This is a genomic window from Streptomyces sp. BoleA5 (assembly GCF_000373665.1).
Taxonomy (GTDB): domain Bacteria; phylum Actinomycetota; class Actinomycetes; order Streptomycetales; family Streptomycetaceae; genus Actinacidiphila.
Genome location: NZ_KB892106.1, coordinates 1 through 56,884 on the forward strand (window position 1 = coordinate 1; position 56,884 = coordinate 56,884).

49 protein-coding genes, 1 tRNA gene and 12 pseudogenes (1 of these 62 cut by a window edge) are annotated in these 56,884 nt (G+C 68.2%); 30 read left to right on the top strand and 32 right to left on the bottom strand.

Going from position 1 to position 56,884, the window contains the following annotated elements; translation table 11 throughout:
• Nucleotides 1-558 precede the first annotated feature (558 nt).
• The gene (locus tag B085_RS45725; RefSeq protein ID WP_158689779.1) at nucleotides 559-1,014 is read left to right on the top strand and encodes a hypothetical protein; all 456 of its coding nucleotides are present in this window, start codon (nucleotides 559-561) and stop codon (nucleotides 1,012-1,014) included.
• On the opposite strand, the gene B085_RS0120470 is transcribed toward B085_RS45725, so the two are convergent.
• Entirely contained in the window at nucleotides 986-1,297 is a 312-nt protein-coding gene (locus B085_RS0120470) for a hypothetical protein (protein ID WP_018560449.1), read from the bottom strand. The two genes, B085_RS45725 and B085_RS0120470, sit on opposite strands and share 29 nt — an antisense overlap.
• 241 nt (nucleotides 1,298-1,538) lie before the next feature.
• Between B085_RS0120470 and B085_RS0120475 the strand changes: the two genes are divergently transcribed.
• Nucleotides 1,539-4,211 (top strand): DEAD/DEAH box helicase, encoded by a 2,673-nt coding sequence (locus B085_RS0120475; RefSeq protein WP_026251265.1) that lies wholly within the window; start codon nucleotides 1,539-1,541, stop codon nucleotides 4,209-4,211.
• Between the two features lie 88 nt (nucleotides 4,212-4,299).
• Here the strand turns inward: B085_RS0120475 and B085_RS0120480 are convergent, their stop codons facing one another.
• Complete coding sequence (locus tag B085_RS0120480; RefSeq protein ID WP_018560451.1) at nucleotides 4,300-6,276, bottom strand: AAA family ATPase; 1,977 nt, start codon at nucleotides 6,274-6,276, stop codon at nucleotides 4,300-4,302.
• A gap of 983 nt (nucleotides 6,277-7,259) precedes the next feature.
• Between B085_RS0120480 and B085_RS0120485 the strand changes: the two genes are divergently transcribed.
• From B085_RS0120485 to B085_RS51685, 5 genes are all read left to right on the top strand, one after another.
• Nucleotides 7,260-8,036, top strand: a complete 777-nt coding sequence (locus tag B085_RS0120485; RefSeq protein ID WP_018560452.1) for a polysaccharide deacetylase family protein — start codon at nucleotides 7,260-7,262, stop codon at nucleotides 8,034-8,036.
• A 1,086-nt stretch (nucleotides 8,037-9,122) separates the two neighbouring features.
• Nucleotides 9,123-9,257, top strand: coding sequence for a hypothetical protein (locus B085_RS51480; protein WP_018560453.1), 135 nt, complete (start codon nucleotides 9,123-9,125; stop codon nucleotides 9,255-9,257).
• A 388-nt stretch (nucleotides 9,258-9,645) separates the two neighbouring features.
• Complete coding sequence (locus B085_RS0120495; protein ID WP_158689780.1) at nucleotides 9,646-9,843, top strand: hypothetical protein; 198 nt, start codon at nucleotides 9,646-9,648, stop codon at nucleotides 9,841-9,843.
• A gap of 90 nt (nucleotides 9,844-9,933) precedes the next feature.
• Nucleotides 9,934-10,119, top strand: coding sequence for an STAS domain-containing protein (locus tag B085_RS43095; protein ID WP_018560455.1), 186 nt, complete (start codon nucleotides 9,934-9,936; stop codon nucleotides 10,117-10,119).
• Nucleotides 10,120-10,138: 19 nt separating this feature from the next.
• Entirely contained in the window at nucleotides 10,139-10,258 is a 120-nt protein-coding gene (locus B085_RS51685; RefSeq protein ID WP_018560456.1) for a hypothetical protein, read from the top strand.
• Between the two features lie 509 nt (nucleotides 10,259-10,767).
• Here the strand turns inward: B085_RS51685 and B085_RS43100 are convergent.
• Nucleotides 10,768-11,274, bottom strand: coding sequence for a hypothetical protein (locus B085_RS43100; RefSeq protein ID WP_018560457.1), 507 nt, complete (start codon nucleotides 11,272-11,274; stop codon nucleotides 10,768-10,770).
• 97 nt (nucleotides 11,275-11,371) lie between these two features.
• On the opposite strand from B085_RS43100, the gene B085_RS0120510 reads away from it, so the two are divergent.
• On the top strand, nucleotides 11,372-12,346 hold the full coding sequence (locus B085_RS0120510; RefSeq protein ID WP_018560458.1) for a GlxA family transcriptional regulator: 975 nt from the start codon (nucleotides 11,372-11,374) through the stop codon (nucleotides 12,344-12,346).
• A gap of 186 nt (nucleotides 12,347-12,532) precedes the next feature.
• Nucleotides 12,533-12,871 (top strand): annotated as a pseudogene (locus B085_RS50885) (hypothetical protein); the annotation flags it as partial.
• Nucleotides 12,872-13,601: 730 nt separating this feature from the next.
• Here B085_RS50885 and B085_RS0120515 read toward each other — a convergent pair.
• Nucleotides 13,602-14,741, bottom strand: coding sequence for a PucR family transcriptional regulator (locus tag B085_RS0120515; RefSeq protein ID WP_018560459.1), 1,140 nt, complete (start codon nucleotides 14,739-14,741; stop codon nucleotides 13,602-13,604).
• An 86-nt stretch (nucleotides 14,742-14,827) separates the two neighbouring features.
• Here B085_RS0120515 and B085_RS0120520 point away from each other — a divergent pair, with 86 nt between their 5' ends.
• From B085_RS0120520 to B085_RS45730, 3 genes are all read left to right on the top strand, one after another.
• Nucleotides 14,828-15,883, top strand: coding sequence for a ferredoxin reductase (locus B085_RS0120520; protein WP_026251266.1), 1,056 nt, complete (start codon nucleotides 14,828-14,830; stop codon nucleotides 15,881-15,883).
• Nucleotides 15,884-15,890: 7 nt separating this feature from the next.
• On the top strand, nucleotides 15,891-17,009 hold the full coding sequence (locus B085_RS0120525; RefSeq protein WP_018560461.1) for a fatty acid desaturase family protein: 1,119 nt from the start codon (nucleotides 15,891-15,893) through the stop codon (nucleotides 17,007-17,009).
• 265 nt (nucleotides 17,010-17,274) lie between these two features.
• On the top strand, nucleotides 17,275-17,706 hold the full coding sequence (locus B085_RS45730; protein ID WP_018560462.1) for a hypothetical protein: 432 nt from the start codon (nucleotides 17,275-17,277) through the stop codon (nucleotides 17,704-17,706).
• A 91-nt stretch (nucleotides 17,707-17,797) separates the two neighbouring features.
• Here the strand turns inward: B085_RS45730 and B085_RS50090 are convergent, their stop codons facing one another.
• Complete coding sequence (locus B085_RS50090) at nucleotides 17,798-17,953, bottom strand: hypothetical protein (RefSeq protein ID WP_018560463.1); 156 nt, start codon at nucleotides 17,951-17,953, stop codon at nucleotides 17,798-17,800.
• 566 nt (nucleotides 17,954-18,519) lie between these two features.
• Between B085_RS50090 and B085_RS51970 the strand changes: the two are divergent.
• Together B085_RS51970 and B085_RS43110 are read left to right on the top strand one after the other, a co-directional pair.
• Nucleotides 18,520-18,567, top strand: a pseudogene (locus tag B085_RS51970) (hypothetical protein); the annotation flags it as partial.
• A gap of 73 nt (nucleotides 18,568-18,640) precedes the next feature.
• Nucleotides 18,641-19,772: pseudogene (locus tag B085_RS43110) on the top strand (IS110 family transposase); the annotation flags it as partial.
• Here the strand turns inward: B085_RS43110 and B085_RS47185 are convergent.
• The 9 genes and pseudogenes from B085_RS47185 to B085_RS0120585 all read right to left on the bottom strand — a co-directional run bounded on the left by B085_RS47185 (nucleotide 19,742) and on the right by B085_RS0120585 (nucleotide 25,559).
• On the bottom strand, nucleotides 19,742-20,128 hold the full coding sequence (locus B085_RS47185; RefSeq protein ID WP_086020717.1) for a transposase: 387 nt from the start codon (nucleotides 20,126-20,128) through the stop codon (nucleotides 19,742-19,744). The pseudogene B085_RS43110 and the gene B085_RS47185 sit on opposite strands and share 31 nt — an antisense overlap.
• Before the next feature lie 23 nt (nucleotides 20,129-20,151).
• A complete protein-coding gene (locus B085_RS50095) occupies nucleotides 20,152-20,538 on the bottom strand; it encodes an FhaA domain-containing protein (protein ID WP_018560465.1) in 387 nt (128 codons plus the stop codon).
• A gap of 27 nt (nucleotides 20,539-20,565) precedes the next feature.
• Nucleotides 20,566-20,861: pseudogene (locus B085_RS43115) on the bottom strand (SCO5918 family protein); the annotation flags it as partial.
• Nucleotides 20,862-21,013: 152 nt separating this feature from the next.
• Nucleotides 21,014-21,325 (bottom strand): SCO5918 family protein, encoded by a 312-nt coding sequence (locus B085_RS0120560; protein WP_018560466.1) that lies wholly within the window; start codon nucleotides 21,323-21,325, stop codon nucleotides 21,014-21,016.
• A gap of 49 nt (nucleotides 21,326-21,374) precedes the next feature.
• Nucleotides 21,375-21,779 (bottom strand): CBS domain-containing protein, encoded by a 405-nt coding sequence (locus B085_RS0120565; RefSeq protein WP_018560467.1) that lies wholly within the window; start codon nucleotides 21,777-21,779, stop codon nucleotides 21,375-21,377.
• A gap of 46 nt (nucleotides 21,780-21,825) precedes the next feature.
• On the bottom strand, nucleotides 21,826-23,340 hold the full coding sequence (locus B085_RS0120570; RefSeq protein ID WP_018560468.1) for a DEAD/DEAH box helicase: 1,515 nt from the start codon (nucleotides 23,338-23,340) through the stop codon (nucleotides 21,826-21,828).
• 306 nt (nucleotides 23,341-23,646) lie between these two features.
• A complete protein-coding gene (locus B085_RS0120575) occupies nucleotides 23,647-23,850 on the bottom strand; it encodes a cold-shock protein (protein WP_018560469.1) in 204 nt (67 codons plus the stop codon).
• 421 nt (nucleotides 23,851-24,271) lie between these two features.
• Entirely contained in the window at nucleotides 24,272-25,075 is an 804-nt protein-coding gene (gene trhA, locus B085_RS43120; RefSeq protein WP_026251267.1) for a PAQR family membrane homeostasis protein TrhA, read from the bottom strand.
• A gap of 151 nt (nucleotides 25,076-25,226) precedes the next feature.
• Nucleotides 25,227-25,559 (bottom strand): MerR family transcriptional regulator, encoded by a 333-nt coding sequence (locus B085_RS0120585; protein WP_018560471.1) that lies wholly within the window; start codon nucleotides 25,557-25,559, stop codon nucleotides 25,227-25,229.
• 1,019 nt (nucleotides 25,560-26,578) lie between these two features.
• Between B085_RS0120585 and B085_RS49410 the strand changes: the two genes are divergently transcribed.
• Nucleotides 26,579-26,740 carry a hypothetical protein gene (locus tag B085_RS49410; protein WP_158689784.1) on the top strand — a complete coding sequence of 54 codons (162 nt, stop codon included), beginning with the start codon at nucleotides 26,579-26,581 and terminating at the stop codon, nucleotides 26,738-26,740.
• Nucleotides 26,741-26,972: 232 nt separating this feature from the next.
• Here the strand turns inward: B085_RS49410 and B085_RS0120595 are convergent.
• A tRNA-Met gene (locus tag B085_RS0120595) sits at nucleotides 26,973-27,046 on the bottom strand.
• A gap of 140 nt (nucleotides 27,047-27,186) precedes the next feature.
• On the opposite strand from B085_RS0120595, the gene B085_RS0120600 reads away from it, so the two are divergent.
• On the top strand, nucleotides 27,187-27,381 hold the full coding sequence (locus tag B085_RS0120600) for a hypothetical protein (RefSeq protein ID WP_018560473.1): 195 nt from the start codon (nucleotides 27,187-27,189) through the stop codon (nucleotides 27,379-27,381).
• A gap of 384 nt (nucleotides 27,382-27,765) precedes the next feature.
• Here B085_RS0120600 and B085_RS50895 read toward each other — a convergent pair whose 3' ends face one another.
• The 3 genes and pseudogenes from B085_RS50895 to B085_RS0120610 form a co-directional block, all read right to left on the bottom strand.
• Nucleotides 27,766-28,557: a hypothetical protein gene (locus B085_RS50895; protein WP_420706615.1), complete on the bottom strand. Its 792-nt coding sequence runs from the start codon at nucleotides 28,555-28,557 to the stop codon at nucleotides 27,766-27,768.
• Between the two features lie 1,278 nt (nucleotides 28,558-29,835).
• A pseudogene (locus B085_RS51975) lies at nucleotides 29,836-29,950 on the bottom strand (SAM-dependent methyltransferase); the annotation flags it as partial.
• 116 nt (nucleotides 29,951-30,066) lie between these two features.
• A complete protein-coding gene (locus B085_RS0120610) occupies nucleotides 30,067-31,017 on the bottom strand; it encodes an alpha/beta fold hydrolase (RefSeq protein ID WP_018560476.1) in 951 nt (316 codons plus the stop codon).
• Nucleotides 31,018-31,159: 142 nt separating this feature from the next.
• Between B085_RS0120610 and B085_RS0120615 the strand changes: the two genes are divergently transcribed.
• Complete coding sequence (locus B085_RS0120615; RefSeq protein WP_018560477.1) at nucleotides 31,160-31,786, top strand: TetR/AcrR family transcriptional regulator; 627 nt, start codon at nucleotides 31,160-31,162, stop codon at nucleotides 31,784-31,786.
• Between the two features lie 666 nt (nucleotides 31,787-32,452).
• Here B085_RS0120615 and B085_RS0120625 read toward each other — a convergent pair.
• From B085_RS0120625 to B085_RS50100, 4 genes and pseudogenes are all read right to left on the bottom strand, one after another.
• Nucleotides 32,453-32,992, bottom strand: a complete 540-nt coding sequence (locus B085_RS0120625) for a GNAT family N-acetyltransferase (RefSeq protein WP_026251268.1) — start codon at nucleotides 32,990-32,992, stop codon at nucleotides 32,453-32,455.
• A gap of 474 nt (nucleotides 32,993-33,466) precedes the next feature.
• Complete coding sequence (locus B085_RS50900) at nucleotides 33,467-33,862, bottom strand: hypothetical protein (RefSeq protein WP_018560480.1); 396 nt, start codon at nucleotides 33,860-33,862, stop codon at nucleotides 33,467-33,469.
• A 25-nt stretch (nucleotides 33,863-33,887) separates the two neighbouring features.
• Nucleotides 33,888-34,823 (bottom strand): annotated as a pseudogene (gene mobF, locus B085_RS51980) (MobF family relaxase); the annotation flags it as partial.
• Between the two features lie 617 nt (nucleotides 34,824-35,440).
• Nucleotides 35,441-35,650, bottom strand: a complete 210-nt coding sequence (locus B085_RS50100) for an IPT/TIG domain-containing protein (protein ID WP_018560481.1) — start codon at nucleotides 35,648-35,650, stop codon at nucleotides 35,441-35,443.
• Nucleotides 35,651-35,796: 146 nt separating this feature from the next.
• On the opposite strand from B085_RS50100, the pseudogene B085_RS43140 reads away from it, so the two are divergent.
• Nucleotides 35,797-36,512 (top strand): annotated as a pseudogene (locus B085_RS43140) (HARBI1 family protein); the annotation flags it as partial.
• Between the two features lie 27 nt (nucleotides 36,513-36,539).
• A pseudogene (locus B085_RS50905) lies at nucleotides 36,540-36,617 on the top strand (DUF397 domain-containing protein); the annotation flags it as partial.
• Between the two features lie 91 nt (nucleotides 36,618-36,708).
• Here the strand turns inward: B085_RS50905 and B085_RS0120645 are convergent.
• On the bottom strand, nucleotides 36,709-37,599 hold the full coding sequence (locus B085_RS0120645; RefSeq protein ID WP_026251269.1) for a DUF1963 domain-containing protein: 891 nt from the start codon (nucleotides 37,597-37,599) through the stop codon (nucleotides 36,709-36,711).
• 160 nt (nucleotides 37,600-37,759) lie between these two features.
• Between B085_RS0120645 and B085_RS0120650 the strand changes: the two genes are divergently transcribed.
• Nucleotides 37,760-38,242, top strand: coding sequence for a hypothetical protein (locus tag B085_RS0120650; RefSeq protein ID WP_026251270.1), 483 nt, complete (start codon nucleotides 37,760-37,762; stop codon nucleotides 38,240-38,242).
• On the opposite strand, the gene B085_RS0120655 is transcribed toward B085_RS0120650, so the two are convergent.
• On the bottom strand, nucleotides 38,208-38,990 hold the full coding sequence (locus B085_RS0120655) for an IS5 family transposase (RefSeq protein WP_018560484.1): 783 nt from the start codon (nucleotides 38,988-38,990) through the stop codon (nucleotides 38,208-38,210). The two genes, B085_RS0120650 and B085_RS0120655, sit on opposite strands and share 35 nt — an antisense overlap.
• Before the next feature lie 1,243 nt (nucleotides 38,991-40,233).
• On the opposite strand from B085_RS0120655, the gene B085_RS0120660 reads away from it, so the two are divergent.
• Entirely contained in the window at nucleotides 40,234-41,859 is a 1,626-nt protein-coding gene (locus tag B085_RS0120660; protein ID WP_420706612.1) for a molybdopterin-dependent oxidoreductase, read from the top strand.
• Nucleotides 41,860-42,056: 197 nt separating this feature from the next.
• The gene (locus B085_RS0120665) at nucleotides 42,057-42,389 is read left to right on the top strand and encodes a cupin domain-containing protein (RefSeq protein ID WP_018560486.1); all 333 of its coding nucleotides are present in this window, start codon (nucleotides 42,057-42,059) and stop codon (nucleotides 42,387-42,389) included.
• Nucleotides 42,390-42,588: 199 nt separating this feature from the next.
• Here B085_RS0120665 and B085_RS50910 read toward each other — a convergent pair.
• The 4 genes and pseudogenes from B085_RS50910 to B085_RS43145 all read right to left on the bottom strand — a co-directional run.
• A pseudogene (locus B085_RS50910) lies at nucleotides 42,589-42,687 on the bottom strand (GNAT family N-acetyltransferase); the annotation flags it as partial.
• Between the two features lie 22 nt (nucleotides 42,688-42,709).
• Nucleotides 42,710-43,081, bottom strand: coding sequence for a hypothetical protein (locus tag B085_RS0120675; protein ID WP_018560488.1), 372 nt, complete (start codon nucleotides 43,079-43,081; stop codon nucleotides 42,710-42,712).
• Nucleotides 43,081-43,539: pseudogene (locus B085_RS0120680) on the bottom strand (transposase); the annotation flags it as partial. The pseudogene B085_RS0120680 and the gene B085_RS0120675, both read right to left, overlap by 1 nt.
• Before the next feature lie 13 nt (nucleotides 43,540-43,552).
• Nucleotides 43,553-45,656 (bottom strand): annotated as a pseudogene (locus B085_RS43145) (ISAzo13 family transposase).
• Between the two features lie 53 nt (nucleotides 45,657-45,709).
• Here B085_RS43145 and B085_RS43150 point away from each other — a divergent pair.
• The 5 genes and pseudogenes from B085_RS43150 to ltrA all read left to right on the top strand — a co-directional run.
• Nucleotides 45,710-46,168: pseudogene (locus B085_RS43150) on the top strand (transposase); the annotation flags it as partial.
• A gap of 109 nt (nucleotides 46,169-46,277) precedes the next feature.
• A complete protein-coding gene (locus tag B085_RS43155; RefSeq protein WP_018560492.1) occupies nucleotides 46,278-46,532 on the top strand; it encodes a hypothetical protein in 255 nt (84 codons plus the stop codon).
• A 256-nt stretch (nucleotides 46,533-46,788) separates the two neighbouring features.
• A complete protein-coding gene (locus B085_RS0120700) occupies nucleotides 46,789-47,358 on the top strand; it encodes a hypothetical protein (protein WP_018560493.1) in 570 nt (189 codons plus the stop codon).
• Nucleotides 47,359-47,582: 224 nt separating this feature from the next.
• The gene (locus tag B085_RS43160; protein WP_420706616.1) at nucleotides 47,583-48,464 is read left to right on the top strand and encodes an IS701 family transposase; all 882 of its coding nucleotides are present in this window, start codon (nucleotides 47,583-47,585) and stop codon (nucleotides 48,462-48,464) included.
• A 741-nt stretch (nucleotides 48,465-49,205) separates the two neighbouring features.
• Nucleotides 49,206-50,762: a group II intron reverse transcriptase/maturase gene (gene ltrA / locus B085_RS0120710; RefSeq protein WP_018560494.1), complete on the top strand. Its 1,557-nt coding sequence runs from the start codon at nucleotides 49,206-49,208 to the stop codon at nucleotides 50,760-50,762.
• A gap of 114 nt (nucleotides 50,763-50,876) precedes the next feature.
• Here the strand turns inward: ltrA and B085_RS49415 are convergent, their stop codons facing one another.
• From B085_RS49415 to B085_RS0120720, 3 genes are all read right to left on the bottom strand, one after another.
• Nucleotides 50,877-51,056 (bottom strand): transposase family protein, encoded by a 180-nt coding sequence (locus B085_RS49415; RefSeq protein ID WP_158689786.1) that lies wholly within the window; start codon nucleotides 51,054-51,056, stop codon nucleotides 50,877-50,879.
• Nucleotides 51,057-51,407: 351 nt separating this feature from the next.
• Nucleotides 51,408-52,070 carry a response regulator transcription factor gene (locus tag B085_RS0120715; protein ID WP_018560495.1) on the bottom strand — a complete coding sequence of 221 codons (663 nt, stop codon included), beginning with the start codon at nucleotides 52,068-52,070 and terminating at the stop codon, nucleotides 51,408-51,410.
• Nucleotides 52,067-53,194, bottom strand: coding sequence for a sensor histidine kinase (locus tag B085_RS0120720; protein ID WP_018560496.1), 1,128 nt, complete (start codon nucleotides 53,192-53,194; stop codon nucleotides 52,067-52,069). Before B085_RS0120720 ends, B085_RS0120715 begins: the two co-directional genes overlap by 4 nt.
• 239 nt (nucleotides 53,195-53,433) lie before the next feature.
• Here B085_RS0120720 and B085_RS0120725 point away from each other — a divergent pair, with 239 nt between their 5' ends.
• Nucleotides 53,434-53,811 carry a DUF6223 family protein gene (locus tag B085_RS0120725; protein WP_026251271.1) on the top strand — a complete coding sequence of 126 codons (378 nt, stop codon included), beginning with the start codon at nucleotides 53,434-53,436 and terminating at the stop codon, nucleotides 53,809-53,811.
• A gap of 692 nt (nucleotides 53,812-54,503) precedes the next feature.
• Here the strand turns inward: B085_RS0120725 and B085_RS43165 are convergent.
• Entirely contained in the window at nucleotides 54,504-55,679 is a 1,176-nt protein-coding gene (locus B085_RS43165; protein WP_234018624.1) for an ISL3 family transposase, read from the bottom strand.
• Between the two features lie 266 nt (nucleotides 55,680-55,945).
• Here B085_RS43165 and B085_RS43170 point away from each other — a divergent pair, with 266 nt between their 5' ends.
• Both B085_RS43170 and B085_RS0120745 read left to right on the top strand, forming a co-directional pair.
• Nucleotides 55,946-56,620, top strand: coding sequence for a DNA polymerase Y family protein (locus B085_RS43170; protein ID WP_158689787.1), 675 nt, complete (start codon nucleotides 55,946-55,948; stop codon nucleotides 56,618-56,620).
• A 15-nt stretch (nucleotides 56,621-56,635) separates the two neighbouring features.
• Nucleotides 56,636-56,884, top strand: partial view of a DUF6233 domain-containing protein gene (locus B085_RS0120745; protein ID WP_018560500.1) — the 5' portion only. It continues 291 nt past the right edge of the window; 249 of the gene's 540 nt are visible here — the first part of the coding sequence; the start codon lies at nucleotides 56,636-56,638; its stop codon lies beyond the right edge, outside the window.

Here is a 56,884-nt window from a genome sequence, read left to right on the forward strand (position 1 = left end):
CCCGCGGAGCGGGTACCACAGCGCTGCGCGCTGTGCAAGCGAAAGCCCCCCGCTTCGCGGGGGGCTGGCCGCCTCGCGGTGCTCGGCGGTGGGGACCGCTTCGCGGTCCGTGAACCCGCTGACTTCGTCAGCGGGTTGGGCCCCGCTGCGCGGGGCTGGCCTCACTTTGTTCGGCCGGCCCTTTCGGGCCTTGGTGGGCTTCCGCTTCGCTTCAGCCCACCTTGGGGACGCTGACGCGTCCTCAAGGTCAGGGTCGCTTCGCTCCCCTGACTGGCCCTCGGCTTCGCCTCGTGCCGTTAGGGCCCGCTGACGCGGGCCCGGCTGGCTACGCGATGGCGGGGCTTGTGTGGATCGCGAATGCATCGGTTTGATGCAGCATGTAGGGTTGGGAAATAGGTGATGCCCCCTGGGGGGGCTCGCCTTCTATTTGGAGGCCTTGGAGCGAGGTGAAATTTTGTGGGGGTGTCAGTAGCCTATCCGGTCTTCCGGACCTTGGATGCGAGACAGGCCTTGGCGGTGGCTTCGGCTCTGGTGCACTGCGGAGAGTGGGATGGGAACGTGTTCGTGGACGCCGAACTGCTACATATTGCGGATACTCTGAAAGCCCGTGAGCTCTTCCCCGAGGCATGGTGTTCCTTCGGTGAATCCCGCTTGCGGGCGGGTGAGCTGCCCGAGGATCCGGAAGTAGTCGCGCGGCTGCTGCCCGGGGAGCTCGATGCGGAGGAGATCGCCGGGGAGGACGTCCTGGGCCGCTTCCTCCCCCTTGCCGCGCCTGAAGCGCGTGAGCAGCTGGCGTGGATGGGGCTGCACTGGCCGGCTGTGCCGGAGCTGGGGCTGGATTTGGAGTATGCGCGGACGGGTGTGCAGATGTGTATCAACTCCACCGCTGAGCATGAACCGGCGGTGGGGCACGCGGTGTACGTCCATGTCCGTGGCGGCGAGGACGAGCGGGCTCATCACCTCGCCGGTCTGGTGGGGCAGGCCGTTATCGGCCCGGGCGAGGAGGGGTGGTGAGGGCATCCTGGACCGGGAGCGGCGCGTCCGATCCCAGACCCGGTCTTTCCCCGCTCCCGACTCCTTCCAGGCGGTCCAGGGCCGTCTTGGCCGGGACCCGGCTGCGGAGCAGTTTCCACGTCTCGACCCCACACCCCACCACCGACCCGAGACCCACGAGGAGAACCACCACGCGCCATGGCAGCCACCACTGCTCACGGGCCACCGCGTTGGCCGCCACGAACACGCCCAGGAGCAGCGGACCGCCGGCCTTGCGCAGCCACAGTTCGATCCCGTCCCACATGCGCTTCTCCCCTGCCCCCGCCTGTGCCGCCTCCTGTCTCGTTGTTGGAGGCGGGGGTGAGCATATGTGGACACGGTGAGGGCGTCCGGCGTCAGGCCGCCCCTTCCGGGGTGGTCTGCCGGTTTATCGGTTCCGGTCCCCCGGGGGCGTAGCCGTGGTGCGGGATGATGGGGCCGCTTGCTGGCAGCTCTGGACCGTCCGTTTGGTAGGTCGTAGGAAAGACTGCAGGAGAAACGAGAGAATGCCTGGAATTCAGCTTCGTGAGCACCAGGTGGACGCGCATGCGCGTATCCGGCAGTGGGTGGGATTTCCTGCACGGTCTGCTGTTCCGGTGGAGGGGGCGCGGGCCACGCTGGTGTCTGCCACGGGGTCGGGGAAGACGATCACGGCCGCCGTGGCCGCGCTGGATCTGTTCCGGGAGGGCCGGATTCTGGTCATGGTGCCCACGCTGGATCTGCTGGTGCAGACCGCGCAGGCCTGGCGCCGGGTCGGGCACCGCGGGCCGATGGTCGCGGTGTGCTCGCTGGAGGGCGACGAGGTCCTGGAGCAGCTCGGGGTGCGGGCGACGACGAATCCGGTTCGGCTCGCGCTGTGGGCGGGGTCTGGGCCGGTGGTGGTGCTGGCCACGTACGCCTCGCTGGTGGACCGCGACGACATCGACGACCTGACGGGCGAGGGGCGCGTCCGCGGGCCGCTGGAGGCCGCTCTGGTGGGCGGGGAACGGTTGTACGGGCAGCGGATGGCCTCGTTTGACCTGGCCGTCGTGGATGAGGCGCACGGCACGGCCGGGGACATGGGCCGGCCCTGGGCGGCGATCCACGACAACACCCGCATCCCGGTCGCGTACCGGCTGTACATGACCGCGACCCCGCGGATCCTGGCCGCGCCACGCCCACCGGTGGGGAGGGGCGGGACCGAGCTGGAGATCGCCTCCATGAGCGACGACCCGGCCGGGACCTACGGGAAGTGGATCTACGAACTCGGCTTGTCCGAGGCGATCGAACGCGGCATCCTCGCCGGCTTCGAGATCGACGTCCTGGAGATCGAGGACCCGGACTGGACCGTGGGGGCATCCGAGGAAGCGGTGCGGGGCCGGCGCCTCGCTTTGCTGCAGGCCGCACTGCTGGAACACGCCGCGCAACGGAACCTCACCACGGTCATGACGTTCCACCAACGGGTCGAGGAAGCCGCAGCGTTCGCCGCGAAACTACCGGCCACCGCCGCCGCCCTGCATCAGGACGAGATCCCGGCGTACGCGCTGGCCGAAGCGGACGCCCGCCCAACATCCCCGATCGGCGCCGAGGCCGGCGAACTCCCGGCGCACCGGCACGTGCCCCCAGGCCGGGTCTGGGCGCAGTGGCTGTGCGGCGACCACCTGGTCTCCGAGCGGCGCGAGGCCATCGCTCAGTTCGCGAACGGCACCGACGCCCACGGGCGCCGGGTCCACCGGGCGTTCCTCGCCAGCGTCCGCGTCCTCGGGGAAGGCGTCGACATCGTCGGGACACGCGGCGTCGAAGCCGTCTGCTTCGCCGACACCCGCGGCTCCCAAGTCGAGATCGTCCAGAACATCGGCCGGGCGCTGCGCCCCAACCCCGACGGCACCACAAAGACCGCCCGGATCATCGTGCCCGTCTTCCTCCAACCCGGCGAAGACCCCGACAACATGCTCGCCTCCGCCTCATACGCACCTCTCGTAGCCATCCTTCAAGGGCTCCGCTCACACTCAGAGCACCTGGTCGAGCAGCTCGCCAACCGCGCCCGCAGCAGCGGAGCGCGCACGATCCACGTGATACGGGACGCCGAAGGCCGCATCATCAACGCCGACGGCCGCACCGCCGGCGAGGACCAGGGCGGAACGGAGCGCGGGACGGAGACGGAAGCCGCGATGGAGCCGGCACTGCTGAACTTCGCCACCCCCCGCGACCCCGCCACCATCGCCGCGTTCCTACGCACCCGCGTCTACCGACCCGAGTCCCTGGTGTGGCTCGAGGGCTACCAAGCCCTACGACGCTGGCGGGCCGAAAACGGCATCACCGGCCTGTATGCCGTCCCCTATGACACGCAGGTCGATCTGGGCGTGACCCGGTTCCCCCTCGGACGCTGGATCCACCAGCAACGCCGGACGCTGCGGGCCGGGGAACTCGAAGAACACCGCACGACGCTGCTCGACGAGGCCGGCATGGTCTGGGAACCCGGCGACCAGGCCTGGGAGACCAAACTCGCAACCCTGCGCGCCTACCACCGCGCCCACGGCCACCTCGCACCCAGACAAGACGCCGTATGGGCCGACAGCGACGGGACGCTCGTGCCGATCGGGCAGCACCTAGCCAACCTCCGCCGCAAAGACGGCCTCGGCAAAAACCCCGAACGGGCTGCGGCACGCGCCGCACAGCTGGCCGCGATCGATGAAGACTGGGACTGCCCCTGGCCCCTGGACTGGCAACGCCACTACGCCGTACTACGGGACCTGGCAGAGACCGAGCCCGACCATTCGGTGGCTGGTATCGAGCCCGGTGTCACTTTCAATGGGGATGATCTTGGGGCCTTCATCGCCCGCCAATCGCGGGACTGGGCGCAGCTCAGCCCCGAACAGCAGCAACGGCTGTCCCAGCTGGGCGTCACGCCCGCTGAGGCGCCGTCCCCCTCCCCGGCCGCCAAGGCTACGGCGAAGGGCCCAGGCAAGGCGTCACAGGCGTTCCACCGCGGCCTGGCAGCACTCACGCAGTGGGTGGAACGGGAAGGCGCAGGCCGGCCCGTACCCAGAGGACACACCGAACCCATCACCGTCCAAGGCGAGGCGGAGCCGGTGGCTGTCCGGCTGGGCGTATGGATCTCCAACACCAAAACCCGCCGACACCGGCTCACCCCCCAGCAGCGGGCTGCGCTGGCCGAGCTCGGAGTCGAGTGGGCGTGAGATCTGCCGTCGGCGGGCGTTAAACCTGCCGGACCCGCACGAGACCCCGGGCTGTCATGGCCGCCCGGGGTCTCGTGCTGTCTGCAGTTCAGGCCGTGAGCTTCTTGAAGACCGTCTCGAAGCGGTCGAGGGTCTCGTCGTCGACCTGCGCGAAGAAAGCGTCCTTGTCCCGGGTGAGTTGGTGTGCGGGTCCGACGTGGTCGAAGTCCCGGGGCTTGTGTTGACGTTCCCTGGCGATCCCGATGCGCTTGAGGATCGGGAGGGGCGTATCGGGGGTGATCAGGTCTTCCTCGTTGATAGTCACCTCGGTCGCCTTGTTGTAGAGCCAGAGGTAGTCCTTGGCGGAGAACAGGTCCTCGATGTCGGCCGTGTCCGGGAGCCCGTCGAGCTGGCCGATGACGGTGATGTGGGACGTGTCGACTTCGGCCGCCTCGGCAGCGCTGAGAACCTTGGCGGTCACCTTGGTGGTCTCGGCTCCGTCGATGAGCGCCCGGACGGACAGTCGGCGTCCCATGACGGCGATGAAGGCTGGCATGTTGCCGATGCCGCCGACCGGAATGATGGCCAGCCGGGGGTCGAGACCGGTGCGGCCCTGGCTGACCAGGTAATCGGACATGCGCATGAGGAAGACGAAGTCGCTGCTGCCTTCCACGGCCAGGAGGGGTCCGGCTCCAAGGAACAGGTGCTGCGCCACGGAGTATCCGAGTGCCGCTTCCACCGGCAGGATCGTCTTGGGATCGGCCGACAGGCTGACCGAAGTGATGACCACGCCCAGGCTCGGGTCTGTGCGGGTCGCCTGGTCGTGGATGGCGCGCATGGTCTCGTACCGCGTGGGGTCGATCATGTGCTGAGAGTGGGTGGTGTAAAGGACCTGCTGCTTGGGCCCAAGCTCACCGTAGACGTACCGCAGGAAGTCGCCTTGCGCCTCCCCGTGCAGGCTGGTGCCCGGTTCATCCAGCAGGACAACGACGCGCTCATCGGTGTCGCGGTAAGCACTGAACGCGGCGAGGAAGGAGAAGAACCACTGGAAGCCTGTGGAACGGGTGGAGAAGTTGGTCTCCACGCCGCCGTGCCGGTCATCGCGTAGCTCGATCTTGAGCAGCCGGTGGTGGGGCTGCGGCTGGCCGTTGACGTCCGGGGGCATGGGTATGAGGTCGGTGTCGAAGACGACCGTGAGGTCCTCGTTCTGCTTCCAGTACTCGAAAACCTGAGCGCTCAGGTCCAGGCTAGCGGCCTGGAGCTCCGCCTTGCGGCTGGCGTAGTCCTCGTCCAGGAAGTCCTCCGGCCCCTCTCCTGCAAGTCGGAGCAGGGACATCATGGTCTCGTCCCCGCGCTCCCACTGCCGGGTCCTCGCGCGTTCGGCGAGGGAGTGGAGGTCGCAGTCACCAGGGAGCATCTCGTAGTTGGAGAAGTAGAAGAACTTCGGGAGCAGCTCGATCAGCTGGTCCTGCTCCTCATCGTCAAAATTCCCTTCGACGTACCGCTTGCGCCGGTCCAGCTCGGCCGGGACCTTCTCGATCGCCTTGACCCGGGCCGTCTTCTTGCCAGCGCCGACTTCTTTGGCGTGGGCCTTCGCCGCGGCGCTCACGGCCTCGATGGTCGTGTGGTCCCCCGTGATGGCCTTCTGGTCGTCCTCTTCGTCGACGCCGGCTTCTTCGAAGACGTCCGCCAGGACGTCCTCGAGGGCGCAGTGCACATCGGCTCGGAGGCTGCCGTCGTACAGGCGGGACGCCTTGACGTACGCCTTCGTCGGCGGCCGTACGCCGACTAGTTCCTCGATCGCGTCGAAGTCCGCATCTTCCAGCTTGAAGACGGCCGTCACGGCAGCGACCGTGTCGAGATCCTTCGTGCGCCGGTGCCTGGACAAGTCCCGCCGTGGGTAGTCGGTGGTGACATGGAAGTCGTCGGCGTTGTTGGCCGGGTTCAGCCGATGCAGAGCCTTGAGAACCGTCGTCTTGCCCGACTCGTTCTTGCCAATCAGGCACGTGACCTCGGGGTCGACCGCCATGGTCTGCTTGTTCGTGATGTTGCGGAACGCCTCGATCTCCACGGACGTCACCAGCATGGCACTCCCCTCCAAGGGCCACGTTGCCCTGTCTGATCCGCATACCGCGGGCTTGATCAGTCAGTATGAATCCCGCCACTGACAGTCGCGGCCGGTTTCTGTCCGCCGGGCCGCCGCCCCCCACGGGGGTGGGGAAGAGTGCGCTGGGAATAGGCCCCGTCCCTGGACAGGGACGGGGCCTGACTCGCTCCGGGCTTACCCGGCTGAGAGCAGCCACCTCCATGACAGCCGGCCCGCCTCACACTGGCCAGAAAACAGCAGCCGCCTGGTCACTTCATGACAGCAGACCTGCCCGCAACGACCTCGTGACCAGGCACCCGACATCCCGCCCCGCTGACGCCCGCCCAATGCCACCAACGCACCCACTCACATGGGCCTCCGGGTCGGCAATGGCCCGGGGGCCCACGCTGTCAGCTCACGTCTTCTTCGTCGGGGCTGCTATCGGTGCGGTGAAGGGCGCGGGCAATCAGTGAGATCGTTTCATCCTGAACTTGCAGGTCACGGGGCTGGTGTGGCCGGTCGTGGGGGTGCTCATGCTGGTCGGTGGCGTGATCGGTAGCAGGTGATCGTCTGGTCATGGAGCGATTCGCCGGAACTGCGGCCACAGGGCGTCAGTGCCGTTTACTGAGCACGGAATCAAGGGAGTTCACGGGACGGGAAAGGGGGGCGGCGGGTGGCTGCGGTGCTGACGTGGGTGATTCGGCGGCGGGTCGTGCTGGCGGACCGGTTCGAGTAGCTGGGCAAGGAACTGGCGGAGGCGGAAGCCGAGGTGGCCCGTCTGGAGCAGGCCGCAGTGGCGGGCCGTCGCCCGGCGCGAGGCACACCAGCGCCACTGTCGGCGGCCGAGCACGTCGGGGAGGCGCTGGAGCGGATCGCAGCCGAGGTGGCGCCGCAGCTCACTTGAAACGCGCTGCACCACGTGTCCTGCCTCACAATCGAGGTCGCTAGGCAACCTCTCCACCGCTGGAATCTTCTCCTTTCGAGTGAAGATCCTGAAGAGGCGGCCTCGCCTGCTCATACTCCTGACCCTGGCCGTGGTGGCGGCCGTGACGGTGACCGTCGTCATGGTCATCCAGGCGAACAAGATGGAGACGCTCTCCCCGGGCGAGGAACGCGGCCGGGCCGCGTCAGGAGCCCGCGTACCGTCGGGGCAGGTGGACTGCCGGAAGGACAAGTGCATCGCGCTCACCTTCGACGGCAATCCGGGCGAACCCACCGACCGGCTGATGGACCTCCTGAAGGAGTACAAGGCGCCGTCGACGTTCTTCCTTGAGGGCCGGCGCATCCACAAGTTCCCGGATGTGGTGCGGCGGATCGCCAAGGACGGCCACGAGATCGGGGACCACACCTGGACGCACGCGGTGCTGACCGATGTCTCTGATGCGCAGATCCGCGACGAGCTGCGCCGCACGGCACGGGCCATCTCCGGCATCACCGGCAGCGAGCCGATGCTGATGCGCCCGCCCCAGGGCCGCACCGACGACCGCGTCTCCAAGGTCTCGAAAGAACTGGGGATGGCGCAGGTGCTGTGGACGGTGACCGCGAAGGACTACGAGACGGATGACACCGCGCTGATCACCAGGCGCGTACTCGAGGGCGCCGGCCGCGACGGGATCATCCTGCTCCACCCGCTGCACAAGGGCACCGTGCCGGCCATGCCTTCCATCCTGGAGGCGCTCAGCAAGCAGGGCTACACCTTCGTGACCGTCTCCCAGCTGCTCGCTCCGTCCAAGGCCGAGCCCGGCAAGATCTACAAGTGACTGACTGACACGCGAAGCGTCCGCCTCCTTGGGCCCCTCGCCACCGCGGGAGCGGCGGCCACCGGTTCCGCCGAACTCCGGCGACTCGTTCGGCATCCCATTTCAGGTGTGGTCGGTCGTGAGGTCCCTGCGGCCCGCTCTCTGCGGGCCGCCATCCCACCACCGGCCCAGCGCAGCGGCTCCCAGGCCGCCCCCACGACGGCCGGAGAGACGGGCGCACCCCCGCGCAGGGAGCCGGCTACGCCACGCCCACACCCCCACACAAGAGAAGTCAGACCGGCTGGCGCCCACAAAACCACCCGTGACCAGGGCGGATACAGGCCGCCCGTCGGAGGGTGCGCAACGCCCGCCGCAACCCCTGCCGCAACGCCCGCTGCAACGGCCGCCGCAACGGCTCTCGCAACCCCTGCCACGACGCCACAAGCGGCCCCCCGGCCCGCAATGCCGCCGCCCCCCACGCGCGGCCCCGCCCCGGGGCCGCCACAACCCCAGGCCCGGGCGCCGGGCCAGCGGCGCCCCCTCGCCCCGCCCAGCGGCGGGGAAGCGGTCCCCACGAACCAGCCCTCTCCATCATGTTCGTGGATCCAAGGGGCGGTTCCAGGGGAAGTCAGAGCCACACGCCTCACTCACCACCAGGTGCGAGCTGCGGCAACAGACCGGTGAGTCCCAGCAAAGCCGCAGGTGATGGCGCAGGTAATGACGCAGGCGTTGCCGCAGGTGATGGCGCAGGCAATGTCGCGGCCCGAGACCGGGGTGCAAGCGATAGCGCAAGCGATAGTGCAAGGGATAGCGCAAGGGATATTGCAAGGAATGGTGCCGGGGTCTGCGGGGACGTTCGCTGTGCCCTGCCGGGCATTGACATGGGCCAGCGGACGACGCAGGGTGACACCCGGGGGGAGTGATCAAAGGGGGGTGACCGCGTGGTGGTGGCGTACCGCTTCACGCTGGCCCGCATCGTGCGCGCCGGGCCGGTCACCGCGCACGCGGTCCTGGACGAATGGGCCCACGGGCAGATCACCGTTCCCGTGCCCACGCTCCGCTCTCTCACAGATCAGCGGCCTGGCCCGGCAGGAACTGGCGGGGGCGATGTTCGAGGTCATGGCCAACTGCGCCGCCGCCACGGACGCCGACGTCGACCCGCACGGCTGGCGCCTGCTGGCCCGCAGTGACGGCGAACACCGCCTCACGGTGCCGCGATCGTGGAGCAGCGTAACCACCTGACCGGAGGCCGTTCCCGCGCCGCGGTCGACACCAGATACCTCTCCCTCCCCTGCGGCTATCGCGCTGGTGAGGAGGTGTCGCCGTCCCGCACCGGCTTGCCCACCGGCCATGACCAGCAGCAACACCACCACACTGAAGACGGGCCTGGCTACCTTCGGTGCCACCCTCGGTGCACCCCTGCACGCAACCGTCCAGACCACCCTCCAGACCACCCTCCAGCCCACTGTCCAGGCACCCCGCCAGGAGCACCAGGAGCCGGTCGCGGCGACCCGCCGCCGCGGACGCGCCCGCCGGCCTGCAGCGTGGGCAAGCCCCCGGGAACGGGCTTGCCCACCAGAGCGAACGTCGCTTCCCTGGCGCTGGCTGCTCTGCGCAGTGAGGGCGGGGCGTGCGTGGGCGGGCGATGCAGGCGCCCTACCCGAGACTGCGGGCCCTGCTGCGGGCGGTCGGGGACGCCCCGTACGAGGCAGATGAAGCCCGGGACGTACGGTTCCGCCTGCCCGATGCCCAGGGCAAGGAGCGCTGGCTGAGGCTGGATGAGATCCCGCTGCCGCCGACGACTCCCGCGGCCTGGCCTCGCTCGTAGCGGTACCGGGCCACCCCTCTCGGCGGTACCTCTTCAGGTCCCGTGCGAGACAGTTGGGCAGGCGTTGTGAATGATCTTCTTTCGGTCGAGGTGACCGAGTCGGGCCCCTGCCTGGTGGCGAGGGTGCACGGGACCATGGACTATGTCTCGCAGCCAGAGTTGCTCGGGCGGCTGACGCAGGTGATCGATCGAGCGGAGCGGGCCGTCGTGCTGAACCTGGCCGGTGTGTCGTTCTGTGACTCGGCGGGTCTGAACGTGCTGCTGGGCCCGCCGTGAGGCGGAGGCCGCAGGGGCGGTGCTGGTCCTGACCGACGTCCCGGACCAGTTGCGCCGGATCCTGGAGATCACCGGAGCCGATCACGTCCTTCGGGTCTTCGACACCGTCGCCGACGCCGAGGCCGCCCTGAGCAGCTGACAGCACCTTGCATGAGCCAGCCACGGTGTACACGAGGCTTCGCTGCGATCTCTCGCGCCCACAACAGCATGTTCACCTGCTGGATAACACCGCATGGCAGTCGCCCCGAGCCAGATCTCACCCTCGTGACAGTGGCCCCACCCCGCAAAAACAGCCATTTACCAGCAACAACACACCAACGATCAACTGTCTCTCGCAACCACTGCTCCGAAACCGACAGATCGCCCATGGCTTTGGCCATTCGTGTGGGGTGACGCCCGCAGGGTTCCGTCGTTGAACTATCCGAAGCACAGCCCCGCTTGGCCCCCCAGGGACGCATGGACCTGGGGGCCACGTGCTGCCGGGACCGTAAAATCCTTGACCATGCCCGCTTCCGTGACTTTGCCGGTGGCTGTAGCTGTGGCGGTCCCCGCGCCCCGCCGACCCGCACGCAGGCGGGTGCGGCACGGTCAGGCTTCGTGTGCGGACTACGGCTGTACCCGGCCGGTGTGTCGTCAGGCCGCCCGGCGCTACGACATGAAGATCATCGCGGCAGCGCCGAGCAGGTCGACGACGAAGCACCACTCCGCCCACGCCCGAGGCACAACCATCTTGGCCCGGTGGTGGGCGAAGTCCCAGGCTGCGTGACCGAGCCAGCCGGCGGCCAGGACGTACCAGCCGAGGCTGTGATCCACCGCCAGCGCCACCATGGCCAGGACACCGAAGCCGAGCAACCCTGCCGTCTGGAGCATGAGCACGCCTGGCCTGCGGAGCTCCCCGCGCAACGCCCCGAAGATCAGGTAGCAGACCGACATGCCGACGAGGAGCCACGCCAGGAACTCCAGGGCCGGGAGGCCGTCCGCGAACGTGGCGACCACCAACGCGAGAGCGAACCACGTGGGCCAGCGGTGCTTGAGCGTGCTCACAAAGCCGAAGGTGGCGGTCTCTGAACCATCCCGGCCGGCCGTGGCCGATGTCTTGTCGTCCTGAGCGGAGCCGATCATCAGGTGGCCTCCCGAAGCGATGGTGTCGGTCATGGCTCCACTGTTGGTCCGGCCGGTTCCATGAGAAGGCGGCGCCCCATGAGACGTCTGGAACCTTGGGGTGCCGGTCTCTTTGGCATAGGGTCGCCGCGTGGACGAACGCTTAATCGTGATCGTCGGCTACGACACGGCCGAGCTGCTGGACATCGCCTGCGTGACCACGAGCCTGGCCATGGCGAATCGGATCCGTAACCCCGCCCTCCCCTACCGCGTGAGTGTGGCCAGTCCGGGTAGCACCCCAATCACCTGTGGCTCGGGCCTGACATTGCAGAGTCAGCAGCCCCTCGAGCGACTCACCGGTCCGCTCGACACGTTGATCGTCTCGGGCGGCCTGGGACACGAGCGGGCGGCCGCTGACCCGCGGCTCGTTGGCCACGTCCGCCGCCTGGCCAAGGAAAGCCGACGCGTGGCCTCGGTGTGTACCGGGGCCAGTATCCTGGCCGCCACCGGACTGCTGGACGGGCGCCGCGCCACCACGCACTGGCGGTACGCATCCCAGCTCGCCGCACAACACCCAGCGATCACCGTGGATTCCAGCCCCATCTACATACGCGACGGAGACGTTTACACGGCGGCTGGCATCACCAGCGCCCTGGATCTCACCCTCGCCTTCATCGAGGATGATCACGGCGCCGAGCTGGCCCGCCAGGTGGCGCGGGACCTGGTCACCTACCTGCAGCGACCGGGAAACCAGGCCCAGATGAGCCTGTTCACCGCCGCCCCGGCACCCAAGAACGACATGGTCCGACAGCTCATCGAACACATTACGAGCCATCTGGACCACGACTTGAACGCGGCCGCGTTGGCGGCCCGCGCGGGCGTGACCCCGCGCCACCTCACCCGGCTGTTCCTGGAACACCTCGGGCAGCCGCCGGGCCGGTTCGTACGCCAGGCCCGCACCGAGGCGGCCGCTCACCTGCTGGCGTCCACCGCGCTTCCGCTGGCAAGCGTGGCCACGCGGTGCGGGTTCGGTTCGACCGAGACGCTGCGCCAGGCTTTCACCAGCCGATACGGGATCTCACCGTCGCGCTACCGGGCAACACAGACCGGGCACTCCGCCAAGTAGGGCCCCTTCGACCTTCTCCGGAATCGGCCCGGTGGGTGAAGCGGCAGTCACGATGGCGGGCACGGCGCCCGGGCCATTACCTCGCAGAGGGTCGGGTACACGATCGGAGACCGGTCGTCCCGCAGCCATTTCCTGCTCTCCTTCTCCTCGCCGAGTCTGATCCGGCATCTCACAGCCAGGCGAGGCATTTACCCGCCCGGCGGCCGCAGTGGCGAACGCCCCGCTCGCAGAGGGCCGAAAGCGGAGAACAAGTGGTGCTGGAGGGCTGCTGATGGGTTCGCTGTTCGAGGAGCGGCCCTGGATTGTCCTGGTCGACGGAGCCCGCCACCAGCTCGACCTGATCGCCGCCGAGGCCGACCGCATCCCTGGTCCGCCCACCCGAGCAGGTCATCGCCGATGCCTTCGACCAAGCTCAGGCCCGCGACTCCAGGCACCCACCGGCGCGGGATCACGGTGCACGTCCTGCTGGACTTCGTTCACGTTGCCGAGTACGTCTGCGCCGCCGCGCACGCCTTCCACAGTGCGGAGCCGGAGGACGGCTTCGGCCCCGGGAAGGCCCCAGCGGGCGCCGGTGATGTCGAGTCCCGCGGCTTTCGCGCTCGGCCTGGAGCGCGGCGACCCTCGCGTGGCTTTCGCAGTCCTCGCACAGTTCTCTCTCCCCGTGGTTCCCGGGAGCCTCGTGCCGTTCGGAAAGCCCGCGGACCGCCACCGCGGCCCGCCCCGCCGGGCCGCACCCCGCTTCTCGTCAGCCCCGCGCAGCGGCCCCCCGGGCCAGGTCCCGCTACGGGCGAGAGCGGGCGCGCCCGCGCAGGGAAACCCCGCCTACCCCCTCCCACAAGGGGAAGTCAGGACCGCGTGCTTCGGTAAAATGGGCTGTGACCTGGGAAAACGCGGGGCGGTCGGTGGTGCGTGCGCAACGGACGCCGCAACGGCCCGCGCAACCGGCGCCGCAACGCACAGCGCAACCCCCGCCGCAACGGCAAACGAAGGGCCGCGCACCGGTGTTGCGCCCGCTCTGTTTGCGGATGATGGGCCCGCCACGGACTCATCCGCCAAACCGGACCCGCCAACTACACCAGCCAGGGCAACCCATGAACCCATTGCCACCAGCACGAATACGTTAACTACCCGGCCTTGCATCAACCCCCGGTCTCAGCTGGCTCATACCGCTCTTCCCACGGGCCGCATGAGCCAGCTGATGGCACCGAGAACGAGGCACGATTCCTGGACCGCTCGCGGACGCGGCCGTGGACGGTCAGCTGACCCGGAGACCGACCGCCAGAGTCAGCTCAAGGACCCGGTGTGGCGATGCGAGATCCGGAAACAGCTCCCGCAGCTGCGACATCCGGTACCGGACTGTCTGGGGGTGGACGAACAACGCCGCCGCCACCTCGTCCCGCCTGCCCTGGTGCAGCAGCCACGCCCGCAACGTCTCCTCCAGCCGCTGTGCGGTCGCGACAGGCAAGGTCCGCAACGGTGCGAGGGCTTGGACACGCAGGTCTGCGAACGCGTCCACGTCGGCGCTCAGCACCAGCTCGGGCAGGTGGTCCTCGGTGTCGCGAATATCAGAGGAGAGGGAGCGCGCGCGTACGGCTCGTGCGTACGAGGCGGACGCACGAGTCCATGGCCGGGCCGGGCCGACCACGGCGGTGCGGCCGGTTAGCTGCCGCAAGAGATGTGATCGGTCGGCATCCGGGACGAGCAGCACACCGGTGGCATCCGGCAGATCGTCGAGGACGAGGGTGCTCGGGTCGAGCGCGCGGTAGGCAGGCCTGGACTGCGCGGCAGGCAGCAGGACCGCGGTCAGCGAAACCGGAGGCTGCCACCCGGCCCGTTGAACAGAGGCCAGCAGCACGTCCGGGCTCGCGCCGGCGAGAAGGTCGCGGGCCAGGTGTTCCAGCTGGCGCTCGTGGGCCCTGCCCCGGGCAGCCAGTTCGTCAGCGTGGCCCGCGGCGCTCGCGGCGGAGAGCTCGTCGATGTAGGCGAAGGTCAGCTCGGCGAACTTGGCGACCTCGGCGGCGGGCAGACCTGCGGACACGGCACCCGCTGCCAGGCATCGCCAGGCCACGCGGGCGCCGACGCGGTAGGCGCTGAGCAGGGCGTCCATCGAACGGCCGTCGCGCACCTCGCCGCGGCCCAACTCGTAGGCTGCGTCACCGGCGTCGCCGCCTGTGGCGTTCCCGCTCGCGAGGTCCAGGTAGTGCCCCAGGGCGGTGCGGACGGCTCGGCGGATGGTGCCGCCCATGCTGCCCGAAAGGGCGTTGGCGTAGGAAGGGACCTCGTCGATGATCGCCTGGACGACCTCGTCGGCGGTGGTCTTCAGCGCGGCCCGAAGTGCGGTGACCGTCGTCTCATCCAGGGCCAGTCCGCTGGCCCTCCTGATTGCATGGCTCACGTTTTGTTCCCTGCGAACAATTCAGCCGACCAGATTCACGTCCTGCGGTCAGGACTTTACGCCTTGAGGCGCAGCAAGCTGGAGTCATGACGAGTGCAGCCCTCCGCAGCAGGGCGTGGAAACTGCTGGAGATGGTCACGACGCCGCTGCTGCCGTCGGACTACCTCGACCTGGTCAGCCCGCTGCGTGCGGGCGCTGACCTGCGTGGGCGCATCGAGGCCGTGCACCCCGAGACGGGTGACGCCGCGACTATCGTGATCAGGCCAGGACGGGGCTGGCGCGGTCACACAGCCGGTCAGTACGTGCGGATCGGGGTCGACGTCGACGGGGTGCGCCTGTGGCGTGCCTACTCCATCACCTCGCCGACAAACCGCCAGGACGGCCGCGTCACGATCACCGTGAAGGCGATCCCGGACGGCAAGGTCAGCAACTACCTGGTCCGCAGAGCGAAACCGGGCACGCTGATCCAGCTCGACCAGCCGACCGGTGACTTCGTGCTGCCGCAGGCCAAGCCCGACAAGGTGCTCTACCTGACGGCCGGCAGCGGCATCACGCCCGTGATGGGCATGCTGCGCGACATCGAGTTCGACGACGTCGTCATGGTCCACTGCGCGCCACAGCCGCAAGACGTGATTTTCCGCAAGGAGCTGCACGACCTGGTCGCGGACAAGAAGCTGCGGCTCAGGGAGGTGCACACCGACACAGACGGCATGCTCGACATCGCCCGTCTCGACGAACTCGTGCCCGACTGGTCCGAGCGCGAGACCTGGGCTTGCGGGCCCGCGGGCCTGCTCGACGCCGCCGAAGAGCACTGGACCGAGCACGGCGTACAAGAGCGCCTGCACACCGAACGCTTCCGCCCCAGCATCGTCGTCGCCGGCGACGGCGGCGAGGTCACATTCAGCGCCACCGGCAAGACCGTCGATGCGGACAGCGCCACGCCGTTGCTGGACATCGGTGAGGAGGCCGGCGTGCTCATGCCCTCCGGGTGCCGCATGGGCATCTGCTTCGGCTGCATCACGCCGCTCAAGGCGGGCGCCGTCCGCGACCTGCGCACCGGCGAGATCACCGAGGCCGAGCCGGGCGTCCTCATCCAGACCTGCGTGTCCGCCGCGGCGGGCCCCTGCGACATCGAACGGTAGGAGCACCTTGACCGCCATCGACCCCACCGCCCACCTGACCGCGGAGCAGATCAAGGAGCTTGGCCGTGAGCTGGACGCGATCCGCGACGAGGTGATCGCCAGCCGCGGCGAGAAAGACGCCGCCTACATCCGTAAGGTCATCTCGGCGCAGCGCAAGCTCGAGCTGGTCAGCAGAGGCGTGCTGCTGTTCTCGATCTTCCCGCCCGCGTGGCTGCTCGGCACCGCCGGGCTGTCCGTGGCGAAGATCATGGACAACATGGAGATCGGCCACAACGTCCTGCACGGCCAGTGGGACTGGATGCGAGACCCGAAGATCCACTCCACCACCTGGGAGTGGGATCACGTCTCGCCGTCCGAGCAGTGGAAGCACTCGCACAACGAGCTGCACCACACGTACACCAACGTGATCGGCAAGGACAACGACCTCGGCTACGGCATCATGCGCGTCGACGAGGACCAAAAGTGGCACCCGTTCCACCTCGGCCAGCCGCTGTGGAACTTCATCAACGCCTGCTTCTTCGAGTACGGCATCGCAGCGTACGACCTGGAGCTCGGCAAGAACCTGCACAAGCGCCGCCGCAAGAGCCCGGAGTTCCGCGCGCGGGCCACGGCCGTGGGCCGCAAGATCCGTAAGCAGGTGCTCAAGGACTACGTGATCCACCCGCTGCTGTCAGGTCCGTCGTTCCTCACCACGCTTACCGCCACATTCACCGCGAACCTGGTCCGCAACATCTGGTCCCATTCGGTGATCATGTGCGGGCACTTCCCCGAGGGCGTACAGGTTTTCGAGCGCCGGTCGATCAAGGGCGAGACGCGCGGCCAGTGGTACCTGCGCCAGATGATGGGCTCGGCAAACATCAGCGGCAGCAAGGCCATGCACTTCATGACCGGCAACCTGTCGCACCAGATCGAGCACCACCTGTTCCCGGACCTGCCGAGCAACCGGTACGCCGAGGTCGCGGTGAAGGTGCGCGCGCTGTTCGAGAAGTACGAGCTGGAGTACGTCACCGGCCCGCTGCCCAAGCAGGTGTTCTCCGCGTGGCACAAGGTTGTCCGGCTCTCGCTGCCGAACAAGAAGCCCAAGGTCACGACGCCGGACTGCGAGCAGGAGCTCGTCGCGGCCTGAATTCCCGGTATTGGTTCAGATCTTCCGGCCGTACCGGCGGCACCGCCGGGTTCGGTGAGATCCGTTGCGGACGGTGGGCGACCGCGACATCAGACCGTACGACACGGGATCCGGGCAGCCCGGTGTCCGGCTGCGCTGCCTGGGACGTGCGCCAGGAGCTCAGCACCCAGCCCCCGGCGAGGTGTTGTAGTGCGCTGACCTGCCGTGGTCGGGCCCTGTCCGGTCTCCGGTGGAACTCAGGCCGGCCCGCTCCCGGCCCCGGCTCGTGACGGCCTTCGTCGTCCGTTTCCGCCTCGACCCTGCCGGATCCGGCAGCAGGGAACAGCCGTACTACTGTCAGGATGGCCAGGACTTCCCCTTCTTGTTGGACAGCCTGGCCCCCTACCTTCCCGCCCAGCCCTGCCTGTTCGAGGAACCTCAGACCCGTTTCGCCGAGCTGCACAGACGCGCCTACGAAAAGCGTGTGCACCGGGCGCTGGTCTCCGGCGCGTCCGACTCCCTGACGCATCTGTATCTCCGCCAGGGTGAGCTCACAGCCCTCCTGCTGCTCGAGTACAGCCGAAAGCGCCAACCCAGTGCTCTCAACAGGCTGCTGGCCGCCGACCTCAGCGCCCGCGCAGGCCGACCCCCAGAAGCCGCAGAAACATACAAGAGGGCCCTCCAGGAAGCAGACCACCGCCGCCGACAAGAACCATGACCCCAGGCGGGGAGCGAAGAGGCAAACGCGGCGGTCGCTGCCGGCTCTCTACGCCGCCTCGACAGCCTTCTCCAGGTACTCCCTCACGGCCCTAGCCTTTGGGCAGCTCGGCCCACACGCGTGCGGCCATCTCATCGGCCTCGTCCTGTGGGGTCCCCGCCTGCACCAGGATGATCCCGCGGGAGTGGTCCGGGAATGTGATCTCCCGCATCTCCGTACCCAGCGGGCCCATCGGCTTATCCGACATGGCGGCCTCCCTTCGACGGCTGCCCCCAGACTAAAGGGACAACACGCACAAGACGAGGACCCTCCACCCGATGGACTACAACCCGGGTGTCAAAGACAGCCCGGCACTACTCTCAACAACCGGGGATGCTGAGCTGTACTGAGATTGGTGGAGTCCCCGATGACAGGGTTGCGGTCCCTGCGAAGGAGATCCACCAGCACCATGGCAGCACCGTAAATACCCGGACGAGCTCCGCGAGCGCGCGGTCTGCGAGGTCCGCATCACCGGCCGCCCGATCGCCCACGTCGCGAAGGACCTCGGCATCTATAAAGAGGCTCTGGCAGGTCGCGAACCACATGAGGACTGAACTGCCCTGGTTACGCTGGAGATGGCTCTGTGGAGACGCCGGATCAAGGCAGGCTCCGGCCTCATTCATCACAGCGACCGCGGGTCCCGATACGTGCCAATTCGGTATACCGACCGGCTCGCCGACATCGGTGCCGCCGCCTCCGTCGGCTCCGTGGCCGACTCGTACGATAACGCTATGGCCGGCGCTGAACGGCACCTTCAAGGCCGAGCTGATCGAGATGCAAGGGCCGTGGCGGGACTTCGACCAGGTCGAGCGGGCGACCTTCCAGTGGGTCACCTGGTACAACGAAGAACGTCTTCACTCCGCGCTCGAGTACGTACCGCCCGCCGCCGACGGCGCTCACCCCGGAGAGGAAGAGGACCTTCGACAAGCGGCTGCCCAACACCGAGCCGAAGCTCCGCGAGGTCTTTGCCAAGCTCCAGGCCAAGCACGGCACCGTCCTGGTGGTGGTGGACCCGCCTGCTTCCATAGGTGCACTGCCTCTGGCGGTGGCTCGTGACGCGGGCTGTCGTGTCGCCTATCTGCCGGGCCTGACGATGCGGCGGATCGCTGATCTCTACCCCGGCGAGGCCAAGACCGACGCTCGCGACGCCTATGTCATCGCGGACGCGGCCCGTTCGATGCCGCACACGCTGCGGGCCATCGAGGCGGCTGACGAGACCGTGGCCGAGCTGGAGATGCTGACCGGGTTCGACGATGACCTGGCCACCGAGGTGACACGGACCAAGAACCGCCTGAGGGACCTGCGGACACAGATCCATCCGCCGCTTGAGAAGGTCCGCGGCCCCCGCCTGGACCACCCTGCCGTGCTCGCCCTCCTCGAGCGCTTCGACTCTCCTGCCCTGCTGAGGAAGGCAGGGCGGCGCAAACTGGTCACGCTGCTGCGGCCGAAGGCCCCGCGGATGGCCGAGCGCCTGGTCGAGGACATCTTTACCGCGCTCGACGAGCAGACCGTGGTCGTCCCCGGCACCGACGCCGCCGCACTGATCATCCCCAATCTCGTCTCCAGCCTCGGCTCCCTGGTGGACCAGCGCAGACTCCTCGCAGCCCGGAATCGAGGAACTGCTATGGGCTCACCCTCTTTCCCCGGTCCTGATCTCGATACCTGGCATCGGGGTCAGGACCGCCGCCCGGATCCTCATCGACGTCGGCGACGGCAGTGGCTTCGCCACGGCCGGACACCTGGCCGCCTACGCCGGCCTGGCTCCGGTCACGCGCGCCTCCGGCTCCTCCATCCGCGGCGAACACCCCGCTCGGCGAGGTAACAAGCAGCTCAAACGCGCCTTCCACCTCGCCGCATTCGCCTCGCTCTCGCAACCGGAGTCACGGGCCTACTACGACAGAAAACGCCGCGAGGGGAAACACCACGTCGCAGCCCTGATCGCCCTCGCCAGACGCCGCATCGACGTGCTCTTCGCCATGCTCCGCGACGGCACCTTCTACGACCCGCCGACCCCTACCGCGGCTTGACGAAGGCCATAGGGGCACCTTTTCGTGCCCCGGCGGCATGCTGGTGGGCTCGCACGATGGTGGAGTCGACGGACACCATCCAGTCGACGGCCCCGGCCGCATCCGCCTTCGCCTGGGCGGCCCGCAGCATCCGGTCGAAGGTGCCGTCGGCAGCCCACCGGCGGAACCGGGTGCAAGGTGGCCCAGGACCCGTACCGCTCGGGCACGTCCCGCCAGGCGGACCCGGTCCGGAACTTCCACACGATTTCGTTCAGGACCATCCGGTCGTCCAGCCGTTTCCGCCCCGTCTCGGCATGGGGTAGCAGCGGCCGCACGAACTCCCACTCGGCGTCCGACAGTTCATGGCGACGTATCAGGCAAGATCGTTTGACGACACGCTCTAGGGTCGCCCTCGCGCCGGGGTGATGCGGCTGTGGACGCGGAACCGGGCGGGCGTGTCACCTGGAGCGGGGCGTAGGTCGACGGCGACCGGGCCGGCGAAGGTGTATCCCTGTTCGGCGGCATGACGGCACACCTGATGGACGAGGGCGGGTGCCACGGGCAGGGGGCTGTCGCAGAGCAGCCGGTGGATATCCGGGGGCAGTTCGATGACGAAGGCATTGGGCACGACGATGTGCTGCCGGCCGAAGATAAGGGCGTTGTCGTCGCACTGCCGCAGGAGTATTGCCACGACCTCGCCCGGCTTCGGCTTGGTCGGCAGCAGGTAGCACCGCACATTCGTTGCCCAGCGCTCCATGAGGCGTTCACTCGCGCGTAAGAACCTCATCGGGGGCTCCTGAGTCAGGCGGGCACATGGGGCGCCGAGCATCGCGGAAGCCCGCTGGAGCGGATCGACGATCCTCGCGTCGCGGCCTTGGGAAGGGTGCGGCAGGTGAAGCCGAGCTGGGTCATGGCCCGCAGGACCTCGCCCGCGCTGACGTCGCGGGGGTCTTGACGAGTGACGACCTGGCCGACCTGCTTGGCGGGGTAGTGGCGGCGCCCGACGATCACGGAGTCGCCAGTGACCGGCTCGGGCTTGATGCCCTTCATCGTCTCCAGCACGCCGTTCTTGGTCAGGTCGAACGGAAAGCGGGCGATGACACAGCGCATGATGCCTCACAGGGAGAGAGGGAAGGAAGAGGGGCCGGAGCCGGCCTCTGTAGGGGGTCGGGAACGGCCTGCTGACACCAGGCAGCCGACCCCGCCTGGCTACTGACACGAGGCGGCACACGGCCGCACAGCCGCTCGCGCCTGCTCGTCGGTCAGATGGCCGCAGGGGCGCCGAGCATCGCGGAAGCCTGCTGGAGCGGGCTGAGGGCGCGCGTGGGTGCGGCCGTCTGGGGAAGGCCGCGGCAGGTGAAGCCGAGCTGGGTCATGGCCCGCAGGACCTCGCCCGCGCTGAAATCGCGGCGGTCTTGGCGTGTGATGACCTGGCCGACCTGTTTGACGGGGTAGGTGCGGCGGCCGATGGTCACGGACTCGCCAGTGACCGGCTCGGGCTTGATGCCCGTCATGGATTGCAGGACGCCGGTCTTGGTGAGGTCGAAGGGGAAGCGGGCGATGACACAGCGCATGATGCCTCACAGGGAGAAGGAGGGGATGGTTCTGCCGCGGTGGGGCGGTTCAGCGGGCAAGGGCGAGGACGCCGAGAGCGCTGCCTTGTTCGTCGACAACAGGCAGGGCATCGAGCCGGCGGTAGCGCATGGCGTGCTCGGCTTCGGCCATCGTGGTCACGGGCGAGGTGAACGGCCCGCGGTCGCCGAGGATGTCGCGCAGCTGGACCCGGTCGGTGTAGGCGGAGCTGTCACGAACGGCGGTGAGCTGGGCCTGGGTGACCAGTCCGGTGCACAGGCCGTCGTTGTCGCAGATGAGCAGGTGCCCGACGCGGGCACTGGCCATGACGGACAGGGCCACCTCGACGGTCATGTCGTCACAGACCTGCGGTCCGGCGGTGTCCATGGCGTCGGCCACCGTCTTGTGCACGGGGGTGGCACTCGCCGAGCGGGGCTGCATCTGGACCAGCGTCAAAAGGTGCCTCCTGCAGAGATGGGTCAGTTTCCTGATCACGTGGTGCTCAGGCCGCCGCGTCAAAGGCGGACTGCCGCACGCTTACGCGGCGGGCACCCGAAGCGGGACTGCGTCGACCGCGGGAGGCCGCACTGCGCTTGCGCCGCTCGGGCGCCGGCGCGGTGATGGTGACGGGGATGCCGGAGGGGGTCTGGGCGCCGGTGATCCGGTTGAGGGCTTCATCGCCGGAGCGGACCTGGGTGGTCTGGGGCACGATGCCGGCGGCGGCCATGAGGCGGGTCATGTCGCGGCGCTGGTGGGGGGTGACCAGGGTGACGACGCTGCCGGACTCGCCCGCGCGGGCGGTGCGGCCGCCGCGGTGGAGGTAGTCCTTGTGGTCGGTCGGCGGGTCCACGTTGACGACGAGGTCAAGGTTGTCGACGTGGATGCCGCGGGCCGCGACGTTCGTGGCGACCAGCACGGTGACGTGCCCGGTCTTGAACTGGGCGAGGGTGCGGGTGCGCTGCGGCTGTGACTTCCCGCCGTGCAGGGCGGCCGCCCGTACTCCGCTGTTGAGGAGGTCCTGGGTGAGCCGGTCCACCGCGTGCTTGGTGTCCAGGAACATGATCACCCGGCCCTCGCGCGCCGCGATCTGCGTCGTCATCCGGTGCTTGTCGGCGCCGTGCACGTGCAGGACGTGGTGTTCCATCGTGGTGACCGCACCTGCGGACGGGTCCACGGAGTGAACGACGGGGTCGGTGAGGTAGCGGCGGACCAGGAGGTCGACGTTGCGGTCCAAGGTCGCGGAGAACAACATCCGCTGGCCCTCGGGGCGTACCTGGTCCAGGAGTGCGGTGACCTGCGGCATGAAGCCCATGTCGGCCATTTGGTCGGCCTCGTCGAGGACGGTGATCGCGACCTGGTTCAGCCGGCAGTCGCCGCGGTCGATGAGGTCCTTGAGCCGTCCTGGGGTGGCCACGACGACTTCGGTGCCACCCCGCAGCGCACCCGCCTGCTTGCCGATCGACATCCCGCCGACGACGGTGGCCAGACGCAACTTCACCGCTCTGGCGTAGGGGGTGAGGGCATCGGTCACCTGCTGAGCAAGTTCCCGGGTGGGGACCAGAATCAGGGCCAGCGGCTGGCGGGGTTCGGCGCGCTGTCCGGCGGTTCGGGCCAGTAGGGCCAGGCCGAAGGCGAGGGTCTTGCCGGAGCCGGTCCGGCCGCGGCCCAGGACGTCACGGCCCGCGAGGGTGTTCGGCAGGGTCGCGCCCTGGATCGGGAACGGCACCGCCACGCCCTGCGCGGTGAGCGCGGCCAGCAGCTCCCGGGGCATGTCGAGGTCGGCGAACGCCTCGACGGCGACCAGTGCGGGAGTGATCGTTTTCGGCAGGGCGAACTCGCCCGGGATGGCTGCGGGCCGGCGGCCGTAGCCGCCCGAGCGGCTCGGACCCCCGGAACGGCTCGGGGCGGACGGGCCGAAGCGGCTGCCCCGAACCGAACCAGCGGCGGAACCGAAAGCAGGGCCGCCGGTGCGGCGGCGGGAGCGGGAGGAGCGGTCGTTCGTACGTGTGGGGTTCATTGAGAACCTTCCTTGATACGGCACGTATCAAGGAATTCCCGCAGCGGGAGAGCAGCGCGGGGAATCACAAGAACGAGCCGAATGGAATGCGAAAGCGAACGGGGATCACGGGAAATCCGTGTCGGCGTAAGCGAAATTTCGTGATGGCACGCGGGGGTTCAATCCGGCGCATCGACGGGTACGGCCCCGAAGAGGTCGCGTCCCCTCACTATCATGTTCCCGCAGGTGCAATCACTGCGGAAATATATGCAGCTGGGGCCCGCACCCCGAGGGATGCGGGCCCCAGCTACGTATTACACGTCAGCGTCAGACGGACACGATGTTCTCGGCCGTCGGGCCCTTCTGGCCCTGCGCGATGTCGAAGGTGACCTTCTGGCCCTCCTGCAGCTCGCGGAAGCCCTGGGCGGCGATGTTCGAGAAGTGGGCGAACACGTCAGCGCCGCCACCATCCTGCTCGATGAAGCCGAAACCCTTTTCCGCGTTGAACCACTTCACGGTGCCAGCAGTCATTTCATATCTCCTTTGGGCAGTACACCGGAATCCGTACCGTACGGACGCCGTGTCGCCGCGATGATGCCCTGCCCGGAAAATGACCGGAAATACAAAGCGCTTCCGTTCGGCACATGGCCAGCGGGAGACGCTTGAAGTTTTTTGGGTACCAAAACTGCAACTGGGATCGACAGTAGCACGCCGTGGCGGCCCGCGTACGCTGAATAACTTCCTTCCGTTCATTGCGGGCAGAATTCTCCCCGCATCACGCGCCAAACCCTCCCCTGACGGCAATAGATACTGGCCCATCGGGAGCGCAGATCAAGGAAGACGGTTGCCGTTCACCACTCGAAGGATCATCTCTGCTGCACCCCTGATCCACCCCCGCCTCGGGTGGCTGAGCACGGCAGGAGATGCCGGGAACTCGGCCCCGCCAAGTCAGTCATGTGGCTGCCAGGACGATGGCCGTGTAGTGCGCAGTGAAGGCGGCGATGGTAAAGGCGTGGAAGACCTCGTGGAAGCCGAACCAGGCCGGTGACGGGTCGGGGCGCTTGAGTCCGTACACCACGGCGCCCGCCGTGTAGAGCAGACCACCGGCGATGACAAGTACGAGCACCGCGCTGCCCCCGGTGCGCGCGAAGTCGGGCAGGTAGAAGACGGCCACCCAGCCCAGCACCAGGTAGCACGGGGTGTACAGCCACCGGGGAGCCCCGATCCACAGCATGCGGAAGGCGATGCCGGCCAAGGCGCCTGCCCACACCACGGCCAGCAGCACCAGCTGCCGGCCCCAGGGCAGCAGCAGCACCGCCAACGGGGTGTACGTACCGGCAATGATCAGGAAAATGTTCGCGTGGTCCAGCCGCCGCAGGACCGCCTCCCCACGCGGACCCCAGCTCCCCCGGTGGTAGACCGCGCTGGTACCGAACAGCAGGCACGCCGACAGCGCATACACCGAGCAAGCAGCCACCGCCGCACCCGACCGCGAAACGGCGATCAGCACGATGCCGCCGACCAGCGCGAGAGGGAACACGCCCGCGTGCAGCCACCCGCGCATCCTCGGCTTCAGCGCAGCCGCCGCCCGCTCCACCCCACCTGCCGGGCCGGCGGCGCTCTGCCCGGCAGTCAGCCGGCCGGGTGTGCCAACAGGCGCGTTGAGTGCGGGAGTGCGCAGGGCGTCGGGCGTGGTGCCGGGGTGAGGCTGGGACTCCCGCCCGTGTGACGGCGGCTGAATCTCTTCGGCGATCATGCGCTCATATCCTGGAGTCGGCGGAAGAATGCGGCCCGTCACGTCGACCCGGACTGTAGGTCAACGGCCCGGGGCGGCTTCGCCGCCCGCCGTGGGGCGGGCACATCGAAGGCATCAGGGCCTTGATGACCTGGAGAACCTCATGTGCGCGTCAGATGTCGGCCGCCTGCCGGGCTGCGGCGCGGCGGTGTTCGGCGTTGATGCGCTGGGCTTCTGCGAGCTGGTCCTCAAGGATGACGATGCGGCAGGCCGCCTCGATGGGCGTCCCGTGGTCGACGAGCTCCCGGGCGCGGGCCGCTATCCGCAACTGGTAGCGGGAATAGCGGCGATGTCCACCCTCGGAGCGGAGCGGGGTGATCAGCTGGGCTTCGCCGATGGCGCGCAGGAAACCCTGCGTGGTGCCGAGCATCTCAGCGGCCCGGCCCATCGTGTAGGCGGGGTAGTCGTCGTCATCGAGACGGCCGAACGAGTCGTCTGCTGTCATTGCACCTCTCTGGGAAACCGCACTGAGGGGCCCTGGTGCCATATGGCACCAGGGCCCCGAAGGAACTGCCACACCATCTGCCGGCCCTAGAAGTACACCGGCCTTCTGTTTCCGCCCACCCAACCGACATGCAGTCGGGGGCGCGGGGATCGCGGATGCGTGACCGGAGACCACCTCACTAACGATGTCCTGCGGTACCCGGGCTCACGATGTCCGCCCGGGCGATCCTGATGGCGCTTCGCTCCTCCGTTCTTCCCTCGATGATCAACTGCTTGCCAAACAGGAGGGACTGCAACTGCTGGTACTGCTCTCCTGCGTACTGCTGGTGATGCGAACTGCTCAGTGACCTGCCACAGCGCCACTTTCCGGCAGCCAGCCCCGTCGCCCGTCCTGCGTCTGCTCTGGCTTAGAACCCCACTGCCGAACCTCCCGGCGCGCGCGTCCGCAGCCGACGCCTTCACCGAGGTACCGCTCACTGACTTCACTGCTGGGCACTGCGCACTGCACCTACAGGTACTACTCACGGCGGCCCCTCATCACTGCGGGCCACCCGGTCCGGCCGTCAGCCCCGTCGCCGTCCTGCAACCGCTCTGGCTCCGGAACTCCACCGCCGCACCGTCCTGCGCACTGCAACCAGCTGTACTGCGGATACTGCTGCCGGCAGTTCGTCCCTGCCAGGCCCTGCTGTCTCTCTGGGCTACGGGAGAAACAATAACCACGCCACTGCTCAATGTCTACTCCGGCCAACACAGATTTTTGGGTCTGGACGGTGAGGTAGTCGACCCCGACAGCAACGCGGACAGAGTGCGAGGCGTCGGCCCCGGCGGACCGGTCCACGACCCCCCGGCCACCCCACCCTGCCGCCACCCATGCGGTACACGTCCCAACCCGCCGGTACGGCCCTCGGGTGCCGTTCTTCACCGGGGCGTCCGGTGGCTCACCAGGGCAGATGCCAGGACCGGGGATTGCCTGTTGCCGCAAGACGACGGAGGGTGACATTCGTGGGAGTGATCCGGGGGATGTCTATGGCGGAGTACCGCCTCACGCTGGCCCGCATCGTGCGCGTCGGCCGACTCACCACGCATGTGGCGCTGAACGCGTGGGCTCACGGCCAGATCACCGCGCCCGTGGACACCTTCGCCCTGATGGAGATCAGCGTTGCAGGATCCGCGCTTCCGTGAGCACCGTTGGCTGATCATGGGCACCGTCCGAGCACATCCGGGTGATCATGAGCACTGACTCAACGACCTGCCCCGGGTCGCGGGGGCAGATTGCCGAGGCGACGTACAACTTCAGTGCAGCCCAGTACGTTGACGCCTTCTGCGACCTCGGTGCCCTAATTCGCCAAGAACCAGGTTCGAACCGGCCCACACGCAGTGAAGGCCCGGTGGATACCGGGCCTTCATGTCTGAGTAGCGGGGACAGGATTTGAACCTGCGACCTCTGGGTTATGAGCCCAGCGAGCTACCGAGCTGCTCCACCCCGCGTCGGCACGGTGAACTGTACGGCACCGACCCGGATCGCCCCAATCGGCTTTCGCCTGCCCTCGGACTGAGCCTGATTGCTCATGATCGACCGACATGGCCACTGCTCACCCATCCGGATTCTGACGTTCCCGCATGAACCAGTGCTCACGGAATTGCGGATCCTGCACAGCGGCCTGTCCCGGCAAGAGCTGTGCGGGGCGGTGTTCGAAGTCCTCGCCAACACCGCCACCGCCACCGATGCGGACGTCGCCCCGCACGGATGGCGGCTCCTGGCCCTCGGTGACGGCGAGCCCCACCCCGCGGTCGTGCGCCCGTGGAGCGGCGTGGCCACCTGACCGGGAGTGCCCGCACTCCACCGCGGCCCGCACCCGGCACACCGGCCAGCCCTTTTGGAGCCCAGACCTCTCCCAGACTATTACCGGAAGGAGGTGTCGCCGTCCCGTACCGGCTTGCCCTCCCCGCCCGACCAGCAACAGCGCCAGGGCTGCGGAGACGGGCGTTGCTACCTTCGGCGCACCGCTCGGTGCACCGGTGGCGGTTACCCTCCAAGCCACCGTCCAGACCACCGTGGGAGCTACCCGCGCCAAGCAGTGCCCGCAACCCGGGCGACGTCGAACCTTAGGACAGCATTAGGGCCCGCCACCCGAGCAGGGTCCCGGGTGGCGGGCAAGCCGCCCCGGCAGGGGCTTGCCCACGTGCACGCTCGGCTTGCCCGCAGGTCAGCTCCGGAAACGGGCAAGCCAGCCGCCGGCCCTGCGCGCGGCTTCGGCGGCGGCTGCCGCCTCTTCCTGCTCGCGGCGTTCGCGTTCGGCCTGCTCGGCCTGGAGCGCGGCGACCCTGGCGTGGCTTTCGCAGTTCTCGCACAGCGTCGGATGCCACCTGGACGTGGCCTTGGGGTAGTTGTCGGCCGCTTCCCAGCGGTCGTCGGGGAACTTGTCTCCGCATTCCGCGCAGGCCGGGCGTTTGGCTTCGCGTTTGGCTGCTCTCTGCTCGGCCTTGCGTTGCTGTTCGGCCTCGTACGCGGCCTGACGGGCGATTTGCGCCGCGCGGGCGCGGGCGTGGGCGGCGTCTTTGCGGGGGTTGCCGATGGCGTCGGTGAGGGTCTGCATGTCGGTCCGGCCGAAGCGCTGGAAGACGGCTCCGGCCGGGCCGTGCTTGCGCAGGTTGTTCAGCCCGGTCGCGATGATGGGGATCTTCTGGTCGTACCGGTGATAGCCGTCGCGATCCCACTGGCCCTGCCACAGGTGACGTGTCAGGTCGGCCAGGCGGGGGACGGTGCGGTCCGGGTTGCGGTCGCCGACGCGGTGGAAGACCAGCAGCACCGGCGGGTGCGGCACGTCGTACCCGAGTTGGCCGTCCGGGGCCGGCCAGCGGGTCCGCCACATCGGCCGCTCCTGGCCGTCGGTGTCCTTCACCTGCCGTTGGAAGAACCGCGCGTACTTCTCCAGCTTGTCCGCAAGTTCCTCCTCGCTCTCGTGGCAGTTGTCGACCTCGACGAACAGCAACGGCACCCCGTCCTGCCGGGCGGTCACCACGATGTCGGCCTGGACGCCGCCCCGGCCCGGCACGTTCCACGACCCCGTTCGCCGGCAGCGGGACCTCGGTGGCGTAGGAGGCGAGGCTGCCGATCCCGCCCGGCGCAGCGACGGCGGCGCGGGCCGCCGTGAGCGCTTCGGGCGGCTCGCCCGTGAGCCGGGTCAGGTCCGGTTTCGGGCGGAGCAGGGCGATGACGGTCTCGTTGACGGACAGGGCGTGTGCGGCTCCGCTGCTGCCCGCGCCGCGGGCCGGGCCGCCCATCTCCGACAGCGGGCGGCGTAGTTCGTGGGAGGCGGCTTCCAGGCCCGTGACGGTCAGGTTGCGCAAGGTCTCGGCGCCCTTGGTGGTACCGCCGTTCTCGGACAGGCCGTGCCTGCGCAGATCCGACAGCGCGCCGGCGTGCGCGGCCGTGCGGGCCGTCTTCTGCTCGGCCGGGGTCTCCTTGTCCGTGTGCCGGAACGACAGGTGCGGTGCAGCGATCCGCTGGATCTGATCAGTCGTGGCGACCTTCAACACACCCAGCACGCGCAGCACATCACCGCGCAGATCATTCGACGAACCCGCCGGATTCGTGATCCGTCTGCCCGCCATCAGCCCCGCCCCCCTTCCAGCGCGGCCGGCCCCCGGCCGGACGCCCCACCCACCGGGCCACCCGGCCCCGGAGGTCCCCGGCGGGCACCCGGCCCCCGGGAACCCGAGGATCTCCTCCCCCACTGACACAGAGGGAACAAGAGGGTTGTGACGGTCCGGGAAGCGCACGGATTCCCGGACCGACCAGTGGTTTTCCCTCCGTCCCGGGTACGCGGCACTCAAGTGGGGACCCAAGGAGGTCCCCAAGCGGCCCCCACAGGAACCCGGGGCGGCTTGCCCAACACGGGCAAGCCGACCGATCCCCCACAGCCACAGCCACCGCCGAAGGGCGGTGACCCGCCTCCCGCTACACCAGGGGACCGGTCTGCCCAACAGAACAACGAAGCAGGTACAGGCAACACGGCGACACTCATTCCTCCAGCCCGCACAGCGGCCGGGACAGACGGCAGGGTCTACAGCCGCGCGCATCCAGCACCCACGCAGCACCACCACCGTGCACACCGACCCCTTGACCGCAGCCTGACCCGCCACCGGCCTGCCATGTCCGCTATGCCCCTGGACCACCCCTTGACCGGCCGGTATGTCCAGGTGGTGAGGCAGACCAGCGCCGCGGCGCCGGACACCGCCGCGGCGAGCCCAGCACAAGGAACTCCTCGCGAAGCCAGCGGCCTGTGCCAGATGCTGATCCGCGGCGGTCTGGCCGCCCATGGTCCACTCGTCGGTCCAGTGGGTCGCGTCGAAGTAGTCGTACTCGGCCTCACGGCCGGCCTGACGGTGCATGATGAGCTGCCCCTGAGGGCCATCTGCTCTCTGTCTGGGGCGAGCGGTCGAGAGGTCAAGGTTTTTGCTGTCCCCCTTTGACGCCCCGCGAGTGGTTCCGGTTGTCTCACCGGCTACACATCGGTGACGTCCCGGGGCGTCGCCGGGTGGAGGGGGTCGACGTCCTCCATGAAACTCAACATCCGGGCGTTGACGAGGTCGGGGTGGTCGATCTGCGGCCCGTGTCCGGTCGCGGCGACGATCTCGGCGCGGGCGCCGGGAATCACCCGAGGAACGCGTTCGAGCTGACGCTTCGGGTGCACCAGCAGGCTGCGCTTACCCATGATCAGGTAGAACGGCGTCCGGATGGAGCCCAGCTCGGCGTCGGACAGCGGCAGTGGAGCGGGACGGCGTATCCGGAAGGCCTTCACGCCGGCCTGGATCCAGGCGCGCAGATCCGGATCGGATATGACCGGCTGTTCCAGCCACTTGGCCAGAGCCGGGCGCAGCCGCTTGGGAGCGAAGGTGGCGAAGAGGCTGGCGAAGATCCAGACGAAGAAGCGGAGCCCCACCTTCTCCAGCCCGCCCGGGTCGAGGGCGGTGACGGAGACGAGCCGTTCGGGCCGGCGGTGGACCTGGTTGATGACGAGCCAGCCGCCGTAGGAGGAGCCGACGAGGTGGACCTTGTCGAGGCCGAGGGCGTCGAGGGCCTCGTCCATCCACTGGGCGGCCCGGTCGGGTTGCCACATCGGCGCGCGGTGGATGCTGCGGCCCGGGTCGCCGGGGGTGTCAAGGGCATAGACGGGGCGATCGGCGCTGAGCGCGGCTGTGTTGGGGTACCACATCGCGGAGCAGCCGCCCGAGCCGTGGATCAGGACGACCGGCGTGCGGGACTCGGCCGCCGGGTCCGCGGGGCCGTACCGGTAGACGTGAGTCGTCCCGAAGCTCGTCTCCACGTCGGTCTCGGAGCGGATCGGTGCGCCCTTCGCGTAAAGCACGTCGCAGGCGGCGAAGTAGCGGTCGCGCAACTGGTCGTTGACGTAGCGCCCTATGTCGCGGCGCGTTCCGGGCGTGTTCTCGGGCATGGGCACCTCCGTGAGATCCGCTCTTTATGATACGATCGTATCATATTGGTGATACGGCGGTACCATGAAAGGAGCCCTCGAGCCGGCCCAGACGGCGAACAGGGATCCCACCCACCCCCACCACGGCCGGAGACACCCACGGATGCCCAAGCGCGTGGACCACGATGAACGCCGCACCCAGATCGCTGAAGCACTCATCCAGGTCGCAGGGCGGCAGGGCCTGCACGCGGTCGGCATGCGCGACGTCGCCGCCGAGGCGGGCGTCTCACTGCGCCTGGTGCAGTACTACTTCCAGACCAAGGAAAAGCTGCTCTTCCACGGCCTCCAACACCTGACCGACCGCTTCACCGCCCGCGTTGGCGCCCGCCTCGCCGCTGCCGGCCAAGACCCGGGCCCCCGCGCGACCATCGAGGCTCTGCTGCTGGCCTCGCTGCCGACCGACGAGGAGAGCCGAATCTTCCACCTTCTCTACAGTTCCTACTCGATCCTGTCCGTGACCGACGAGGCCCTCGCCGCCCAGCCGTTCATCGACAACCCTGACGCCGCCGAGAATGCCCTCACCCAACTGATCCGACAGGCACAGGAGGCGGGCCAAGCCGATGCTGGAGCCGACGCTCGCACTGAGGCGATCAGCCTGCTTGCCATGACGGCAACCATGGGCACCAGCATCCTTGTCGGACAGCGCACGCCGGAGTCTGCCATCGCGGCACTCCAGTACCACCTCGACAGGATCTTCAATCGCAGGCAGACCTCGCCTACGACCCGGTGACTTCCGTTCTCGGCTTCACCGGCATAAGCCTGAGTGCTGTTGAGCTGAGACATCAGCTCGCGGTTGGTGGCCCGAGTGGCTGCCAGATCCTCGTCGCGTTCACCAAGCCGCGAGTTGAGCTCCGCAACCTGCGGCTCGAGGTGGGTCAGCTCCTCATCGAGGGCGTCGGCGTCGTGAAAGCTCCGAGCCCAGCAGCCTGCCAGGCCTCCTGACCGAGGACATGGGACAGCCGTTGTTCGAGCTCGACGAACCGCTGGCCCGGGCGGGTGCGTCGGCGAGGTTAGCCCGGTCGGCCTGGAGGAAGCGGCGACTGACCTCGGGCCCCGAGGGGCCCGCCGACGGTTGCACAGCGCGGGCCAGTACGGCGGCGTGGAGTTCGCCGTGCCGGTAGATCAGTTGCGGTGCACGTGCGCCAGGCGCGCAACGACAGACAAGGCGACCTTCAGCCTGTCGCAGGTCAGTCGTCGAAGGCGGCCAGGACGCGGCAGCGTCCGCGGCCTGATTCGTCGGCGCATGCCTTCGCGAGCCGGTCGGCAGGCAGCGGCCAGCTAACGCTTCCCGTCCTAGCCGGATACCGCTCGCGGCAGAACGGATGACGGCCTACCTCGTGGCTCAGCTCGGAACATTGAACGGCCTTCGGCGAGGGACCACACACTCGGAGTGCGCTCAGCCAGGCAGTTTCGCTGCGTAGATCCAGTCGAAGCCGTCGTATCCGGGGCCGTCGAGATGTTCTGCCCGCATCAGGCCGGCACGTACCGCCACGCGCTGAGAGGCAGCGTTAGCCGGTCGGACTCGGGCGATCAGCGGGAGGTCGGTAACGTGGCGCGATACCCAGTCGGTCACTGCGGTCGCCGCCTCGCTGGCGAAGCCCTGACCCCATGCCGAGGCGGCGAAACGGTAGAAGAGGTTGAGAACCTTCATGCCATTCAGGTCCATGGGCTTGACCCCGCAGAACCCCAATTGCCGGGCAGAGTTGTGGCGTCGGACAACCCAGTACCCGTATCCGCAGCTCTGCCATCGGTTGTTCCAGCGCCGATAGAGCTCCTCGGCCTCTTCGGGCCGAGCGAGGGCGTCAGAGGGATTGTGCAGGCAGGTTGCGGGGTCACTGTGGATCGCGAAGATTGCATCGATGTCGGCTTCGGTCGGACGCCGCAGTGATAGTCGGGCGGTCGACAGCTCTTCGCCTGCCAGGCTCCATTCGCTCATACGAAGATCGTAGAGCCATGAAGACGGCGGCGATGTGGAGTCCGGTGAGGTAGATAGTGGCGGACTCGCTCCCGGCCTCAGCCGTTCACTACAGCCCCCACACACCCGCCCTCCGGGCCGCCCGGCACCGTAACGCTGGCCCAGGCTCAGCACCAGCGTCACCCAGAACCGGAGATATGGAACAGGCACTGAGTCGCGCTGCGGCGTTGTTCAGCCCTGTGACCTGCGCAAAGAGTTCAATTCGCGACGGTCTTGAACGCCGACTTCTTGTCTGCAGCGTCCTCTGGCGAGCGGGCTGACCGGCAGAGGCAGCTCGCTCTGCAGCCACAGGCCGGCCCGTACGGCGTGGCCGTAGCGCAGTGGCAGGCGTGGTATCCCGTCCGGATCGGTGAGTAGGTTCGTCTGTTCCTCGAGGGCGGTGAGTTCCGGCGGCAGCGGAACGCGGGTGCGGTAGAGGCGGTGAGTAGCCGCTACTTACCGGTCGGCAGGAGTGTCGGGGGCGGTGAGTTCCCGGCAGTGGACAGTGAGGGCTTCCTGCACGATGCGGTGGTCCAGGCCCGGGGCGCGGGACTTGCCATGGAGGGTGTGGGCGAGGTGGCGGCGGGCTTCGGCCAGCAGGTGCCGGCGGCGGAACCGGGCCCGCTTCATCACCGCCACGACCCCGGTGACGTACCCGGCCGCCGCAGACACGTCCACAACAACGCCGTGCAGGCGGGCGCGGATGACCGCTGCGGCGGCACGGGCCCGGGCCAGCAGGCCGTCGATGAGGGCCGCGCCGAAGCGGCGTACCGCATCGGCCCGCCAGCGGGCCCGCAGGCGGTGCAGCGGCTGCGCTTGGTGGCTTGGGCGGGCGGGTCTGCCGTGCGGCAATCCGGTTCAGCGCGGTACGGGTCGCTTCCGTCACCACGGGACGGCACGCGGGCGTTCCATCGTCCGCTTCGATGGCGGCGGTGGTGGCGGTGGTGGTGGTGAGGTAGTCGCGTTCCAGCTCGGTCCGGCGCTCATCGATGTCCCGGCCGCGCACAGTCATCCAGTGGATCAGCCCATGGGGAATGCCAGCGAGTTCCATCACCGGCCTGCGCCCTGGCGTGACGGTGCGGGGCTCGGTCGCCAGCCCCAACGCCTGACAGACCTCGGTCATCACCAGTTCGTTGAACAGCGCCGACCAGGCGACGGTGTTCTCAAAGAACACCGGGGTGTGGGCCGATCCCCACGCGCCGTCCGGGCGACGGCACTTGACCGACACCAGCAGATGAACATGCAGCAACGGGGTGCCCGCCCGCGAGGTGTAGTGCCGGAACGCAGCCGCGACCAGGCCTCCGGGAGGATGCGCCTGGTGAGCCCCGGCCTTTCCCCACCGCACCGCCGCGTCGCGTTCGACCTCGTCCAGGACCGGTTCGATCGCGCAGTCGACAGCAGCCTCGATCAGCCGCCGCGTCACCTCATCCCCCAGCGCCCACAGCACCTGCACCGACCCGGGCGGCCGGAACACCAGATCCACGCCCGTGCGCTTCACCGCCCGGCCCAGCGCCCCCGCCCGCCGCGCCACCGCGGGCGGGTCACCGGCCGCGAGCCGGGCGGCTTCGAGTGCATCGGCGTCGGGGTGCCGGGCCTGCCCGAACAACCGGCGAAGCTGCGGCTCCGTCACTATCCCGCCTGGCACCAAACCCAGGGCGGCAAGGCCCCGGCCGGTCCAGCGCCCCGCCGGCACCCCCGCCCCCACCTGCGCCGCCCGCAGGCCCATTCCTGCCGGGCGCGTGGTGTCGCCGGTCACGACATGCCGCAGGTAGTGCCGGTACATCTGGCCCGCACTGATCAAGGCGATATCCATCACCGAGCCAGCCCACACCAGCCAAGCCGGGGGCAAGCCGTCTGCGGCGGGGGCGTTCCGCACGGTGGGACGGCACAGGCAGGGGCATCCAGCGCCTCCCGCCACACGGGCGGGTCGAAGCCGGTAGGGACGCAACCGCCGCCGGCCAGGCGCGGCGGCCAGTGTCACCGCTCTCCGGTAGGACGGGTGCCCGGTGCCTGCCCGGTCGGCGCCGTCAACGCGGCATCGGGCCGCCGCCGACTAGGCAGGCATCATCAGGCTACGGGCCGACCGCTTGGCCCACAGGCCCGGAGCTGGGCAGCACCCCGCAGACAGTGCAGGACCTGCCCCGGTCCATCACCACCAACACCTCGGGCACGTAGGCGGCAGGCCCCGGCCATGTCCACCACGAGGGCGCGTATCCCGACCCATGTCACCGCAGCAGCAGCGCGGATCTTCCGAGAGCTCATGGATTCCACCCCTGATGCCACACGCCGCGGCGCAGGATCTCCTTACAGCTACCACCCGTGCTGTTCACTGGATCAATGGAGGGGGATGGAGCACCACACCCTTGCCACGCTCCTCACCCCTGGCCTCACCGAGCTGCGCATGACTTCGCGTAGCTCGGGGGTGCCGATCTACCGACGGACAGCATGCAAGATGGCCGCGTTCACATCAAATTCACCAGGGTCGGCACCAGTCGCGAACAGCACGGTGAACGCGGCGGACGCGACGCCGAAGTGGACGGCGGTCGTCGTGGTCAGCCCCGTGCCGCTGAGGGTGACACCGGATCCCGCATCGGTTGGCCCCTGGGCCGGGGAAAGGCCAGTGAGGACCGGCGACCCCACGTAGCTGTAGATGACGGAGTTGCTGGTGCCACCTGGGGTGGTGACGGTGACGGCGACGGCACCCGTTCCTGCCGGGGCGACGGCGGTGATCTGCGTGGGCGAGTTGACGGTGTAGGTGGTGGCGGCCGTACTGCCGAACCTGGGGCAGGCGCGCGCTGGGCTGCTTCCGCCAGGCGGTGCTCGTCCTGCGCTGGTTCATCGACGGCACCCGCCTTTCCCAACTCGCCCGCGACAACGGCCTGTCGGCATCCACCACCTACCGCTACCTCCACGAGGGGCTGACCGTTCTGGCAGCCGGGGCACCGGACCTCGCGACCGCACTGGAGCGCGCGAAGGCAGCCGGGCTGGCGCATCTGAACCTCGACGGCACTGTCATCCGCACCGACCGCGTCGCCGCCCCAGGCCCCAACGGCGCAGACCTCTGGTGGTCCGGAAAACACAAGCACCATGGCGGGAACGTACAGGTCATCGCCACCCCGGACGGCTGGCCGATCTGGGTCTCACCGGTCCGCCCGGGCAGGGAGCACGACACCACCTGCGCCCGCCACCACGGCCTGACCGACGCCCTCAACCGGATCGCCGCCGAGCTGGACATGGCAACCCTCGTCGATCTCGGCTACGAGAACGCCGGCGACGGCTTCCGCCACCCACACAAAAAGCCCGCCGGTGGCGAGCTGACCGAGGCCCAGCAGACCTACAACAAGGTCATCCGCGGCATCCATGGGGTCTGCGAGCGCGCCAACTCCCTGCTCAAGACCACCTTCAAGGCCCTGCGCCGGGTCAGCCTCGACCCAGCCGCATCACGAGGATCGCCGCCGCAGCCCTCGTCCTGCTCCAGCTGGAGTACGACCGCACCATCTGATCAATCACAGAGCGTCATGATCCGTTACTGGCAAAGACTCAGTGTGTCGAGGTAGTCCGGAGCGACGCCTGCCCCACCGTTCCCGTCCGCGACAGCAAGAACCCTCCCGGCCCGGTCGTGACCATTGGCGCGGACGCCTGGACAGCCTTGTGGACAGCCTTCGCCAGCCCCCGGGGTAGAGGTGCGTCGAACCTGGTCACGGGGCATGGAACGTGGTCACGGCCAGAGCCTTGTCCACCCGAGCGGCGGCCAGGTCGTCGTGGCGGATCACGAAACTCGTGCAGTACTCCTCGTAGACCCGTGCTTCACTGGCGAGCGATATCCATTCGCTCGTCAGCCGGTGCTTCTCCTCCTCCACGTGGGAATACCAGCTCGCAATCGGGATGGCGGGGATCTCGCCTGCCTTCTCGCGTCCCGCGAGGGTCTGCTCCGCGATGCTGTTGATCACTTCATCATCGGCATACCCGCCGATGACGAGGTAGGCGCTGGACGACCAGAGGCCGTAGGCCAGAGACCGAAGTTCGCCCAAGTGCGGCAGTTCACGCTCCATGTACCGGGCCAACCGCTGCTGGAAGGGTGACATGTCGTCCCACTCGAGATCCTCCCAGAACTCGTGCCAGTCCTCGTCCTCGCTCTCCTCAAGCCAAAGGGGGAGATCGGCTCTGAGCTCGGCGCAGACGTCGATCCGCTCGCCGACACGCACGGAGTCAGGGGCTTTCGCAACCGCGGTTTCGGTGCCGTCCGGTACATACACGACTCGCGCGTACCTCCCGGATTCGTCCTCGTGGTCCATCTCCTGGTCCACGAAGAAGAGCAGCGTCCCGTCCACCGGCAGGTCGAAGCCGTCGACCCTCGGCAGCGCCCCACACTCGACGGAAAGAAGCAACGGCAACGGATTGTCCCCGGCGGACGGCCACTTCATGCCCACCGGCAGCCGGGGCAACCCACCGAAGTGCCCGACCGGAGAACCATAGCCACCCCCGAACAATCCGATCGCCAAACGAAGGTGCTGGCTGAACCTGCTGATCTCGGCGTCCGGGATGCCCAACTCAAGCGCTGCACGACGAAACTCTCCCTGGTGATCCACACCCGAGAAGATAAACCCTTACCAACTCGACTCTGCCATAGGGTATTAGAAGGTGTTGTCTTTCCGAAGGCGGTAGCTGTGTTTCCGCTGGTCAGGCATGAGATCGGTGCTTCGGCGGGAGGGATGGCGTGTCGTGTCGTCTCTTCGGGTGGGGTGCCGGATGCCGTCGGTGATGGGGTTGTTGGAGGAGCGGGAGCGTGCTGCCCGCCAGAGGGTGGAGATCCTGCAGGCCGAGCTGCGGGACGCTGAAGCCACGTGGCAGCGATTCGTGACCGCTCGCGAGACGGTCGGCCAGGTCCTGGCGGAACCGCGCGGACGCGAGAATGCACCTGTTGCCACGTCCGACGAACGGCCCTTGCCGGTGGCGGGTGCGGTGCCCGGTTCGGTGGTGCCGGCATGGCGGGCGGGCCTCGACCCGGCGGTGCTGGCGCCGGACTACCGGCGGCTCATGGACATCCTGGCCCGCCGGGACGGGGAGGCGATGGACTGCCGGCAGCTCGCGACGGCGCTCGGGCTCGCGCCGGTGCCGGCGAAGGTCGAGGGCGTGCGGTCGAAGGCCAAGCGCCTGGTCGTGCGGGGCTGGCTGGTCGAAGAGAATCCCGGGATGTTCAGCGTCCCCGCCGGGCGAGCCGGCGGCTCATGACCATGCTCATCGACCAGTGGATCATCGCCTCCGAACTGTCGGTGCGGGTCTCGTAGTCGCGGGCCAGGCGGCGGGAGCGCATCAGCCACGCGAACGTCCGCTCCACCAGCCACCTTTTGGGCAGCACGGTGAACCCGCGGGTGTCGTCGGTGCGCTTGACCACGGTCAGCGCGATCCGCCACGCAGCGCGGGCGACGTCGATCAGCTGACCGGTGTAACCGCCGTCCGCCCAGCCACGCGAGATGCGCCAATGCCGCTCGCGCAGCCGGGCCAGCAGACCGCCAGCGGCCTCACGGTCGGTCACCGAAGCGGCCGTGAACATCACGACCAGTAGCAGCCCGAGGGTGTCCACCACGATGTGGCGCTTGCGTCCGTTGACCTTCTTCCCGCCGTCAAAGCCCCTACTGGCGGCTGGAACCGACGCCGCCCCTTTGACCGACTGCGCGTCGATGACGCCCGCGGTCGGTTCTGGATCGCGGCCGTCGACCTGGCGGACGCGGTCGCGCAGCCGGTCGTGCCACTCGGCGATCAGGCCCTGGTCCCGCCACCGTCGCCAGAACGCGTAGACGCGGTCCCACGCGGGGAAGTCCGCGGGCATCGACCGCCACGTGACACCGCCCGCGACCAGGTAGCGGACCGCGTCAAGCATCTGCCGATGGCAGTAGCCCTCCGGCCGGCCGCCCCGGCCCTCCATCCGCCCCGGCACCGGCAGCAGCTCGCGCACCGCCGCCCACTCCGCGTCCGTCATGTCGGAGGGATACTTCGGCCTCCTGTACGGGCGATCCGCGGCGTTCCCGAACCGGTGCGCGAGACAGTCACACGACAGAGGAAGCGAGTTGGACTCTGCCGCTACCGGAACGCAAGACTGCGGCACAGGGCCTCCTGTTGCTCACTTGGATTCGACACCCATGAGCTGTGCAGGAGGCCCTACCCTCATGCCCGGACATCCGGAAGATCACCCGACCGAGTCGCCACACTCGAACCGATGCTCACCATGATCGATAGAGAAACGGCTTCTAAGGCGCTCGATCGCGTCGTCCTGCGTGTCGTAGCCGGCCTCTTCACGCTGCTTACCGAGAGCGTCCCGGAACCGAATCGTGTACGGGTGCGGGCAACGGGTCGGCCTGGAACAACCGCACTCCTTGAAGAAGGACCCCATCCCCGATGGGCGAGCTGTCGAGCCACGTATCAAGCCTTCAGAGCAGGGCGTCGGGGAGGGCAGCAGATCCCTGCCCCGGGTGCAGGTCAGCAAGCCGGACACCGTGCAGCCTGATGCTGACCTTTTGCAGACCCGGAGGCGGTGATCAGGGCCTGACCTGCGCAAACACCTAAACGTTTAGATCTTGGACTTGGAATACGGTACGAAACATTCAGAACTTCCCGAATTGAGCTCCCTGCCTGCTTTTCGCAGGTCAAGGGCTTTCTTCCAGCCTGCAGTGGCTCGCTCTCCAGCTGACGCCCACCACTCATCGACGGATTCACGCTGACCGCTTGCTGGCTTCGCCGACGCTGCACTTCCACCTGACTCGCACAGGACACCCCAGCAACAGGCGCAGCAGGTCCGGTCGTTCACTCCTCACCGCGACGAGGGTACGGGGGCAGAGCTCGATGAGGAGCGGCTGGACGTGTGACCGCGCAAGCAGCCACATCGTCGCGACCTGGTGTGCTGCGTTGCCCTGATCGTTGCGCGTGCGGGCGTCTGCCTCGGGTGGTCAGATGGATCGGTCCGCCCACCCTGCGGTGGGCTCGGTCACTGCAGCCCTGCGTCCGGTGCAAAGGCGTGGGGTTGGGCAGTCTTTGCAGCGTGACGGGAGGTCGATGGCATGCCCGACGACGAGCACGTGACGGGTGATGGTGCGCTGTCGAACGCGTCGGGTGCCTCCTCTCAGCCCCCCGGAGGTTTCCGCTCGAACCTGACACGAGGTGACGACGTCGTCGAGGTGGCGACCTGGGCGGGCGCTATTCCGGCGGCCAGCGGGGTCGCTCCTCGGGTGCGCTTGGGCAGCAGGTGGTTCAACCTGCTGTGGCTGCTCCCGATCGGCTTCGCGGGGTTGCTGGGGTGCGTCGCGGCGGCGAAGGGACTGCGGGGCATGCCGTCGGTGCAGCGGTTCATCGCCGAGTATCCCGGCACCGATCCGCGCGCGGATCGCGACGGCGCCTACCTGGGCGTTCCGTCATGGGCACGGTGGTCGCACTTTTTCAACCTGTTCTTCATGCTGTTCACCCTGCGGTCGGGCCTGCAGATCCTGGCTGATCATCCACGCCTGTACTGGACCCGGCACAGCACCCCGGGGCGGGAATGGTTCCGGATACAAAAGCCCGTCTCCGCTAACCCGCTGTGGACCGCGAAGCAGGACTCGATCGGCCTGCCCCGCGGGGTCGGCCTCCCCGGGATGCGGCACTCGATCGGTCTGGCCCGGTGGTGGCACCTGGGGGTGAACACGCTGTGGCTGCTCAACGGTCTCGTCTTCTACGTGCTGCTGTTCGTCACCCCGCAGTGGAAGCGCCTGGTCCCCACCAGCTGGAGCCTCTTCCCCAACGCCGCTTCTGTGGCCATCCAGTACTTGTCGCTCAACTGGCCGCGGGAGAACGGCTGGGTGGCGTACAACGGGCTCCAACTGCTCGCCTACTTCGTCACGGTCTTCGTCGCGGCACCCCTGGCGTTGATCACCGGGCTGGGTATGTCACCGGCGCTGTCGACCCGCTTCCAGCGGCTCAGCCGGGTGCTGAGCATCCAGACCGCCCGGTCTGTGCACTTCCTGGTCTTCACCTGGTTCTTGCTGTTCATCGTGATCCACGTAAGCCTGGTCTTCACCACCGGTCTGCTCACCAACCTCAACCACATCGACAGCGGGCGCAACGACAGCAGCTGGCTCGGCTTGTGGATCTTCCTCGGCTGGATGGCGGTGGTCGTCACCGCCTGGGTCGCAGCCACACCGGTGACCCTGCGTCACCCCCGGGTCGTGCAGCGCGTCGGATACGCCCTCATAGGCCCCGCTCAGCGCCTGTTCGAACACGTCGATGTCTCCCGCGGCGAGTACACCGAGAAAGACATCTCCCCCTACTTCTGGCACAACGGCCGCTACCCCGACTCTGCCGAATACAAGGCCCTGCAGTCCGGCGGTTTCGCCGCGTACCGGCTGAGCATCGGCGGCCTGGTCGCCCACCCGGCCGAGCTGTCCCTCGACGACCTGAGGAGACTGCCCGCGCACGAGCAGATCACCCAGCACTTCTGCATCCAGGGCTGGTCCGGTGTCGCCAAATGGGGCGGTGTGTCCATGGCCACGATCCTCGACCTGGTCGACCCCGACCCGCACGCCAAATGGGTGGTGTTCTACTCGCTGGGAGAAGGTTCTGACGGCGGCACCTACTACGACGCCCACCCCATCGAACACATGCGCAGCAAGCTCGCCATGCTCGCCTACGACATGAACGACCAACCGCTTCCATTCGGCCACGGCGCACCACTACGGCTGCGCAACGAGCTCGAACTCGGCTTCAAACAGGTCAAATGGATCAAGGATATCGAGTTCGTCGCCGACTTCTCCGACATCGGCAGCGGCTTTGGCGGATACAACCAGGACCACGAATTCTTCGGCTACCGGCAGTCCCTGTAACGTCCGGCCACTCGGTCGGCGAGCCGCGGTAGTCCGCTGCGGGCTGCGGCCGGCAGGCGCCGAGCAGGGGCGGACCGGCCTACGAGGAAGCCTCCCGCCCCCGGGAAGACGCGGGACCACACCGTGAGGCCCGTTGCCGCGTGCCCGCCCGGGCCACCCCGAGTTGCCCTCGCCCATCGAAGCGGGACACTGGTGGGGTGCAGACAACCTCCCTGGAAGCGCTGGCCCGTCAACAGCTGGAGTCGGCAGCCGCCGCGGGTGGTGGTCACGCCGCGGACACCGTCTATGGCGGCCGCGAGACGGTTCTGCGTCAGACGGTCATCGGCATGACCGAAGGCGCCAGTCTCGCCGAGCACGAGAACCCGGGCGAGGCGACGGTGCAGGTCTTGCGCGGGCACGTGCGACTGTTGGCAGGTGAGCTGTCGTGGGAGGGCCGGACTGGGGATCTGCTCACCGTCCCTGATTGCCGCCACAGCCTCGAGGCGCTCGAGGACTCCGCCGTCCTGCTGACGGTAGCCAAGCTGCCCTGACCTGCGTCCCGCGCCACGGGCACGTCGGCGGCGCGCATCCACCGCGCGGCGTGGATCGTCCAGATCGGTCGCCGTCGTCCGCGCCGGAGCCCGCTTCGAACGCGGACAGCTCATCGAGCGCACGCAGCCTCCCTCGGCATGACAACCTTGCTGTCCCTGTCGTCGTGCCCTACCTGGGCCAAGATCAGGTTGCTGGGTGTCACAAAGGCGAGAACATCATGAGGACCTCATCGCGATCGTCGTCGGAGGCCAGCCGCAGAGCGCCGGGCCACCTGCCGATCTCCTTCCAGCCGAGTCGAGCAATAGTCAATAGTTGTGGATCAGCTCGTTTCTCTTGATTCGCTTTGGGTGCTGCCTGCCTCCAGTTGCCTGCGCAGACGTCTGATCTCTGCGACAAGGCGGGGGACAACTTCGCGGGCGGTGGCGATGAACTGCGCGTTCTCGTCCCAGCGCTCGTCAGCGGCATCCACGTAGCGGGGGTGCTGGACCAGGGTCGCGGCCACGATCTCGCGGTAGTCGAAGTTCGGCCAGCGCTCGCCCAGGCCGGTGTCCGGCGTGGTGCTCACGGCGACGAGGTTCATCGCGTGCTCGTCGTCAAGGCCGCGAACGAACCAGGGGCCTGGCGTGGCTGCCCGTGCGAGTTCCTCGAGCTCGTCGAGTTCCCCGTCGCTGAGCGGTTCTGGGCTGGTCATCAGGCTGCGATCTCCTCTTTCTCCACGAGGTGGCCGTTCTCGAACGTCGCGCCCGCACGGACCAGCGCGACCAGGTGGGCTCCTGTGATCGCGCGCCAGCGGTCCTGGGCGGACTCGACCAACTTGAACACCATCGCCAGGGCTGCGGCCGGGCTGCCCGCGCCGCGGGTGACCTTGGTCCGCAGTTTGACCGTGGAGAACGTGGAGTCGATGGGGTTCGTGGTCCGCAGGTGGATCCAGTGCTCGGCCGGGAAGTCGTAGAACGCCAGCAGCTCATCCCGGTCGTTAGTGATCTTGGCCACGGCTTTGGGCCACTTCGCCCCGTAAGTCCTCGCGAACGCCTTGACGGCCTTCTCGGCGTGCGCGCGGTCCTCGGCGTTGTAGATGTCCTGCAGGGCCTTCTTGGCGGCGGGCTGCGCGGACTTCGGTAGCGCGTCCATGACGTTGGCCTTTTTGTGAAGCCGTCAAGAATCAACCTGTCGGTGTGTCGTCTTCGCTGTGTGCGGCGGCAAGGAGATCAGCGGCGGTCCGGTAGCGGGTGGTGGCTGGTGGCGGGAGGTGCCCTCCTTCCATGAGCAGGGGTCGGATCTCACGGACGACGTTGCCGATCAAGGACCGGCTCACGTCGCCCAGCGCGTTGGCGAGGACGTCCAGGGTGCACAGTTTCCGCAGGTAGATGACGGCCAGGACGACGCGCTCCTTGTCGCCGACTCTTCTGGGGAAAGACGCCGCCACGGCTGCCAGGCTGGCGATCGGCGCCCCGGCGCTGGTAGGAGGCGCGTTCGATCTGAGCGAGCTGGCGCGGGGCGAGACGGCGGGTAAGTGCGTCCAGGTCCTGGCGGGACATGCCGGTCAGGCGCGGATGGGACAGGCTCTCCATGATCTGGGTTCGCGGCGGAGTCGTTGCTGTGTCGAGGAAGGCCAGCAGCTCGGCGCCGGTGGTGAAGCGGGTGGGGGAATATCCGGGCTGGTGGCCGTGGTCCTCCAGGACGCGCCGGGTCTCGGCGACGAGGTGGCCGATGCAGTTGGGGGTGACCTCCAGCATGTCGCCCAGCAGCTTCATCGAGCAGACCTGCCGCTGATAGAGGAGCGTGAGCATCACTCGGGCCGCGTCGTCGAACAGCGGTTTGGACCGCTGGTTGCCGGTAGCCCGCCGGGCGCGTCCGCCTCGCTGTTCGCTGTAGCGTTCCTGGGCCCGCGCGGCTTGAATCGGGGCCAAATCTGTGCACAGATCGGTGAGTTGTGTGTTGGTAAGTCCTGTCAGCCGCGGGTCGGCCAGGCGGGCCAGGAGTGTGTGGCGCCGGTCGGCGACGCCGTGCGCCTCACCGACAGCGGGCTGGGCCTGCGCCGAGGCAGGTTCAGGCGGCAAGGTGTAGTTCCACTGGCCGTGCACTTCGTGCTTGACCAGGGGCAGGGCGGCGAAGCGGTCCTTGCTGATCGCGATGCCCGTGGGGTAGTCGCCGCGGTCCAGGTGGGCCTCGACACGCAGTCCGGCCCGGGTCCGGGTGGCGGCGATCGTCTCGATGACGATATCGTGGCTGGTCAGGGGCCGACCACGCCAGTTGTGAGTGATGTGGGAGAACAGCCGGTGCTCGATCTTGTTCCATTTTGAAGTGCCCGGCGGGAAGTGGCAGACCGTGATCGCAAGTCCGGTCTCGACCGCCAGCGCTGCCAGCTCGCTCTTCCAGACACGGTAGCGGTAGCCGTTGGAGCCGCCGGCGTCCGCGGTGATCAGCAGCCGGGTGGCCTGCGGATAGTCGTCGTGCCCGCGAGCCTTCCACCAGCGACGGATCGACTCGACGGCGAAGGTAGAGGTGTCGTGGTCGACCCCGACGTTGACCCAGCCGGTGTTGTGAGCGATGTCGTAGATGCCGTACGGAATCGCCTGCTCGACGTCCGGACCGCTGAAGAAGAAGTGATGATCCTCGACCCGCACCGGGTCGCCCTTCGGACGCCACTCGCGTCCGGCCATGGGCAGGCGTCCGATCTGTTCGCGCTTCTTGGTGTCCACGCTGATCACCGGCTCGCCTGCCGCCTGGTGCTGCTTGACCTGTTCGTTGAGGTAGTGGAACTGGGCGTCACGGTCGGGATGTTGAGTCCCTTCGAGGGTCTTGGCGTTGCCCTGAAGACTGAAGCCGGCCTGCTTCAGCAGCCGGCCCACCGTCGGCGCGGAGACCGGGTGGCCCTGCCTGGTCAGTTCCTCGGCCAGGTGGCGGAGCGACTTGGTCGTCCAGCGCAGAGGGGATTCCGGATCGCCGCGCTCATCAGGCTCGACCAGGGTCATCAGCGCGTTCACCAGGCCGGGGTCCATCTCCTCGGCCGGTTTGCGGCCTCCGCCGTCGGCACGGATGCGCCCGCCGGGCAGCGGCCCGGTGCCGGCTTGCAGTTCTACGATCCCCCGGCGCACGGTGGTCTCGCTCACGGCCGCTGCCCGGGCGGCAGCGCGTACCCCGCCGTGCCCGAGCAGCCTCGCCTCGGCCGCCACGGCCAAGCGCCGCTGCCGCTCGTTCAGATAAGGCAGCAGCACCGCGAATCGGCAGTCGAGTTGGAACAGCATCTCCTCCGTGATCGCCATACCATGCCAACGAGTTGCTGATCGCGAAGCAACAGGTTGATTCTTGACGGCTTCACAAAACGGCCAACGTCATGGACGCGCTGCCGAAGTCCGCGCGGCCCGCCGCCAAGAAGGCCCTGCAGGATGTCTACAACGCCGAGGACCGCGCGAGCGCCGAGAAGGCCGTCAAGGCGTTCGCCAAGCTCTACGAGACGAAGTTCCACAAAGCCGTCGCGAAGGTGCTCGACGACCAGGACGAGCTGCTGGCGTTCTACGACTTCCCCGCGGAGCACTGGATCCACCTGCGGACCACGAACCCGATCGAGTCGACATTCTCCACCGTCCGCCTCCGGACCAAGGTCACCCGCGGTGCCGGCTCCCGCGCGGCCGGCCTGGCCATGGTGTTCAAACTGGTCGAGTCCGCCCAAGCCCGCTGGCGCACCGTCAACGGCGCCCACCTCGTCCCCTTGGTCCGCGCCGGAGCACGCTTCGAACGCGGACTCCTGGTCGAACGCCAGGAGCTGGCAGCCTGATGAGCACACCCGAACCGCTGAGCGACCAAGAGCTCGACGACCTTGAGGAGCTCGCGCATGCCGCGACTCCGGGCCCCTGGTTGGCCGCTTCCTCGACGATGACCACGCCATGAACCTTGTCGCCGTGAGTACCGTGCCCGACAACGGGCTCGCCGAAAGGTGGCCGCGCTTTGACCACCAGGTGATCGTGGCGGCAACGCTAGTCCAGCAACCCCGCTACGTCGACATCGCCGACGAACGCTGGGACGAGAATGCTCGGTTCATCGTTGCGGCGCGCGAGAGCGTCCCTCGGCTCGTTGATGAAATCAGGCGCCTACGCCGCCAACTGGACGTCACTCGTCGGAGCGAACCGGAGCGGGAGTGAAACCCGATCCACAGGTATTGACAATTACTCCCCTCTTGCCAGGTCGGCGTTCTGCACGCTCAGCCAGGGGCGCAGCCTCATTCTTCCAAACTGGCGCTCCACGATTCGAGTGCGGCGGCGCTTGACTGAGTCATTGAAACTCCAGCCCAAAGCCTTTCCGTCCCAGCCGCGCCGGTGGCGTACGGGGAGGCTCAGATATCCAAGAGTAGGAAATCGCGGCCGCCCCAGCCGTCGCACGCCACGGTAGCCTCTCGCCATGGATCACGGGGAGAGCGAGGAGGCGCTGGTTCTCGAGGCACAGGAGATGCTTGCCACAGGGCAGAGCGAGGAGGAGGTCTTCGCCAAGCTGGCCGCGAGGACAGGCCAGTGGGGTGTCTGCGTGTTGGCTGTGTGCCTGGCCCTGGGCGTGTCCCGGACGGACGCCGAGTCCCGACTCCGCGAAATCGAGACCCTCTTTGACGAATTCGCGGTGGGTGAGGAAGAACTCGTCGCCAGCGTTCTCACCATCGGACAAGTGTTCATCGTGGACCGGGTAGTCGACAAGCACGACGAGCACATTCGTAACCTGCTGGAAACCGCCGCCAGTGCCCGCGGAGGCTTCCCCGGCGGCTTGCTCGGGTGGTTTCGCACCGGGGAGCTTACGAAGATCTTCCTGTACTTTGCTAAAACCCGGTTCCGGGACGGGCGGGGCTCACCGCCCGATTTCTGGGTCGCTGTGACCACAGCTGGCGAACTACTGGCGAGTAAGGACAGCCCGGACCAGGCAGAGGTGAAGGCGGGGCTGGAACGTTGCCGAACGCAAGCTGCTGCCATCACTGCGAGATAGGGCCATGGTTACCCACCGCGCCACTGGCCATCTGTACAGCGGCAAGACCCACCCCTACTGAGTGTCTAGTACTCCAGCAGGACTTCGACGTTTTGCCTGATCAGAAGGCTGCGCGGTGAGTGTAGTGGGCTGGTGCCCGTCAGGGGCGGTGTTCCTGGGACCGCCCCTCGATCGTGTGCAGCCGGCGTTGGTAATGGCAGCGGCGAGGGCAGCCTCCCGCCGTGATCAACGAGCCTGCAGCCGAGAGCTGGGACCGCGAACTCGAAGGCCTCTTCCTCCGCGTCGGCCGCCGCTTCAGCGGCGTGGAGCCATGCCGACGAATGCGCGACTACGTCCGCGGCCTACTCGGCCCAGTCGGCCGCAAGAACGGCTGGCAATTGTCCGAATACGCAGGTCACACCACCCCTGACGGGCTGCAGCACCTGCTCGCCGGATCCCGCTGGGAAGCGGACGAGATCCGCGACGAGCTCCAGCACTACGTCGCCGAACGCCTCGGCGAGGACGACGGAGTCCTGATCATCGACGACACCGGCTTCGTCAAGAAGGGCGCCACCTCCGCCGGCGTGCAACGCCAGTACTCCGGCACCGCCGGCCGCACCGAGAACTGCCAGATCGGGGTCTTCGCCGCCTACGCCTCCGCCCGGGGCCGTGCCCTGGTCGACCGGGAGTTCTACCTGCCCAAGTCCTGGACCGAGGACCGGGACCGCTGCCGCGCGGCGAAGATCCCCGACGACCGGGACTTCCACACCAAGGGCGACCTTGCCAAGGCCATGGTGCTGCGGGCACTCGCCTCCGAGCTGCCCATCGCCTGGGTCACCGCGGACTCGGCCTACGGACAGGAAGGCCGCTTCCGGCGCCTGCTCGAACAGTCCGGCGTCGGCTACGTACTGGCGGTGCCCAAGTCCCAGTTCAGCGTGGGCTGTCCCCGCATGAGATCCGTTCCCAGGCCCCGACCAAGGCCTGGGAACGGATCTCATGCGGGGACGGCGCCAAGGGGCCGCGCGTCTACGACTGGGCGGCAATCCAGCTGCCCGCCGTGGCCGAGTACGACTACCAGGACGGGACCCCGGTCCGCCGGCGATGGGCACTGGCCCGCCGCAGCCTGACCAAGCCCGACGAGATCGCCTACTACCTCGCCTACTCAACTCGTCACGGCCGTCAAGCAGTTGGTACGGATCGCCGGGACGCGCTGGGTGATCGAGGAGTGCTTCGTGCGACACGAGGCTGCTTGAGCTGAGTGAACTCACTGATGAGGAGGTTCCGTTGAGGAAGGTGTAGTTCCGGGCCAGTGTTCAGGGCCTGTCCCCGCCCCGGCGTGCGTTCCTGGTAACGGGAGGGTGCGAAGCCCGGGGGAAAAGCCCAAGGGCTCCCGTTCCATCCGGGGGTTACAGGCAAGGGGAATGAGCGGACGGGTGAATACAAATGAACCCTTGGCTATGCCTCGTAACTTCGAGCCCCGCCGATGGGATGTTCCAGCGGGGTACAGGACTGGCCGCTGAGAAGCGGCAGGCGCCGGCTGGAGAGAAGCAGTCAGCCGGGAGGACACCGCCGTCCCGGGGTAGAGAGGGCACCCATCCCGCTCGCATCTCGCTCATGCAGAACGTGGAAACCCCGCAAGGGTCCCGGTGGCATTTCTCACCGGGTAGGCCGACCGTGAGGAAGGTTCAACTCCCTGGCGGGCACAGGATGACCCAAGAAGCGAATGCCGGTGGCCGAAAGGCAGCAGGAAACCGGGACAACGCGGCTGGCCACTCCGCCAGTGGTCCCGCATAACTGGACGGATAGGGGCCCAAGGCCCCGACCCGAAAGGGTGCTGACGTGGGTCAGGTGAGCCTGCGAAGAAGACGATGACAAGGACGGCGGAACTGAAGGACACGTTAGACGTCCCTCCTCCGGACGGAGGAGGGACGAACGGACCGGAAGACGAACTCCTCGACTGGCATGCGATCGATTGGGATGCCGCCGAGGAGAACGTACGGCGTCTGCGCCAGCGCATCTTTGCGGCGTCGCAGGCAGGGGACCTGAAGAAGGCCCGCAACTTGCAGAAGCTGATGCTCCGCAGCCGCAGCAACACGCTGGTCAGCGTGCGGCGGGTGACGGAGATCAACGCTGGCCTCCGGACGGCGGGCATCGACGGCCGGGTCGTGCTGACGGCCCCGGGCAAGGCCGAACTGGCCACCTGGGTCCAGCACAGCTCAGAACCGTGGAAGCCCAAGCCCGCACGGCGTGTCTACATTCCGAAGAGCAACGGAAAGCGGCGTCCCCTCGGGATTCCCGTCATCGTTGACCGAGTCCTGCAAGCCAAGACGGTCAACGCCCTGGAGCCCGAATGGGAAGCCCGGTTCGAGCCCAAGTCTTATGGATTCAGGCCAGGCAGGGGTTGCCAGGATGCGATCCAGGCGATATTTACTGTCGCGCACGGGAAGAACCCGAAGCGGAAGTGGGTACTGGATGCAGATCTGGCAGCGGCATTCGACCGCATTGATCACGAGCATCTCATCTCGATGCTGGGAACCTTTCCCGCGAAGGGAATGGTTGCACGATGGCTGAAAGCCGGGGTCATCGAGAAGGAGTGCTTCACTGCCACCGAGGAAGGAACGCCTCAGGGCGGCGTGATCAGTCCCCTCCTGCTCAACATTGCTCTCCACGGAATGGAGAAGGCTGCCGGAGTCCGCTATTACATGGGCGGGAGCCATGCCGGTGAAACCGTGCCGGGCTCGCCCGTGCTGATCAGATACGCCGACGACCTGCTCGCCTTCGCCCAATCCAGGGCCGAGGCCGAGCAGGTCCAGGCGCGACTGAGCACCTGGTTGAGACCCAGAGGGCTGGTCTTCAACGAGGACAAGACGAGCATCGTCCACCTCGACGAGGGCTGTGACTTCCTGGGCTTCAACATCCGCCGCTACCGCGGCGGGACGGTGTTGCTGATCAAGCCGAGCAAGTCAGCCGTACGACGAATCCGGAAAAGGCTGGCCGTCGAGGTCGACGCCCTGCGCGGGGCCAATGCCGAGGCGGTGATCCACAAGCTCAACCCGATCATCCGGGGCTGGGCGGCCTACTACCGGAGTGTGGTGTCCAGCCGCATCTTCCATGCGCTGGACGCCTATGTGTGGACGCTTCTCTACAAGTGGGCGCCCCACACACACCCGAACAAGTCGAAGCACTGGGCCGTGGCCCGCTACTTCGGCATGTTCAACAAGGCCAGGCGAGACAGGTGGGTTTTCGGCGACCGCGATAGCGGCCGCTACCTCGCCAAGTTTTCCTGGACGAAGATCGTTCGGCACCAGATGGTCAAGGGCGGCGCCTCAGTGGACGACCCCGTCCTCACCCACTACTGGGCCGGGCGGCGTCGTAGACACAAGCCAGCATCTTCGCATGCCTGCGAGCCCTCGGGGCTTGCTTGAGCCGTGTGCTCGGACGACGGGCCCGCACGGTTCTGAGGGGGGACCGCCGCAGCAATGCGGCGGTCCTACCCGACCAGGCCGCGAATAACGAGTGCGGCCTGGACCAGTACGAGGTCAGGCTCCGGCCAGCACCGCGCAGCAGGCGGTGAGCAGGACTGCCACCAGCGCGTGGCGCCGTCCGCGCCGATCCCGCGGATCGCGAAGAACCCCCAGCCGCTCGGCGATGCCGTGCGCGGCGCGCTGGGCGGCGGTGGGCGACTTGGTCAGACAGACAGTGGCAGACTGGCGGCACATCGAAGCTCCGGAAGAACAGGGCGACTTGGCAAGGTCACCCCGTCAACCGGAGCTTCGTTGCGTTCGTGACGGCCTCCCACCGGATCGTCACACCCCTGCGACCTGCACACCCTCGTGACCACAACGACTTTGAATCAGCCCTGCTGACCTGATGGGACGCTCCCTCCTGCGGGTATGCCAGCGTAGGGCTGGATTGGCTCTGTTCACGAGTAGCGGCAGCGGATGTTCAGTTCTTCGGGAGGAACTCGAACTCCACCGTGTTCGATGTTCACGAGAAACGACAGCACGCGGCCAGGACGAAGAGGTTGAGCACTCCCCTGCCGACCACAACGCTGGTGGTGTGACGCACGGTCAAGGATTGCGTGGGGCCACCAGGCCGGACTCATAGGCGAAGATAACGAGTTGGGCCCGGTCACGGGCCTGGAGCTTGGTCATGGCCCGGTTGATATGGGTTTTCGCGGTCAGCGGGCTGATCACCATGCGGTCGGCGATCTCGTCGTTGGACAGACCCCGCGCGGCCAGGACAACAGCCTCGCGTTCGCGGCTGGTCAGCTCCTCCAGACCCGTGCCGGTGTCAGTGGGGAACGGCTGGGTGACGTACCGATGGATCAGCTTGCGGGTGATCGAGGGAGCGAGCAGGGCATCACCGCGAGCGGCGACGCGTACGGCGTGCAGGAAGTCCTCCGGCACGACGTCCTTGACCAGGAATCCGGCAGCGCCGGCGCGCAGGGCGTCGAAGACGTACTCGTCCAGGCCGTAGTTGGTCAGGATGACCACGTGCACCCCGGCCAGGGCCGGGTCCGCGGCGATGCGCCGGGTCGCCTCGATGCCGTCGATGACCGGCATCCGGATGTCGATGAGGGCGACGTCGGGCAGGTGCTCCTTGACGAGTTCCAGGCCCTCGCTGCCGTCGGCGGCCTCGGCCACCACCTCGATGTCGACCTCGAGGTCGAGGAGGGCGCGGAATCCGCTGCGAATGAGGGGCTGGTCGTCGACCAGCAGGACACGGATCATGACGTCCGGTCCACGGGAAGCTCGGCTTGGACGGTGAAGCCGCCCCCGTCACGTGGTTCGGCGCATAGCCGGCCGCCGAGGGCGGTGACGCGTTCGCGCATGCCGAGCAGCCCGAGGCCGGGCAGCGGGGCGGTGGCCGGTGTCGCCTTGCCATCGTCGTCGATGCGTATGGCGAGGGAATCCGGAAGGCAGTCGATGCGGACCGCCGCGGTGGTGGCGTCGGCGTGCCGGGCGACGTTGGTGAGCGCCTCCTGCACGATCCGGTAGACGGTCCGGTCCACCGCGGCCGGGACGTCGTGCTGCCGCCCGTCGATCGTCAGCGTGGCGTCCAGGCCCAGCGTCCGGGACTTTTCCACCAGCTCCGGAACGTCATCGAGCCCGCGCGGCGGGGTCGTGTCGTCGTCGCGCAACGCCTCCAGCGTGGCGCGCAGTTCCCGGCTTGCCTCGCGTCCGGCCTCCTGGATCGCCAGCATCGCTTCCGGCACCTGCTCGCCGAGTCTGCGGGCCACATGGACCGCGACTTCGGCCTGCACCTTGATGACCGAGATCTGATGAGTGAGCGAATCGTGCAGCTCCCGCGCGATGCGCAGCCGCTCCTCATCTGCGCGCCGCCGCGCGGTCTCCTCACGGGTCTGCTCTGCCTCCTCCGCCCGCCGCTCGGCCTGCCGCACCGCCTCTCCCGCGGCGAAGGCAGCGATCAGCCAGGCGATCTCGAGCACGCCGCCGCCCCGCCCGAACGCCTCGCGCACCGGCTCGTCCTGGAAGACCAGCGCCGTGAGGTGGAGAGCGACCAGCATGGCGACCGACGCCGCCGCGGTGATGGCGCGGCGCCCGGCCCGCACCGCGCCGTACACCGCGACCAGGTAGGAGACGGCGAGCACGTCGAACCCGGCCGCCTGATACCCCACCGCACACAGCCCCGTAACGGCCAGGACCGCAAGCGGAGCCCGGCGGCCGGCGGCCAGCGCCAGCCCGCCGCCCGCCAGCAGCGCATAGCCGAGCAGGTCGCTGTTCGCCGTGGAGCTCTCGCCGGACAGCCCGGTGCCCACCAGCAGCGCCGCCACGCCGACGGCGACCGCCCAGTCCCAAACACCGGCCGGGACACCGAACCGTCCTCTGTCCATACGCGCACCCTAGCCGGACGCCACTACGGGCGAATCCCGCTCACGAACGAGCGGCCGACTACCGCGCCCGCGGTACCCGCGCGCCGTCTGCCGCACCCGCAGCAGGTGCATGAACCACCGGCAGCAGCGCGAATTGTCTGCGTCCGCTGGACGACTGACGGCGGTGCCGACGGCCATGCTGGGCCGACATCGATTCGCACTGAGGCGACATCGAATCGCAGGAGACAAGGAGGCCTCTCATGGCAGTCCTATCCGTGCTTGCCGCACCGGCAGCCGCGCACGTCGCGGTCCAGTCAGCTGCCACCACCGGCCTGACCTCCGGGCGACTGGTGGGCACTACGGCCGCCGTCGTGGCACTGGCCGGCGTGGTCATCGGTGTACTGGCTCGGGCCCGATCCACCGATCGCCCCGGCATCGGCAACAGGCGAAACAGGGCCATCACGGCCCTGGCGGCGGGACTGGTCGGCCTGGCCATGGGCGCAGTGAACCTGGCCGTCGCCGACGGTGGCCCCGGCACCGGCAACGGAGTAATCGCCGGCGCCATGGCCCTGGCACTGGGGCTGATCGGCACGGCTCTCGGCGGCCTGGCACTGACCCGCGCTCGGCGCACGGGCTGACGGCGACGGATACGTGCAGGCGTTCGCGCCCGACTGAAGACCCATCAGACGCCACCGAGTGCAGCGCTGTTGAAACTCATGAACTTTTCGACTCGCCACGGACGCTTGCTGCCTCCCAAACTGACGAAGAAGCGCTGTCCGTTCTCGGTTCTGGCACAGATCTTGGGGAGTCGTCGCGGAGGGTGACGGTAACGTTCGGTTGAAAGCGCGGTCCGGAGCCCGTCAGCGTTCCCTCATTCTGGTCCACCACCAGCCGAACACCGCCGACTCGATGTTGTTGGGGTCGGGCAGGGTGCGGTGCTCGAATTCCTCATCGATGCGTGTGATCAGTCGGCCCAAGTCCCGTCGCGCTCCGGGAGGAAGGTGCCGCATCGCCCACTCGAGATCATCACGGGCATCTCCCACCCCGGGCGATTCGAACTCGGAGGCATCCAGGTAGCGTCCCGGCTGATTAGAGGCTCGCTCGAAACACGAGAGCGCATGGGCGACCGCGTTGGGCCACATCTCCTGGTCTTCGACCCGGCGGATCGCTGCACGAGTCCGCGCGGAGACACCGTGGACTCTCAGGGCCGAACACTGCCGTCGTGGCCGCGACCGCTCCGCGCGGACGGCCTTGGGACGCCTACGCGGCATCGCCCTTTCGGATCAACATGAGGCCATCCTGTCACAGCTGGACGCCTGCTCTCGCAATGTTACTGGAGCAGGATCATCTTGCGGAGGAGTTCAAATCCGGCTCTGCCGTAGAGCTGGCGCTTGATTTTCTTGATGCGGTTGACGGCGCCCTCGATGCTGCCGGAGCTCCAGTAGAGAGTGAGCCCAGCTGTCACGGCGTCGAGGTCCCGCAGAAGGTGGAGCGCGAAGCCGGTAAGGCCGGGGAGCTGGCTGTCACCGACCGCGTCGATCCAGGTGGGGAGTGTGGAGCCGAGGCGGTCGGTGAGTATCTCGCCGAAGTCGCGGACGTGTCCGGCGGCTGTGTCCAGTTCGGGGCAGCGTGCAAGGACATCCTTCAGGCCGGCCCGGTCTTCCTCGCTCAGCGCGGTGGGGTGTCTGGTGAGCCAGCCAGTCACCTGGCGCACCGTCGGAGGCCGTGGTGGCGTGCCAGCGGGAGTCCCGCGGATGGTGGCGATGTAGGCGCGGACCATCTGGTAGGTGACGGGCGCGTGGTCGGCAGCGACGGTGTAGGTGGGTGACGCTGGTGCATCCCTCGGCGAAGCGTCGCTCCAGGTAGGGCTTGTAGGGTGTCCTGCCAGCGTGCGGCGTTCGCGTACCGGAGCACGGTGTTGAGGCGTGGCCTCCGGCAGCATGCCGTCGGGCGAAGGATTGCGCAGGCAGTCGCGGTGGGCGGCGACGCAGGTCTCCACGGCCCGGCCGAGGCCCTGCCACAGGTGGAACCGGTCAGCGACCTGCAGAGCATCGGGGGCACCGCGGCGGGCGCCCTCGGCGTAGGCGCCCGCCCGGTCCCGGCAGATGATCTCCACACCGGGGTGACGGACCAGCCAGGCGGCCAGTGGCCCGGCTTCACGCGTCGGCAGCACATCGACTACCCGGTGGTCTTTGACGCTGGTCAAGACGGTGGCGTAGGTCTGGCCGCGACGAATCGCGAAGTCGTCAACACCCAACACCCGCGGCGTGTCGAACCGTGGGTCGGGCAATGCCATGACCCTGCGTAACAGAGTCATCCGTCCCGCGCCGAAGCGCAGCTGGGAAGCAAGCCGAGCGCCGGCCCGCCCGGCCAATGCGAGCCCCACTTGTTCCAAGGCGCGGTTGAGCCGAGAGGCGGTGACCATGGACGAGTACGCCCGTCGCGCCGAGCAGGGCGCGCATGTTCTGCATGTGCGGGTGGTGGATCGCCGGCTTCCCGAGCCCACCTACCGGGAGCTGCTCGCGCTGCTGGGGGATGTCACGCCGGTGGTGCAGCCGCTGCCGCCAGCTGCGGCACTCGCCGACGTCGCCGGCGCCACGCGGTACTGGGACCGCACCCCCTACGAGCTCTCGGTGCGGATTAGGACCCGCGCTCTCGGCGTTCTTGGACTTCCCGTGCAGGTGGGTGTGGCCAACTCCTGGGCTGGCGGCGATGGCTTCCGCCCACCCGGGCCGCGGGGGCATCCGCGTCGTCCAGGACGACCATCGGGCCGTGAGGGCTTTCCTGGATCCGCTGCCGGTTCAGGATCTGTACGGGGCCGGCCCGGCGCAGGCCGCCACCCTGGAGCGCTACGGCCTGCGCACCGTCGGCCAGGTGGCGCGTCTGCCGCTGGAAACCCTTCAGCAAGTCCTCGAGGGCCGGGCGCAGGCGCGCTTGGTCCACGAGCGGGCGTGCGGCATCGACCCGCGACCGGTGGTCGCCACCGCCCTGCCGCAGAGCATCAGCCTTCAGCGGGGCCTGGACGCCGACACGCTCGACCCGACCGTCATCGGAAGGGAGATCCTGCACGCCGCGGTGGATGTCGCGCACCAGCTGCGCGAGCGCGGCCAGGTCGCCCGCGTGCTCACCCTCGGGATCGCGTTCGCCGGCGGCAGCAGCGTGAGCCGCTCCCGGACGCTGCATGAGCCCAGCGCTTACACCGACGATCTGCGCCTGGCCGCGGCGGATCTGTTTGAGCGCATGGGCTGCAGCGGGCCCGGGTTGCGCGGCATCCCGGTCTGCGCCGAGCAACTGAGTGACGCCGAGCGGGCCGCGGTGCAGCTGAGCCTCGACCCGGAGCGCGAGGCCGGCCACCGCCTGGACCCCGTCGTCGACCAGGTGATCGCCCGCTTCGGCCCTGGCGCTCTCACCTGGGCACCGCTCGCCCACCGCCGTCACAGCGCCTGACCAGACCGGAGCGACGTGCACGAGGACCTGCCCACCGATCCAAACGAGCTCCAGGTCATCCAGGGCCACCTGATCCGCCTGCTCGCCCGGATCCCCGAGCAGCGCGACGCCCCCACCCCGCTGCACCCAGACGTGCCCGCCGACCGCGCCTGGCTGCGGATCATCGAAGCCCACACGGCTGAGCAACTACGCCGTGTCGACGAGCAGGCCTACGAGGTCGAGACCGGCGACCGACCCTGGATCCAAAGCCCCGCCCCCGGCTGG

Bases quoted from the DNA above. Each gene is read 5' to 3' on its own strand.
- B085_RS43100 (WP_018560457.1), bottom strand. From the start codon at position 11,274: ATGACCGACACCATCGCTTCGGGAGGCCACCTGATGATCGGCTCCGCT.
- B085_RS0120570 (WP_018560468.1), bottom strand. From the start codon at position 23,340: ATGAACCCCACACGTACGAACGACCGCTCCTCCCGCTCCCGCCGCCGC.
- B085_RS0120655 (WP_018560484.1), bottom strand. From the start codon at position 38,990: ATGACGGACGCGGAGTGGGCGGCGGTGCGCGAGCTGCTGCCGGTGCCG.
- B085_RS43155 (WP_018560492.1), top strand. From the start codon at position 46,278: ATGAACCTTGTCGCCGTGAGTACCGTGCCCGACAACGGGCTCGCCGAA.
- B085_RS0120475 (WP_026251265.1), top strand. From the start codon at position 1,539: ATGCCTGGAATTCAGCTTCGTGAGCACCAGGTGGACGCGCATGCGCGT.
- B085_RS0120700 (WP_018560493.1), top strand. From the start codon at position 46,789: ATGGATCACGGGGAGAGCGAGGAGGCGCTGGTTCTCGAGGCACAGGAG.
- B085_RS0120585 (WP_018560471.1), bottom strand. From the start codon at position 25,559: ATGACAGCAGACGACTCGTTCGGCCGTCTCGATGACGACGACTACCCC.
- B085_RS0120615 (WP_018560477.1), top strand. From the start codon at position 31,160: ATGCCCAAGCGCGTGGACCACGATGAACGCCGCACCCAGATCGCTGAA.
- B085_RS51480 (WP_018560453.1), top strand. From the start codon at position 9,123: ATGTTCGAGGTCATGGCCAACTGCGCCGCCGCCACGGACGCCGACGTC.
- ltrA (WP_018560494.1), top strand. From the start codon at position 49,206: ATGACAAGGACGGCGGAACTGAAGGACACGTTAGACGTCCCTCCTCCG.
- B085_RS0120575 (WP_018560469.1), bottom strand. From the start codon at position 23,850: ATGACTGCTGGCACCGTGAAGTGGTTCAACGCGGAAAAGGGTTTCGGC.
- B085_RS0120470 (WP_018560449.1), bottom strand. From the start codon at position 1,297: ATGTGGGACGGGATCGAACTGTGGCTGCGCAAGGCCGGCGGTCCGCTG.
- B085_RS0120725 (WP_026251271.1), top strand. From the start codon at position 53,434: ATGGCAGTCCTATCCGTGCTTGCCGCACCGGCAGCCGCGCACGTCGCG.
- B085_RS0120480 (WP_018560451.1), bottom strand. From the start codon at position 6,276: ATGCTGGTGACGTCCGTGGAGATCGAGGCGTTCCGCAACATCACGAAC.
- B085_RS0120520 (WP_026251266.1), top strand. From the start codon at position 14,828: ATGACGAGTGCAGCCCTCCGCAGCAGGGCGTGGAAACTGCTGGAGATG.
- B085_RS49415 (WP_158689786.1), bottom strand. From the start codon at position 51,056: ATGTGCCGCCAGTCTGCCACTGTCTGTCTGACCAAGTCGCCCACCGCC.
- B085_RS50090 (WP_018560463.1), bottom strand. From the start codon at position 17,953: ATGTCGGATAAGCCGATGGGCCCGCTGGGTACGGAGATGCGGGAGATC.
- B085_RS0120610 (WP_018560476.1), bottom strand. From the start codon at position 31,017: ATGCCCGAGAACACGCCCGGAACGCGCCGCGACATAGGGCGCTACGTC.
- B085_RS0120625 (WP_026251268.1), bottom strand. From the start codon at position 32,992: ATGAGCGAATGGAGCCTGGCAGGCGAAGAGCTGTCGACCGCCCGACTA.
- B085_RS49410 (WP_158689784.1), top strand. From the start codon at position 26,579: ATGTCTATGGCGGAGTACCGCCTCACGCTGGCCCGCATCGTGCGCGTC.
- B085_RS0120650 (WP_026251270.1), top strand. From the start codon at position 37,760: ATGCCGTCGGTGATGGGGTTGTTGGAGGAGCGGGAGCGTGCTGCCCGC.
- trhA (WP_026251267.1), bottom strand. From the start codon at position 25,075: ATGATCGCCGAAGAGATTCAGCCGCCGTCACACGGGCGGGAGTCCCAG.
- B085_RS0120720 (WP_018560496.1), bottom strand. From the start codon at position 53,194: ATGGACAGAGGACGGTTCGGTGTCCCGGCCGGTGTTTGGGACTGGGCG.
- B085_RS0120715 (WP_018560495.1), bottom strand. From the start codon at position 52,070: ATGATCCGTGTCCTGCTGGTCGACGACCAGCCCCTCATTCGCAGCGGA.
- B085_RS0120560 (WP_018560466.1), bottom strand. From the start codon at position 21,325: ATGCGCTGTGTCATCGCCCGCTTCCCCTTCGACCTCACCAAGACCGGC.
- B085_RS50095 (WP_018560465.1), bottom strand. From the start codon at position 20,538: ATGAGGTTCTTACGCGCGAGTGAACGCCTCATGGAGCGCTGGGCAACG.
- B085_RS0120675 (WP_018560488.1), bottom strand. From the start codon at position 43,081: ATGACCAGCCCAGAACCGCTCAGCGACGGGGAACTCGACGAGCTCGAG.